Genomic DNA, 57,671 nt, shown 5'->3' with positions numbered 1-57,671 from the left:
CCAACAGCCTTAGCTTGGTCGGTCTTGTTGTCACCATTCACATCACTATCTAACGTCGAGGCACTAACAAGCGTGACACCCGCTACGTCATCAATGACTTGAGCGTAGATGTTTTTGTTAGAGCGGAAAACGTTTAAGCGTGGGCGTTCTGCAGTTCCAGAAATTTTGTTCCGGACACGCATATGACGCTTTTGACGTGTCTTGTTCTTATCTGGTTTCGTAATCAAAATAGTCACCTCTTTGTAGAATTATCAGCATTAAGCTGCATTAATGTTACTTACCAGTTTTACCTTCGCGGATACGAACATATTCGTTTTCGTAACGGATACCTTTACCCTTGTAAGGTTCTGGTGAACGAACGGCACGGATTTCAGCAGCGAAGTCACCGACTTCTTGCTTACTAATACCGGAAATGTTGATAGTGGTGTTATCCGGAACCTTAACTTCCAAGGTTTCTGGAATAGCCATTTCAACTGGGTTGGAATAACCAACGCTCAATACCAAGGTCTTACCCTTAGCTTGAACACGGTAACCAACACCGACCAGCTTCAAGGTCTTAGCAAAGCCATTGACAACACCTTCAACCATGTTGTTCAAGTTAGCCCGCTGAGTCCCATGAAGGGCCCGCGTCTTGTTGTTGTTATCTGGACGATCAAAGTCAACTGCACCGTCGCTGATCTTCATCGTAATGAAGTCAGAGAAAGTCCGAGTTAAGGAACCCTTAGGACCCTTAACCGTTACTTGATCACCATCGCGTTTAACTTCAACGCCGGCTGGGACGTTGACAGTTTTATAACCAATACGACTCACTGTAAGGCACCTCCTATCTTCTTAAAAGTTTTACCAAACGTAGGCGAGAACTTCGCCACCGATTTTCTTGGCGCGCGCTTCTTTATCAGTAATTACACCTTCAGAGGTGGAGATAATAGCGATACCCAAACCGTTTAATACCTTTGGTACAGCGTCGGCCTTAACGTATGAACGTAAGCCGGGCTTTGAAATACGCTTTAAACCACTGATGACGCGTTGGTTATCCTTACCGTACTTGAGGAATACGCGGATGATGCCTTGCTTGTCATCATCGATGTATTCAACGTTGCGGATGAAACCTTCGCGCTTCAGGATTTCAGCGATGTCGCGTTTAATTGTAGATGCAGGTACTTCGAGTGATTCGTGGCGAACCATGTTCGCGTTACGAATCCGCGTCAAGAAGTCTGCAATAGGATCAGTCATGGACATTAACGTTTACCCTCCCTTTGTTTAAAATTCCGTTTTACCAACTAGCCTTCTTCATGCCAGGAATTTGACCCTTGTGGGCTAATTCCCGCATGCAGATACGGCAAAGATGGAACTTTTGATAAACAGAGTGTGGACGTCCACAACGTTCGCAACGAGTATAATTCTGAGTAGAGAACTTCGCAGGACGCTTGTTCTTAGCAATTTGAGATTTCTTAGCCAATTTGTGTGAACCTCCTTTTATTAGTGTGCAAACGGCATACCGAATTGAGTCAGTAATTCACGTGACTCTTCATCAGTGTTAGCCGTCGTAACGATAACGATGTCCAAACCACGAACACGGTTAACGTTATCAAAGTTAATTTCTGGGAAAATCAATTGTTCCTTAACACCCAGAGTGTAGTTCCCACGACCATCAAAGGCCCGGGTACTTACACCACGGAAGTCACGAACACGTGGCAATGACACGTTGATTAACTTGTCCAGGAATTCGTACATCCGGTCACCGCGGAGGGTAACCTTAGCACCGATTGACATACCTTCACGAAGACGGAAAGTGGCGATTGACTTCTTGGCCTTAGTAACCAATGGCTTTTGACCAGAAATCAAACCCAACTCTTCAACGGCTTCGTCCAGGTTCTTAGCGTTGGAAACAGCATCACCAACACCCATGTTCAAAACGATCTTTTCGATCTTCGGCGTTTGCATAACAGAACTGTAACTGAACTTTTCCACCAATGATGGGGTAATTTCATTTACGAATTTTTCTTTTAAACGAGCTGACATGAAATTATGTTCCTCCTTTCAAAGATTATTTGTCGATGGTTTCGCCGGACTTCTTAGCGAAACGGACTTTGTGACCATCTTCTACTCGAACGCCAAGCCGGGTTGGTTCGTTGTTCGAAGGATCGATGAGCATAACGTTGGATGCGTGAATTGGCGCTTCGATATCAATGATCCCGCCTTGGGGGTTTGATTGAGTAGCTTTTTGGTGCTTCTTAATCATGTTGATACCTTTAACGATCACGCGGTTCTTAGCATTCAGGACCTTAGATACAGTTCCTTCTTTGCCTTTATCTTTGCCAGCGATCACGCGGACCTTGTCACCAGTTTTAATAAGCATTCCTGTGGGCACCTCCTTGTTAAACGTTTCTTAATTACAGTACTTCGGGTGCTAATGAGATAATCTTCATGAAATCGTTGTCACGTAATTCACGTGCAACTGGTCCGAAGATCCGAGTCCCTTGTGGGCTCTTATCGTCTTTGATCAGCACTGCAGCATTTTCATCAAAGCTGATGTATGAACCGTCGTTACGACGTACACGAGACTTCGTACGTACGACAACGGCCTTCACAACGTCACCTTTTTTGACAACGCCACCTGGTGTTGCTTGTTTGATAGTAGCGACAATGACATCACCAATTCCGGCGTAGCGACGCTTGGAGCCACCCAGAACCTTAATGGTCAAAATTTCGCGGGCGCCAGAGTTATCAGCTACCTTTAAGCGACTTTCTTGTTGGATCACTGTAAGTGTCCTCCCTTCAGTTCTAATTCAGAATACGATAAAACGACACCTAAATGATTACTGCTTTTTCAACAATGTCGACTAAGCGGAACCGCTTGGTAGCAGACAGAGGACGAGTTTCCATGATTTCAACAATGTCGCCTGTGTGGGCTTCGTTGTTTTCGTCATGTGCCTTGTACTTCTTGGAGTACTTGACACGCTTGCCATATCGTGCATCAGTCTTCGTCGTTTCTACAACGACAGTGATCGTCTTTTCCATTTTGTCGGAAACGACACGACCACGGTAAACCTTGCGGTTATTACGTGCATCACTCATGTATTAGTGACCTCCTTCTTATCGTATTCTACTTGTTCAGTTCTTGTTGGCGAAGAGCGGTCTTAATCCGCGCAATGTTCTTGCGAACTTGCTTCAACCGTGCAGTGTTTTCCAATTGACCAGTAGCTAATTGGAAACGCAGGTTAAATAATTCGTCCTTGTAGCTCTTTTCTTTATCGAGCATTTCAGCAGTGGTTAATTCGTTGATTTCTTTAATTTTCATTTGATTCGCCACCTACTTCCTCTCGTGCTAAAACTTTCGTACGAACGGGAAGTTTCATGGCAGCCAGGCGTAATGCTTCGCGGGCAGTTTCTTCAGAAACGCCACCCACTTCAAACATAATCTTACCGCGCTTAACTGGGGCTACCCAGCCATCAGGCGTACCTTTACCATTACCCATCCGAACCCCAACACCTTTAGCAGTGTAGGATTTGTGAGGGAAAATTTTAATCCAAACTTTCCCACCACGCTTCATGTAACGTGTAATTGCCACACGGGCAGCTTCGATTTGACGGTTGGTGATCCACTTGGAATCCAACGCTTGCAAACCGTAATCGCCGAAGGCAACGCTCTTACCACCCTTGGCTTCGCCGCGAAGCTTACCACGGTGGACACGACGGAACTTTACTCGCTTAGGTACCAGCATGTTTATTTCCCTCCTTGTCCGTTAGATTGTTTCTTTTCGGGAAGAATTTCACCACGGTAGATCCAGGTTTTAACACCTAAAGAACCATAAGTAGTGTGCGCTTCAACCCAAGCGTAATCAATGTCAGCACGCAACGTGTGCAGAGGAACCGTACCTTCAGCATAGCTTTCGACACGGGACATGTCAGCACCGTTTAAACGACCAGCAACTTGCGTCTTAACACCCTTGGCGCCAGAACGCATAGTCCGTTGCATCGTTCCACGCATAGCACGACGGAATGCAACACGGCCTTCCAATTGACGAGCAATGTTTTCGCCGACCAACTTGGCATCCAAGTCTGGCTTTTTGATTTCCACGATGTTGATGTGGACACGCTTGCCAGTCAAGTCGTTCAATTCCTTACGGAGATTTTCGACTTCGGAACCACCCTTACCAATAACCATCCCTGGCTTGGCAGTGTGGATTGAGATGTTGACGCGGTTTGCAGCCCGTTCAATCTCAACAGTTGATACAGATGCGTCAACGAGACGCTTTTCGATAAATTTACGGATTTGAAGGTCTTCCTTCAGGTAAGCAGCGAAATCCTTTTCAGCATACCACTTTGCTTCCCAGTCGCGAATGATACCGACCCGTAATCCAGTTGGATTTACTTTTTGACCCACGCGTTATCCCTCCTCTTTTTCAGATACAACAACCGTAATGTGACTCGTACGTTTGTTGATTGGTGAAGCAGAGCCTTTGGCACGAGGACGGAACCGCTTGAGGGTTGGTCCTTCGTTCACATAGGCTTCGCTAACGATTAGATCTTGACGTTCTAAATCAAAATTGTTTTCTGCGTTAGCAATAGCAGAGTTTAAAACTTTTTCCACAACCGGTGAAGCTCCACGGGGTGTGAACTTTAAAATTGCAATTGCTTCAGCGACGCTCTTGCCGCGGATAAGATCGATGACAAGGCGAATTTTGCGAGCAGCAATACGAACTGTTTTAGCAGTTGCTTGCGCTGATGTAACTTGTTCAGCCATTTGTTAAATCCTCCTTATCAACGAGTTTTCTTGTCGTCGCCACCATGACCACGGAATGTCCGGGTTGGTACGAATTCGCCAAGCTTGTGGCCTACCATATCTTCTTGAACGAAAACTGGTACGTGCTTCCGTCCATCATATACAGCAATAGTTAAACCAACAAAGCTAGGGAAAATAGTAGACCGACGGGACCAGGTCTTGATGACAGCCTTTTTGTCTTGATCCTTTTGCGCATCAACCTTTTTCAGTAAGTGCGCATCGGCGAAAGGTCCTTTTTTCAAACTACGACCCATTATGAAACCTCCTCTACTTGTGGCGCATCGGTAATGCCGATGACAACCAGGTCTCTGTACATCCGAAGTATCGGATGTTGATTACATCTTAGAACCTTTACGGTGACGAACAATGAACTTCTCAGTCTTGTTCTTCTTAGAACGTGTCTTCTTACCAACAGTCTTCTTACCCCATGGAGAAAGAGGAGATGGTAAACCAACAGGTGCTTTACCTTCACCACCACCATGTGGGTGATCGTTAGGGTTCATAACAGAACCACGAACGTGAGGACGTTGACCAGCCCAACGGTTACGGCCGGCTTTACCAACGTTAACCAATTCGTGTTCTTCGTTACCTACGGCACCGATAGTTGCACGGTTAACGTTTAAGATCATCCGAACTTCACCGGAAGATAAACGAACTAACACGTACTTTTCGTCGTTAGCTTTACCTAACAATTGAGCTGAAGTGCCAGCAGAACGGACCAATTGGCCACCCTTACCAGGCTTCAATTCGATGTTGTGAATGACAGTCCCAAAAGGAATGTTCTTCAATGGTAAAGTATTACCGATCTTGATATCAGCATCTGGACCAGATTGAACTTGTGCGCCAACCTTTAAGCCCTTAGGTGCAATGATGTATGACTTAACACCATCAGCGTAAACTAATAATGCAATGTTAGCAGTCCGGTTAGGATCGTATTCGATAGCCTTAACCGTTGCTGGAACATCATCCTTAATCCGCTTGAAATCGATGATCCGGTATTGACGCTTGTTACCACCGCCACGATGACGGACAGTCATCTTACCAGCGTTGTTACGGCCAGCAGAGTGACTTTGTGAATCAAGCAATGACTTTTCAGGAGTCGTCTTAGTGATGACGTCTTTGTAAACCAAGCTCGTCATATTACGACGACCATTGCTTGTTGGTTTGTATTTCTTAATCGCCACGTTATTTCCCTCCTATATCTGAGATTTTATTCTTCGTTGAATAACTTGATTTCTTTTGAATCGGCAGATAAGCTGACAATGGCCTTACGACGCTTCTTAGTGTAGCCTTCGTAACGTCCTTGACGCTTCTTCTTACCTTTCAAATTCATGATGTTAACTTTAACAACCTTGACGTCAAAGATGTCTTCTACGGCATGCTTGACTTGAGTCTTGGTTGCTCGTACGTCAACGTCAAAGGTGTAACGCTTGTCGTCCATAGTTGCCATCGTAGCTTCGGTAACAACTGGGCGTAAGATAATGTCACGTGATTCCATTATGCGAGCACCTCCTCTACTTGAGAAAGAGCTGGTTGGGTAATCACTAACTTGTCCGCATCAGCGATATCAAGGACATTCAAGCTCTTGGCTGGAATAACCTTAACGTTTGCTAAGTTACGGGCTGCTAAAGCAGCAGTTACGTTGTCGTCTTCAAGGACAACCAACGTCTTAGTAGTGACATTCAAACCAGCCAACACTGCAGCGAATTCTTTCGTCTTAGGTGCGTCGAATGCTAAGCCATCAAGAACGACTAAGCTCTCGTCAAGAACCTTTTGTGAAAGAACTGACTTCAATGCTAAACGGCCAACCTTCTTAGGAAGGCGGTAACTGTATGAACGAGGGGTTGGTCCAAAGACCACACCACCACCGACCCATTGTGGGGAACGGATGGAACCTTGACGGGCACGACCAGTACCCTTTTGACGCCATGGCTTCTTACCACCACCACGAACGGCACTCCGGTTTTTAACGGCGTGGGTTCCTTGGCGCATGGAAGCTCGTTGCATCAAAATCGTGTCGAATACGACGTTTTCGTTAGGTTCGATGCCGAAGATATCAGCGTTCAAATCAACGTTGCCGTTTTGGCTACCATCTTGTTTGTATAATGCTACGCTTGTCATTTAATTATCCTCCCTTCCTATTTATTTTTCAGATTGCTTAGGGCGTGGTGGGCGAACAGCACTCTTAACAGTAACGAGTGACTTGTTAGCACCAGGCACATTACCCTTGATCAACAGAACGTTGTTATCAACGTCAGCTTTAACAATCACAAGGTTTTGGATAGTAACTTGTTTGTTACCCATCCGACCTGGAAGCTTCATACCAGGGAATACCCGGTTAATGATGGCACCCAGAGAACCTGGACGACGGTGGTAACGAGAACCATGGGCCATAGGGCCACGGCTTTGACCGTCTTTGTGAATGTTACCTTGGTATCCATGACCTTTAGTGATACCAGTGACATCAACGATGTCTCCTGCTTGGAAGGTATCAACTTTAACTTCGTCTGCTACCTTGTAATCTCCCAGCTCAACATCTCTGAATTCACGAATGAAGCGCTTAGGAGTCGTGTTTGCTTTTGCTACATGACCTTGTTCGGGCTTGTTGCTGAGTACTTCACGCTTGTCTTGGTAACCAAGTTGAATGGCTTCGTAACCGTCGTTTTCCATCGTCTTAACTTGTAACACAACGTTTGGCGTTGCTTCGACAACAGTAACGGGGATTAATTCGCCAGCATCAGTGAAGACTTGCGTCATCCCGACCTTTTTCCCTAAGATTCCTTTAGTGGTCATGAGTACACCTCCGATTATATTGTATTAATTTACTTGCTTTGGAAATTATAACTTGATTTCGATATCAACACCGCTAGGCAGGTCAAGCTTCATTAATGAGTCGACCGTCTTTGGCGTTGGGTTAACGATATCAATCAGACGCTTGTGCGTCCGCATTTCGAATTGTTCACGTGAGTCCTTAAACTTATGTGGTGAACGTAATACGGTGTAGATCGTCCGTTCAGTTGGTAAAGGAATTGGACCTGAGATGCCGGCACCAGTTCTCTTTGCTGTTTCAACAATCTTGTCCGCTGATTGGTCAAGGATGCGATGTTCGTATGCCTTCAACCGAATCCGAATTTTTTGTTTTGCCATTGTGTTCCCTCCTTCGTCTATTTTAAAAATAAGACTAACTCCGTGGAAATTCCCGCTACGCCCTCATGGCAAAGCGGCCGGGCGTGTCGCAATCTCCCACATCATCGCTTAAGCTTTTGAACCGAACCCCCGGGGCATAAAATGCTCGGGGAAATACAGCACTTGACTATCATACTAAATAAAACGCCGACTGACAAGGGTTTTAACAGAATTTCTCAAATCTTTTTGTAAAAAACATTGACAGCTTGATCCAAATCAATTTCAAAGCTAGGGGTCAGTTCAGTTAATTTGGAGTCAATCCCGGTTTCTTCTATTAAATAGGTATCTTGCTAACCCCCACCCAATGACACAGGTTAGGACATCAGCAATCGGTTGCGCCCAGATGACGCCATGATAGCCAGCGACGTGCGCTCCAATGACAATGGCCAGGTAGAACACGGCCCCCTGCCGCGCAATCGACATGATGAAGGCACCACTCGCCTTCCCCGTGCTCTGGAACACCGTTGTATACACTAGGATTGCCCCAACAAACGGCGTCGTTAGCAAGAATGCCCGTAGCATATACGTTCCTGCCGTAACCACCGCAGTATTATGAAGGAACAGACCAATGATTTGCGGTGCAAAGACCATTAGGATGATTGCCAGCACTAGCGCATAGACGACTTCCACCATGAGATCAAAGTGTAAGATTTTTTTGAACCGCGCCATGTTTTTGGCACCGAACGTATAACCAATCAATGGCTGAGCCCCAAAAGCAAAGCCGACCATCACCAACATCACAATCATATACACCTTAAGGACAATCCCCATCGCGGCCACCCGTGTTGGCCCGTAGTCCACCAGGTACCGATTTAGAATCGTGGTCCCAAATGCCTGCATGAGATTCGTGATTGATCCTGGGATGCCGATAAACAGGACCTGACGGATCAGTCCCCCGTTAATCCGACTCTGCTTCACATCAATTGAGATGACCTGACAATAACGTTTGGTTAGCCCAACCAGAATCATGGCGGATATCGTGTAGCCAATGACCGTTGCTAACGCTGCCCCAGCTGCCCCCATTCCCAGCGGAAAGATCAGAAGTGGATCCAATATAATCGTAATAACGGTTCCGACCATCGTCCCAATCATGGACTGAGTGGCGAACCCTTCCGTGCGAATCAGATTGCCCGGAACGATGGAGACAATGATGGGCATCGCACCAATCGCCATGATGCTGTAAAACTGTTTGGCATACGCGTACGTTGCCGTGGTCGCCCCTAACAACTGTAAAATGGGTCGCCTAAAGACTAACAGCACCACCGTTGTCGCTAGACCGATAACCACCGCACCATACAGACAGAAACTGCTAACGCGACTGCTGGTTGCATAGGCCTTCTCACCCAGCAACCGTGAAATTAATGAACTCCCGCCTAAGCCGAAGATGTCGCCTAAGGCAATTAATAAGGAAAATAATGGCGTACACAGCGCGACACCTGCCACTAAATTGGTGTTCTGGGTTTGCGAAACGAAGAACGTGTCGGCCAAATTGTAAATCATGCTGGCGACCATCGCAAGAACGACCGGTAAAGCCAGCTTAAAATACGCCCGTGGAATCGGAGCGCGTTCGAATAACTCTTCCATAACTCACTCTCCAATACTCTAGGTCCGCGTAGCCCTCAAGGCACGCACAGATTATTATAACGCAAGACACCACGTTCTGTGACGATGAGTTGTCGGATGTGGGTCGGATTTTTCCATAAAAAAAAACGCCCAACCCGGAGGTCAGACGTTTCTTATTAAAGAGTGAGGACAGACTAGTCTTCGACTGGAGTGCCGCCATTCTTCTTGATAATGTCAGCTTGAACACTCTTAGGCGTTGGTTCGTAGTGATCAAACGTCATGGTAAAGGTCCCACGACCTTGAGATGCAGAACGTAACGTCGTAGCGTAACCAAACATTTCAGCTAACGGAACGAATGAATGAATCATTTGTGCGTTACCACGTGCTTCCATACCATCAACCTTACCACGACGAGCGGTAACTTGGCCCATGATATCACCCATGTATTCTTCAGGAACCAAGATATCAACCTTCATGATTGGTTCAAGAATAACAGGGCCAGCAGTTTGGACAGCCTTCCGTAAAGCCAATGATGCGGCAACCTTGAAGGCTGCTTCACTAGAATCGACTTCATGGTAACTACCATCGTATAACTTGGCCTTAACGTCAACCAATGGGTAACCGGCTAAGACACCGTTTGCCATGGCTTCTTTCAGACCTTGGTCAACTGAAGGGATAAATTCACGAGGAACAACCCCACCAACGATAGCGTCTTCGAATTCGTAACCCTTACCACGTTCGTTAGGACTGAATTCGATCCAAACGTCACCATATTGACCTTTACCACCAGATTGGCGAACAAACTTACCTTGGACCTTAGTTGACTTCGTGAAGGCTTCACGGTAGGCAACTTGTGGGGCACCAATGTTAGCTTCAACCTTGAATTCACGCTTCATCCGATCGATGATGATATCCAAAGCAAGTTCACCCATCCCGGCAAGTAAAGTTTCACCAGTTTCAGGGTTCGTTTCAGCCTTTAAAGTTGGGTCTTCTTCAGAAAGCTTTTGAAGAGCAACGTTCATTTTGGCTTGGTCAGCCTTCGTCTTAGGTTCAATGGCAACCTGAATAACTGGTTCAGGGAAGTCCATTGATTCCAAGTGAAGTGGGTGATCTGGGTCAGTCAAAGAATCACCAGTAGTGGTGTTCTTCAAACCGATGGCCCCAGCGATATCACCGGAGAAGACTTCTGGAATTTCTTGACGGTGATTTGAATGCATTTGCAGCAAACGACCAACACGTTCACGCTTGTCCTTCGTCGCGTTTAAGACGTAAGAACCAGCTTCCAGAGTACCGGAGTAAACCCGGATGTAAGTCAAACGACCAACGAATGGGTCAGTAGCAACCTTAAATGCTAAGGCAGCGAATGGCGCATCATCATCGGCACGTAATTCAACGGCTTCTTCAGTATCAGGAACAGTCGCGTTGTAAGGCTTAACATCCAATGGGGACGGTAAGTAGTCCACAACGGCATCCATCAACATCTGAACACCTTTATCCTTGAAGGCAGAACCGGCGAAGACTGGGAATAATTCCAGCTTCAACGTTGCCCGACGGATAGCGGCCTTCAGTTCGGCCTTGGTGATTTCTTCACCTTCAAGGTACTTTTCCATGATTTCATCGTCAACATCAGCGACGCTTTCGATCATAGCCTCATGACGCTTTTGGGCTTCTTCCTTCATGTCGTCTGGAATATCAACAGTATCCCAGTCGGCACCTAAAGCATCCTTGTCGTAAACGTAGGCTTTCATTTCAATCAAGTCTACGACACCGGCAAAGTCATCTTCAGCACCAATAGCCATTTGTAAGGCTAAGGCGTTCGCTTGTAAGCGTTCGTGGATAGAGTTAACTGAGAAGTCGAAGTCGGCACCCAGCTTATCCATCTTGTTAACGAACACGATACGAGGAACATCGAAGTCTGAGGCTTGACGCCAAACAGTTTCGGTTTGAGGTTCAACACCGGCTTGACCGTCTAAGACGGCTACGGCACCATCAAGCACACGCAGGGAACGTTCAACTTCAACAGTGAAGTCCACGTGTCCTGGGGTGTCAATGATGTTAATCCGGTGACCCTTCCATTCCGCAGTAGTAGCGGCAGAAGTGATCGTAATACCCCGTTCTTGTTCTTGTTCCATCCAGTCCATTTGTGAAGCCCCATCATGGGTTTCACCAATCTTGTGGATTTTACCAGTATAATACAGGATACGCTCAGTAGTCGTCGTCTTCCCGGCATCAATATGAGCCATGATACCGATGTTACGAGTCTTCTCAAGCGGAAATTCACGAGTATTAGCCATGATTAATGTGTAACTCCTCTCAAAATTGATCGTAGATTGTGCCAAAAAGTGACTACTAACATCGCAATTGATTTTAGTAGCCACCTCTGGATTAAAGGATTACTCCCTTAAGTTAGCAGCAAGTAGTCCTCAGGACACATTGCTTTTAACATTTTATCACACTACAAGTAAAGCAGTGCGATAGCTGCTCTTACCAGCGGTAGTGAGCGAAGGCACGGTTGGCATCTGCCATCCGGTGGGTGTCTTCACGCTTCTTAACGGCAGCACCGGTGTTGTTAGCAGCGTCCATGATTTCACGAGCAAGTCGTTCAACCATCGTGTGTTCGCCACGTAAACGAGAGTACTGAACCATCCAACGAAGACCTAACGTCGTCCGACGGTCTGGCCGAACTTCGATAGGAACTTGGTAGTTTGACCCACCAACACGCCGAGCCTTAACTTCCAAGACTGGCATAACGTTCTTCATTGCTTCTTCGAAGACTTCCACTGGATCGTTACCAGTTTCGTTCTTAATGATGTCGAAGGCACCATAAATGATTTTAGTTGAAGTTCCACGTTTCCCATCCATCATCGTATGGTTGATCAGACGAGTGACCAACTTTGAATTGTAAATTGGATCAGGAAGGACTTCACGCTTTTGTACGTTTCCTTTTCTAGGCATTGATAATATCCTCCTTGAAATGCTGTTACAGGTTAGTCGACGGCAACCGTGCGCCTAACCCTTATTATATCTAGTAGTCTCGGTCTAGTCCTTAGGCTTCTTGGTACCGTACTTAGAACGACCTTGACGACGGTCAGTAACACCGGCAGTATCGAGGGCACCACGGATAATGTGGTAACGAACCCCAGGTAAATCCTTAACCCGGCCGCCCCGGATAAGCACAACACTATGTTCTTGAAGGTTGTGACCAATACCAGGAATGTAAGCAGTCACTTCAATTAAGTTTGACAACCGCACACGTGCATATTTACGTAAAGCAGAGTTAGGCTTCTTTGGTGTCATGGTACCGACACGAGTAGCAACCCCACGCTTTTGTGGAGCTGGATTCTTAACTTGAGCTTTTTTGAAACTGTTATACCCGTAGTTTAAAGCTGGGGCATCTGATTTAGAACTTTTAGATTTACGACCTTTACGCACCAATTGGTTGATAGTAGGCATCTAAATAGTCCTCCTTTCCGTATTCTTTCTAGAGTTTTAAGTCCACACATCCAGGTGGTTCATTTTCCTGTAAAGAAAAAAGACGACCCATGTGGAGATTTAATTGAAGTGTCCTCCCCGCCGTCAGTCAGCATGTCCGGTAATGAATACCCGAGACCTGTCTGCGAAAAGCACCTTGAATAGAATACCATGCCAGAAAACCCCTGTCAACCAGCCACGGCCGAATTTTGCAGAAACATTTCGACATTTTTTACGGAGTTAACCTATAGAGGTGAAACTTTCATGACAATTATTCTATTCATTTACGGCACTTGTATCGGCTCCTGGTTAACGGCCATGGCGGACCGATACGCCATCGACGCGTCTCCCTACTACCCCGCTTCTCACTGTGATACCTGTCAAACACCCTTGGCGCACTGGCAACTGGTGCCCGTGTTCAGTTACCTACTACTTCGCGGACGCTGTCATTACTGTCACACAGCAATTCCCGCGACGACGTTCATCATGGAAGTCACCGTCGGCCTTCTGCTAACGATGCTGCACCCAACTACGGGCACGCACTTAATTTGGTTAGGACTCTGGGCCTTCGCCGCGCTCTGCGACGCACGCACTCAAACTTTTCCCGGCTGGATCAGTTACGCGACCCTGCCCTTCGTTCTTTGGGGACACACGCCACTCACCATACTACTGACCTTAATCGCCGCACTAAGCATCCGACTGCTGTGGCCGCGTTGGCGACAACCCTTGCTTGGCGACGGCGATTGCGAAATGATGCTCAGCTACCTCCTGCTCTGGGGAATGACTGCGACTGCCCGCTGGATCTTATTGGCTAGCACGCTGGCCCTTTTACAACGAAGTGCGTCTCGTCGCATCGCCTTTCTCCCCTACCTAGTCATCAGTGCGACTTGCTGGTGGCTGTGGTCAGAAACCCGCTAGCTCGAACGCAATACAAACGGCATTTCAACACAAAAAGGGCCCGCCATCACTGACGAGCCCCCGACCACGTTGCCTAGTTGTCACTAAGCCTGTGAGTCTTCTTGCATTTGTTTTTCTAAGTCGCTGATAGAGTAAACGCCTTCGGTTGACGTACCGCCAACTTCTTTGGGCTTGATCTGACGGTAATCTGGCATCCCAGTCCCGGCAGGAATAATCTTCCCAATAATAACGTTTTCCTTCAAACCAACCAGTGGATCGTTCTTGCCCCGAATAGCTGCATCGGTCAAGACACGCGTCGTTTCCTGGAAGGATGCGGCTGACAAGAAACTGTTCGTTTCCAAGGCAGCCTTGGTAATCCCCAAGATAACTGGACGTGCGGTAGCAGCAATGCCACCATCGATCAACGTCTGGTAGTTAGCGCGACGGAAGTCTTGAATATCCATCAAAGTACCAGGTAAGACATCAGTGTCACCTGGGTCCATGATGCGGACCTTCCGTAACATCTGACGAACCATGATTTCCACATGCTTATCACTGATAGCAACACCTTGCATCCGGTAAACACGTTGAACTTCACCTAAGATGTAAGTTTCAGTTGATAAGACATCGCGAACCCGCAGCATTTCCTTAGGATCAACAGACCCATAGTTCAATGCAGAACCACGGTGGATAAAGTCGCCTTCAGTAACCCGCATGCGGGCAGTGATCGGTAACGTGTAACTCCGCGTATCGGCTTCACCCTTAATGGTGATTTCCTTGGTCCGTTCAGCTGGGTTTTCTTCGATTGATTCAACCGTCCCAGTAACTTCGGTAATCTCAGCTTTACCTTTAGGGTTCCGAGATTCAAATAATTCTTGAACACGAGGAAGCCCTTGGGTAATATCTTCGTTCCCGGCAACACCACCGGTATGGAAGTTACGCATGGTCAGCTGGGTACCAGGTTCACCGATAGATTGCGCGGCAACAGTCCCAACAGCTTCACCAACTTCAACTTCGTCACCAGTAGCCATGTTCCGGCCGTAACAATGTTCGCAAACACCATGTTCAGTGTTGCAAGTAAAGGCGGAACGAATGGTAACTTCTTCAACACCAGCATCAACGATCTTTTGTGCTGTGTCTTCAACGATCATTTGGTTCTTAGGAACGATAACGTCCCCAGTCTTTGGATCGTAGACGGTCTTTTGGGTGTAACGCCCTAAGATCCGGTCGTACAATGGTTCGATCATTTCGTTTCCATCAGTGATGGCACGAATCTTCAAACCACGGTCAGTCCCACAATCCTTTTCCCGAATGATAACGTCTTGGGCAACATCGACCAACCGCCGAGTCAGGTAACCTGAGTTGGCAGTCTTGAGGGCCGTATCGGTCATCCCTTTACGAGCCCCATGGGTCGAGATAAACATTTCCATCACAGACAGGCCTTCACGGAAGTTAGACGTGATAGGCAGCTCCATGATGTCACCACTAGGTGCGGCCATCAGACCACGCATACCGGCAAGCTGCGTAAAGTTAGAAATGTTCCCCCGGGCACCAGAATCACTCATCATAAAGATAGGGTTCTGTTGGTCAAAACTGTGAATCAAGGCGTTTTGAATGTCATCCTTGGCATCGTTCCAGATACCAATAACCCGTTCGTAACGTTCGTGATCCGTAATCAACCCACGACGGAATTGCTTCGTGACCGTGGCAACCTGCTTGTGGGCAGCATCGATGATTTCTGGCTTTTCTTTCAAGTCGGTAACATCGACCATCCCAACCGTCAGGCCAGACTTAGTTGATTCGTTGTAACCCAAGTCCTTGATCCGGTCAAGCAGTTCTGAAGTAGCCGTAACCTTGTATTGTTGGTAAACGGCAGCAATGATGTCGGACAAGAAGCCCTTCTTGAATGGTCCAATGATTTCTGCATTTTGCAGGTAATCATGAATGTCTTCACCAGGTTCCAAGAAGTACTTATCTGGAACGGCACCATTCAAGTTCGTGCTAGTTGGTTCGTTCAAGTATGGGAATGACTTAGGCAGGATGTTGTTGAAGATCAACTTCCCAACGGTCGTCACCATAATCTTGCTACGTTGTTCGTCAGTAAATGGCTTGTCTGGCATGGAAGAAACCTGAACACCCACACGACTGTGCCAGTGAACCAAACCGTTCCGGTAAGCCAGAACAGCTTCGTTGAGGTCGGTAAAGATCATACCTTCCCCTTCACGGTTATCTTCTTCCATGGTCAGGTAGTAGTTCCCGATAACCATATCTTGAGAAGGCGCAACAACTGGCTTACCACTGGCAGGAGCCAGGATATGGTGAGCAGCTAACATCAGCAAACGTGCTTCAGCTTGTGCTTCGTCAGATAAAGGCACGTGAATGGCCATTTGGTCCCCATCGAAATCGGCGTTGTAAGCTTCACAAGCCAATGGGTGAAGACGCATAGCTTTACCACTAACCAAGACTGGTTCGAACGCTTGAATCCCCAAACGGTGAAGCGTAGGGGCCCGGTTCAACAGAACGGGGTGTTCCTTGATGACGTCTTCCAAAACGTTAAAGACATCGTCATCTTCACGGTCGATTTGGCGCTTAGCGTTCTTAATGTTTGAAGCCAACCCACGGGCAACCAATTCCTTCATGATGAATGGCCGGAATAATTCCAAAGCCATTGGCACTGGCAGACCCATTTGGTTGAACTTGAGGGAAGGACCTACGTCAATAACGGAACGACCAGAGTAGTCAACCCGCTTCCCTAACAAGTTTTGACGGAAACGTCCTTGCTTCCCTTTCAACATGTGTGAAAGAGACTTCAATGGACGGTTACCAGGACCAGCCACTGGACGGCCACGACGACCGTTATCGATCAAGGCGTCAACGGCTTCTTGGAGCATCCGCTTTTCGTTTTGAACGATGATTCCAGGTGCATTTAAGTCCAGCAAACGCTTCAACCGGCTGTTCCGGTTGATAACCCGCCGGTACAAGTCGTTCAGGTCAGACGTCGCGAAACGGCCACCTTCGAGTTGTACCATTGGACGAAGATCAGGTGGGATTACCGGAATAGCATCCATTACCATCCACTCCGGACGGTTACCTGAAGTAACGAAGGCTTCCAGAATGTCCAGACGACGAACGGCACGCGTCCGTTTCTGACCAGTAGCTTCCTTCAATTCTTCTTTTAATTCAGTGACTTCTTTATCAAGATCTACGGCCATCAATAACTTCTTGATAGCTTCGGCACCCATTTCGGCCTTGAAAGCGTCACGCCCGTATTCAACGAGCTTGTCGCGGTAATCACGTTCGGAAAGCAATTGCTTCTTTTCGAGTGGCGTGTTACCTGGATCCAGGACAACGTATGAGGCAAAGTAGATGATTTCTTCAAGTGCACGAGGACTCATGTCCAGGACCAAGCCCATCCGACTTGGAATACCCTTGAAGTACCAGATGTGGGTTACAGGAGCAGCCAATTCGATATGGCCCATCCGTTCACGACGAACCTTAGAACGGGTAACTTCAACCCCACAACGGTCACAAACGACACCCTTGTAACGGATCCGCTTGTATTTCCCACAGGCACATTCCCAGTCCTTGGTAGGACCGAAAATCCGCTCGTCGAACAGCCCATCTTTTTCAGGCTTTAATGTCCGGTAGTTGATGGTTTCAGGCTTCTTGACTTCCCCGTAAGACCAGCTACGGATCTTATCAGGTGAAGCCAGCCCGATCTGCATGCTTTCGAACTTATTGACATCGACCAAAGAAGCGACCTCCCTTATTAATTAGTCTTGCGTGTTCGGTTGACTTTCATTTTTTGTTGATGTTGATGCAGCCTTGCTATCACCGGTCTGCGCAGCGGCTTTCCGCTGTTCTTCTTGCTGTTGGGCATACTTGCTCAAAGCATCAACGTTCACAACATCATCGTCATCGTCATCCATATCACGGAGTTCAATTTCTTCGTTGTTCCCGTTTAAGACCTTCATATCCAGACCCAAGGATTGTAATTCCTTGACCAGAACACGGAATGATTCAGGGACACCAGGCTTAGGAATTGGATCGCCCTTAACAATGGCTTCGTAGGTCTTAACCCGTCCAACCACGTCATCAGACTTGTACGTTAAGATTTCTTGTAACGTATAAGCGGCACCATAAGCTTCCAAAGCCCAAACTTCCATTTCACCAAACCGTTGGCCACCAAATTGCGCTTTACCACCAAGTGGTTGTTGCGTAACCAGTGAGTAAGGTCCAATGGAACGGGCGTGCATCTTGTCGTCGACCATGTGGGCCAACTTCAGGTAGTTCATGACACCAACGGCAACCCGCTTATCAAATGGTTCACCAGTCCGGCCATCATATAAGACGGTCTTGGCGTCAGAAGCCATCCCAGCTTCCTTGATAGCGTCAGCGATATCAGTATCACGCGCACCATCAAAGACAGGCGTTGCGACGTGAATCCCTAACTTACGAGCGGCCATCCCCAAATGCAATTCGAGCACTTGCCCGATGTTCATCCGGGAAGGCACACCCATGGGACTCAGCATGATGTCGATTGGCGTACCATCTGGCATGTATGGCATATCTTCTTCAGGGATAACGACTGAAACAGTCCCCTTGTTACCATGACGACCAGACATCTTGTCACCAACTTGGATCTTCCGCTTTTGCGCGATGTAGACCCGAACCATCATGTTAACACCAGGAGAAAGTTCATCACCGTTTTCACGCGTGAAGATCTTAACATCCTGGATGATCCCGCCACCACCATGTGGCACCTTAAGAGAAGTATCCCGTACTTCACGGGCCTTTTCACCAAAGATGGCATGGAGTAAACGTTCTTCAGCAGATAATTCAGTGACACCCTTAGGCGTTACCTTACCCACTAAGATGTCGCCGTCTTGAACTTCAGCACCAATCCGGATAATGCCGTCTTCGTCCAAGTTCTTCAAGGCGTCTTCACCAACGTTAGGGATTTCGCGAGTCATTTCTTCAGGTCCAAGCTTCGTGTCACGTGCTTCTGATTCGTATTCTTCAATATGAATCGACGTGTAAACATCATCGCGAACCAACCGTTCGTTGATCCCGATGGCATCTTCGAAGTTGTACCCTTGCCAAGTCATGAAGGCAACTAATGGGTTTTGGCCTAAGGCTAATTCCCCATTTTCCATTGAAGGACCATCAGCCAAGATTTCGTCGTTGTCGACGTGATCGCCAACCTTAACGATTGGACGTTGGTTGTAGTTCTTCCCACCGTTTGACCGGCGGAACTTCATCAGCTTGTAGGTGTCCAAAGCACCGTCTTCACGCCGAACTCGGATTTCACGAGCATCAACGTATTCAACAGTTCCTTCGTGTTGACTAATTAAAGCAACACCGGAGTCATGGGCAGCCTTGTATTCGATACCAGTCCCAACTAATGGCGCATGTGGGTCCAGCAATGGCACAGCTTGCCGTTGCATGTTGGCACCCATCAAGGCACGGTTGGAGTCATCGTTTTCCAAGAAAGGAATACATGCAGTGGCCACGGCAACAACTTGCTTAGGCGAAACATCCATGTAGTCAATCCGGTCAGCAGAAGTTTCGATGTTATTATCTTCGTCACGGGCCATAATCGTTTCCGTGTCGAATGAACCATCATCTTTTAACGGCGTGTTGGCTTGGGCCACAACGTAGTTATCTTCTTCATCAGCAGTCAGGTAATCGATCTTGTCGGTAACCTTGTGCGTATCCCATGAAACACGACGGTATGGCGTTTCGATGAACCCATACTTGTTAACCCGAGCGTAACTGGAAAGACTGTTGATCAAACCAATGTTAGGACCTTCAGGGGTTTCAATTGGGCACATCCGACCGTAGTGGGTGTAGTGCACGTCCCGAACTTCATAACCGGCACGGTCACGGGTCAAACCACCAGGCCCAAGGGCGGACAGACGCCGCTTATGGGTTAATTCACCCAGTGGGTTGGTCTGATCCATGAATTGAGACAGTTGTGAGGAACCAAAGAATTCCTTGATAGAAGCCACAACTGGGCGAATGTTGATCAATTGTTGTGGCGTTACCGTCGCAGCATCTTGAATAGACATCCGTTCACGCACAACCCGTTCCATCCGGGATAAACCGATCCGGAATTGGTTTTGCAGAAGTTCACCCACGGAACGAATCCGCCGGTTACCCAAGTGGTCAATATCATCGGTGTTCCCAATCCCAATTTGCAGGTCGAAGAAGTAGTTCATGGAAGCAATGATGTCGGCTGGGCGAATGTGCTTCAGCTTAATATCAATGTTGCCGTTCCCAATAACAGGGACTTCTTGTTCTGGGTCATCAGGTGATTGCACCTTAATGATTTGTAATTTAAGGGGTTCAGTGACAACGGCCTCGTCTGAAGGTTGGAAGGTGACCATCTTGAAATCGTCTTGATCCAAGAATGGGGCCAACGTCTTCATAACGTCCTTGTCAACGACCGTTCCCTTTTGCGCGATGATTTCACCGGTATCAGGGTCGGCCAACGTTTCGGCTAAAGTCAGGCCCAACAGACGGGTCTTTAAGCTCAGCTTCTTGTTCGTCTTGTAACGACCAACGGGAGCCATGTCGTAACGCTTAGGATCAAAGAACCGTGCGGTCAGCAAGCTCCGTGAAGAGTCAGCCGTCTTAGGTTCACCTGGGCGTAGGCGTTCGTAGATGTCCTTTAAGGACTCTTCGACACGGGAATCGTCGGTGTTCTTGTGGATATCCTTTTCCAAGGTTTGGGAAAGACTTTCGTTATCCCCTAAAATATCCAAGATTTCATCATCGGAACCGAATCCTAAGGCCCGAACTAATTCGGTCATTGGAATCTTCCGCGTCCGGTCAATCCGGACGTAAGAAACGTTCTTCGCGTCGGTTTCGAATTCTAACCAGGCACCCCGGTTAGGAATGACCGTGGCACCGAAGACGGTCCGGCCGTTCTTGTCAGTATCTTCATTGAAGTAAACCCCTGGTGAGCGGACTAATTGAGAAACAATAACCCGTTCTGCCCCGTTAATAATGAAAGTCCCTTGGGCTGTCATTAATGGGAAGTCACCAAAGAAGACGTCTTGTGATTTGATTTCGCCCGTTTCGTGGTTGGTTAAACGTAAAGTCACGTGCAGTGGTGCTGAATAGTTGGCATCGTGCTCCCGTGCTTCATCCACAGTATATTTGGGTTCAAGTAATTGATAATCAACAAACTCTAACGAAAGGTTTCCTTGAAAATCTTCGATTGGCATGATGTCGTCGAACATATCGCGCAAACCTTCGTCGAGGAACCAGTTGTAGGAATTGGTTTGAATTTCAATCAAGTTAGGTAAATCAAGGACTTCCTTGATTCGCGAATAGCTACGGCGCGTACGGTGTTTCCCGTATTTCACTAAGTGTCCTGCCAAGTTGTTCACCTCTCCTATTTATTCTGTGACCGGCCAAACCGAATGTTACATTTTGATTACAAATGCATCTACACCCGGTTTTTTGGCAAAAAAAATCCAAAAACAAACAAGTTGCTTGCTTTTGGCTTCTTATAATGGACGCTACCGGACAATATATCGGCGCGTTCAATTTCAGTTCACAGTTGCATACAAATGATATAATACTAAATCTATCGCTAAATGTCAATAAGGAACACTCATTATTTAACGGCAACGCCAAATAAAATCAAGCGAACCAGGGCCAGCGTCTGCTCATGCTGTGAGGCATCGGTTGGGCCGACGTGGTGGAACGTGTTGAACAGCGGACTCAGACTAGTCAAATAGAAAGAAGCCGCGTCTTTGGGCTCAATGTCCGGTTGTAACGTGACCACACCAAGTTCAAAGAACTGTTGTAAGGGCGTCAGGTAGTCTTGCATGAAGACCATCCCCAGTTGCCGCTTGTTCTCTGGCTTCAAGAACCGGAAGCTACTGTGGATCACCGTGAAGACGTCGCGTGGATGCACCCCCGTCAGGACCTCTGTCACCTCAGTTAAGGCTGCGACTGGATCTGGTTGGTCAACTGTCGCCAGCTCATCGTTAACGGCGAGAATGCCCTGCTGGACCTCTGCACCGACCGCCTTGATTACCTCTAAGAAGATGACCTCCTTATCACTGAAATGATGATAAAGGGCCGGCTGGGTAATGCCGACCTCCTTGGCGATATCTCTGGTCGATGTGGCTTGGTATCCTTGGGACAAGAACTGTTCCCGGGCTGCCTTCAAGATGGCCGCATGCGTGTGGCTTAACTGTTCTTCTCTCTTCATGGCTTCCGTCCTCTCATTTGATACCTGATGCCCAATTCCGGTAACCGTGTCTGCGGTTAACTATGGGGCCAGCAGAAGGCTGCGGACACTTCTACTTAACACCAGGTCTTTTCTAGTTGAGTTCAGTTTACCACATCTCACTTATCGCTTGTTAGACCAAGTTATTTTCTAGTCAAATCGTAACAAATTCCCTAACCGTTAACTGCTCCCAGGGCACAACAAAAAAGCACCCGACCGTCAGCCTCACACCCTGTGGTGGCAAGTGCCTGCTGACAATCGCGTACTTTTAGTTTTTCATTTCAACGATTCTTCTATTATTTAAGGCTTCTAGTGACTGGCAACCGTCTTCTTGGCTTCTGGTGACTTCACGTTAACCGTTACTTCACCCTTCGTTGCGCCAATCGTGACTTGATCACCGGTCTTGACCTCACCGTTCAACAGAGATTCGCTCAGCTTGTCTTCGACCTGCGTCTGCAGTGCCCGCCGAATTGGCCGTGCTCCGTACTCAGGATCGAAGCCCGCCTTAGCCACGGCATCAATCGCCGCTGGCGTAATCTTCAACTTGATGTCTTGTTCAGCCACCCGGTCCACGATGTGCTTAGCCATCAGCTTCACAATTTCGTGGAGTTCTGGCTTCCGCAGTGAGTGGAAAATGACCGTTTCATCGATTCGGTTCAAGAATTCTGGACGGAATGACTGCTTCAGGGTTGCCCGGATGGTATCGGACATTGCCTTGTAGCTGTTGGCCATGTCTTCAGCCCCGAATCCGACGGTCTTTTCATCCCGCAGCTTCGTGGCCCCCAGGTTAGACGTCATGATCAAGATCGTGTTTCGGAAATCAACCTTACGTCCCTTAGAGTCGGTCAGGTACCCATCGTCTAAGACTTGCAGCAAAATGTTAAAGACATCCGGATGGGCCTTTTCAACTTCATCAAAGAGGACGACTGAGTAAGGCTTTTGCCGAACTTTTTCAGTCAGCTGGCCACCTTCGTCGTAGCCCACGTAACCTGGCGCCGACCCAATCAAACGACTGGTTGAGTATTTTTCCATGTACTCACTCATGTCGACCCGGATCATGTTGTCTTCAGAACCGAACATGGCTTCAGCCAGCGCCTTCGCCAATTCGGTCTTCCCGACCCCGGTTGGGCCAAGGAACATGAAGGACCCAATTGGACGGTTCGGATCTTTCAATCCGGAACGTGCCCGCCGGATGGCCCGAGACACAGCAGAAACAGCTTCCTCTTGACCAATAACCCGGTTATGCAAAATCTTTTCCAGGTTGACCAGTCGATCAGCGTCCGTTTGCTTCAGCTGGGTGACCGGTACGCCGGTCCACTCAGCCACAACGTCCGCCACGTCCTCACCAGTCACGTCTAGTGCGTACTGATGGGTGTCATCGTCGGTTGCGGCAGCGGCCTTCGCCTGACGCGCCTCAACCTTTTCTCGGAGCGCCATTTCTTTCTCCCGCAGCTTAGCAGCGCGTTCGAAGTCTTGTTGTTCAATGGCCTTTTCCTTCTCGTCAGCCAAGTCCTTTAAGGCTTGTGCCTGCTTGGTTGCCGCCGTTGGCTTGTCCATTTGGTCGATACGCACCTTGGCTGCCGCTTCATCCATTAAATCAATGGCCTTATCAGGTAAGAACCGGTCACTGATGTAACGGGTTGATAGCTTAACGGCTTGGTCAATGGCTTCATCCGTGATATTCACGTGATGATGGTCTTCATAACGTGGCCGTAAGCCTTGCAGAATTTCTGTGGCTTCAGCTGGCGTTGGTTCGTTGACCTGAACCGTCGCAAACCGTCGTTCAAGGGCAGCGTCGGATTCAATGTACTTTTGGTACTCGTCCAACGTGGTGGCCCCAATGGTTTGGAGTTCGCCCCGGGCCAGCGCTGGCTTCAAGATGTTCGAGGCATCAATCGCCCCTTCAGCCCCACCGGCACCAATAAGCGTGTGTAATTCATCAATAAAGAGAATCACTTGCCCATCGTTGTAAATTTCTTCGATGACCTTCTTCAGCCGATCTTCAAATTCACCACGATACTTGGTCCCAGCGACCAACGAGCCCATGTCGAGCATCATCAGGCGCTTGTTTTGCATGTCTTCGGGAACGTTTCCGGCAACGATGCGTTGGGCTAAGCCTTCAGCAATCGCCGTCTTCCCAACCCCAGGTTCCCCAATCAGAACGGGGTTGTTCTTGGTCCGCCGACTTAGGATTTGGATAACGCGTTTAACTTCCTTGTTCCGGCCAACGGTTGGGTCCATTCGGCCTTCCTTAGCCGCATCCGTTAAGTTACGGGCTAAGGAGTCTAAAGTTGGTGTGCCACCTTGTGAAGCCGCTGCCCCGCGACGTGAACGGGCATCGCCACGACGTTTAGGCGTGTCAGAGATGCCCAGCTTACGCAAGACAACCTTGCGGGCATCGTTCAATTCGACGTTTAAATTCGTTAAGATGCGGGACGACAAAATGGTGTCGTCACTCAGTAGGGCTAACAGCAAGTGTTCCGTCCCAATCTTTGAGGCGCCCAACCGCTTCGCTTCGTCACCGGCTAAGGCTAACATGGCCTTGGCTTTGGGTGAGTATGGCAGGTAGCTGTCTTTATCCATGTCAGCCAGCGTGCCATACCCCGTAAAGCGTTCGATCTCTTCGCGGACATCATCGTCGCCGACAGAAAATTGTTGTAAGACTTTGTTGGCGATCCCGTTTTTTTCAATGGTGAGGGCTAACAGCAAGTGTTCCGTACCGACTGCCTGGTGCTTGAAATATTTTGCTTGTTCCTGTGCCAATACAAGGACGCTCTTAGCACTCGGTGTAAATAGGTTATCCATTGCAACTCCTCACTTTCTTAACTCTCGTAACGTAGGTGATTTAAAATTGAAATCAGAATCTGGGCGCGGACACGTTCATTCAGAGCCCGGTCACCCGTATTGACGGCATCCTTATCGATTGCTGCCAGGATGATATTGGCCTCTTGCCGATTAATCGACCCAGCCTCAAATAGGCTCCGGACCACCGATAGGCCATCGTGGCGGGTAATATGGTCCCCCACCGCGCTCACTAGTGAATCGATGAAATCTAGGTTGTCGAGCAACTTGACCTTTTCAATGCGAATATAACCACCGCCACCGCGTTTACTCTGAACGACGTAGCCGTCCTGAATCGTAAAGCGGGTCTTGATCACATAGTTGATCTGCGATGGCACGACATTAAACTGGTCGGCAATTTCCGCACGCCGGATTTCCACCTGCTGAGACTCAGCCAAAATCTGCTTCAGGTAAGACTCAATAATATCTGAAATATTTTGATTCTCCATTATCGTCCCCCCTTCGGTGCAGTTCTTCTGACTAATGTTGACTAATATTATACGAACTTTCCATGAAAATGCAAAGGATTAGACCGCATTTCACCGAGAAGTTCTGGAAGATAAGCATAACAAAAAAACGGCCGACTTCCAAACAATTAGTAAGGAAGTGACCGTTTCATTTTTCGTATGTAATTCGGGATAAAAAAATCGGGAAGACAAGATTTGAACTTGCGACCCCCACGTCCCGAACGTGGTGCTCTACCAAGCTGAGCTACTTCCCGAAATAGCCCGCTGACCTTGCGTCAGTTTATCGGGAAGACAGGATTCGAACCTGCGACCCCCTGGTCCCAAACCAGGTGCTCTACCAAGCTGAGCTACTTCCCGAAAAATTGCTTATGCGGTTATTCATAAGCAACAAAAATGCACCCAGTAGGAGTCGAACCTACAACCTTCTGATTCGTAGTCAGACACTCTATCCAGTTGCGCTATGGGTGCATAATGATATTAAGTTGTTGAATGCCGAGGACCGGGATCGAACCGGTACGGTCATCACTGACCGCAGGATTTTAAGTCCTGTGCGTCTGCCAATTCCGCCACCCCGGCAAAAGGGCAAAAGCGGAAGACGGGATTCGAACCCGCGACCCCCACCATGGCAAGGTGATGTTCTACCACTGAACTACTTCCGCAAATTGGCTATTTTATTTATGGTGCCATGCCGACTAGAGGATTCGAACCTCCGACCTCCTCATTACTAGTGAGATGCTCTGCCAACTGAGCTAAGTCGGCAAAATATTTTTAAAATATTTTGCAATATTTAGTTAATGCAGGTGAAGGGACTCGAACCCCCACGTCATAAGACACTAGAACCTAAATCTAGCGCGTCTGCCAGTTCCGCCACACCTGCAACGTTGGCGAACTAACCGCCAGGGACCGGGGTCCCAATGGAGGATACAGGGCTCGAACCTGTGACCCTCTGCTTGTAAGGCAGACGCTCTCCCAACTGAGCTAATCCTCCATATTTCCCGAAACAAGAACTGATGTCCTCGTTCGAAACAACTATTACAATTTACCATGTCTAGCAGATGATGTCAACAACTTTTTTAAAATATTTTGAATAAATATTCGTTGGTTGAATAACTAATCGCTTGACGACAAGTAACATTGTAGCTCATTCAGAATGAAAAAGCTAGTTTTTTTTCGAAAAACTTTGAGAAGTTTATTTCTCGCAATTCCCGGTTGGCTAGCTCATCAGCGTTCTGCGTGATGGACTAATTAACCAACAAAAACTATTTTATACGAAACCCCATAACTCGTCAACTAGAAATTACAAAAATATTCAAAAATATTCAAAAAATTGTTTTTTCACTCACTCCCCACCCCCGCATTTCGCACACAAAAAACAGGCAGACCCCCTATCCATCACGGATAAGGAACCCACCTGCTAGTGATTCAGGCTTATTTGATTTTTAAGTCCTACTTGGTGATCTTGGTGACGCCACCCATGTAAGGCACCAGGACATCCGGAATCGTCACGGAACCGTCGGCGTTTTGGTAGTTTTCCAAAATAGCGGCCACGGCCCGACCAACGGCCAAACCAGAACCGTTCAACGCGTGAACGTATTGCAACTTGCCATTGTCATCTCGATATTGGATGTGGGCCCGACGTGCTTGGAAGTCCGTCGTGTTTGAGCAGCTGGAAATTTCCCGGTACGTGTTTTGTTCTGGGAACCAGACCTCCAAATCATGCGTCATGGCGGCCGTAAAGCTCATGTCGCTGGTCGTCAACGTAATCACATGGTAAGCCAAGCCCAACTTCTGTAAGAGGCTCTCAGCGTGTTTCGTCAAAGCTTCCAGTTCATCCCATGAGTTTTCTGGCTTACAGAACTTCACCATTTCAACCTTGTTAAATTGGTGTAAGCGAATCAGTCCTCGGGTGTCACGCCCGGCACTCCCGGCTTCGGACCGGAATGCTGGCGTCAAGGCCGTGAACCAAACTGGCAGGTCCTCTTCAGGGATCACTTCGTCACGGTAATAGTTGACCAATGGCACCTCGGCGGTTGGAATCAACGTCATGTCTTCGTCGCGTAACTGGTAAACATCTTCCTTAAACTTAGGGAATTGGCCAGTCCCGTACATCGAGTCATCGTTGACGATGTAAGGTGGCAAAACTTCTTTGAACCCCGCCTTGGTATTTTCGTCCAAGAAGAAGTTGTAAACGGCCCGTTCCAGACGTGCGCCCAAGCCCAAGTAGTAGAGGTAACGGCTACCGGAAACCTTGGCACCGGCCTCAAAGTCCAGGATGCCTAAGTCTTCGCCCAATTCGTAGTGAGCCTTAGGCGTAAAGTCCAAGTTAGGCTTCTCGCCCCATTGACGGATCTCAACGCTACCGTCTTCCGTTAAGCCAACTGGCACGTTGTCGTTGGGAATGTTTGGTAAATGGGCAGCGGCATCGTGCACCTGGGCCTTTAAGTCATCGAGGTCGGCATCGATCTTCTTGATGTCGGCGCTGACCTGACGCATCTCGGTAATCTTATCGTTGGCGTCTTCCTTGTTGCGCTTCAATTGCGAAATTTCATCGGAGACCGTGTTCCGTTGGGCCTTCATGGTTTCACTCTTAACGATCAGTTCCCGGCGTTGGGCATCCAAAGCCAGTAAGCTATCGATATCAGCGGGATCAACACCCCGCGTGGCTAATTTTTCTTTAATAAAATCTGGTTCTTGGCGAATCAATTTCAAATCTAACATACAGTTGTGCTCCTCTCTTTTTCACGGATGATACAAAAAAGGCCTCCGTCACATGGGACGAAGACCTTCGCGGTACCACCCAAGTTCGCAGCTGGTTCACCCAGTTACACCCTTGAACATGATAACGGTCTGCACCGTGCGGCATTACCCGCCCACTTTAGTTAGTGCTGGAATGTTCGACGTTGCGGTTTGCAGCTTGCCCCGCTTCTCTGGCCGTCTACTGGATAGGCACTTCGTGTTTTTGAATACACTCATCATACCGCATTTCTTTTCCAATGACAATTGCCAATTGAAAATGGGGCTTGGCTAGTTGTTCGTTCCCGGCGGCGGGCTCAAGGTTCCCTGCTGTGGGGCCGGTTCCAGCCTGAGGGACGGGCTTCCACCTCAACTTTGAGCCTGGGGAGCGGTCTCAAAGGTTGTCCCGTGTTCTAAACTGAGAAGCCCCCTCAGTTAAGAACACCGACACAGCTGCTCGCCTTGGCCCGCCTCTGGTCACTTAGACTGGCCATACCATTTTCAATTGGCGTGGTCCTAGCCGCCCTGTCTCACTCTGGCTGACAGTGGTAGTGGTCAACGTCCCCTCATGTGCGTGTTATTTGACGTATATCCTGCTTTACCCCTCCAACAACACTAGCAGGTCATTAAAGTAACTGACGCAGCCTCAGATTCGCTCAGGGACCTACCGCAATGTTGTAGCCATTTAGCGAACGGCAAAGTCATCCCCCACTATACAATCAAAGAGCCGGCCACTTTTGCTTAGTGCTACTGGAACCGGAAGTCACCAAATGGACTGCCCTGTGTCGGTGTTCTTAGACCGAGCGGACTTCTCGGCCTTAGAACACCGGACGACCTTTAAGACGCGATTTTTGCGGCTTAAAGGCGAGCTTGAAGACCGCTTCTCAGGCTTCAAGCGTTCCCCATAGGGCAGCCCATTTGAGTGACTGGAGGTGGAAGTAGCGCTAAGCAAAAGTGGCTCCGTGCCCGGGGGCGCGGAACCACTTTATTTTTGTAGCAATGTTTTACAGTGAAGCAATTTTTTCGTCAATCAAGTGTAAGACTTGGTCACGCGCAGCTGGGTCTTCCACGAAGTCCAGCTTGTCGCCGTCAATTTGCATCTTAGGTGACTTGTCGTAGGCGTTGTACCAGTCAACGTAACGTTGATCGAGTTCTTGGTAGTATTTGTAGAGGCTGGGGTCATGGTCGATTTGTTCGTATGACCGGCCGCGCTTCTTGATCCGTTCCAGCATCGTTTCAAAGGAGATGTTGATGTGAATCAGTAAGTCTGGGTTCTTCTTGTGTGTCGCGTCAGGTAATTCTTGCATCATGTTGGCCAACAGGGAATCGTAGATGTCGACTTCCGTGCTGGTGGCCCGGCCTAAGTCGGCGTTCAAATGGAAGAGTAAGGAATCCTCAAAGATTGAGCGGTCCAAAACACTTTCATCATCGGCGTTGGCAGCCTTGATGTTGTCCAAACGCTTGTTTAAGAAGTAAATTTGAAGCAAGAAAGCATACTTCTGGGGGTTCTGGTAGAACAGTGGCAAGATTTTGTTGTCATCCACTGATTCATAAAATGCTGGTTTGTTTAAGTGTTCGGCTAACAAAGTGGTTAAACTCGTTTTGCCGGCTCCGATAGTTCCCGATAATACAAGCATGCAATCTCTCCTTTAAATAACGACGCGCCGGCTTTTTTCGTCCGGCCAAAATTTCAACACCACATATTGTACCAACCTCATGGGTAAAAGACAATATGTCGTGGCCATTTTCTCTCTAGCCAATCCGTTAAAAACGGCGCCTAGACCGACTATTCGCCGACTAGACGCCGTTCAGATTTATTTAAAAATTTCGTGTGCCCACACTAATTTCTAGTTTAATCGTTTGAAGTAGCATCCGCCTTAACTTCTTTTAACGTGCCTTCCTTATGAACAGGGGCAACGTCAACTTCGCTCAGCGGAATCAACTTGGTGTGCTTCTTGATCTTGTAGCCGATGTAAAGGACTAAGACCAATGGCACACTGATGTAGGTGACCAAGACTTGTTCCCAGTTACCTGAGAAGAAGGATTGTGGGTCTTGCCCAACAATCACAGCCACACAGAGAATCAACGCCAGGATTGGTCCGATTGGGAACCACTTTGCGTGATAGCTCAGTTCGGACAGCTTGTGTCCTTGCTTGATGAATGCCCGACGGAACCGGTAATGTGACAGCGCAATCCCGAACCAAGCGATGAACCCGGTCAGCCCACTAGCAGCAACCAGCCACATGTAGATTTGTGGACCCGCAATACTACTGATAAAGGTCAACGCAGCGACAATGGTCGTGGCAAACAAGGCAGGATAAGGAATCCCGTTCTTCCCAGTCTTTTCGAACAATTGTGGTGCGTAACCTTCCTTAGACAGGGAGTACAACATCCGTGTGGAAGCGTACATCCCAGAGTTTGCAGCGGAAATCACGGACGTTAAGATAACGGCGTTCATCACACTAGCGGCAGCGGCCAAGCCGGCACGCTGGAAGACCAACGTGAAAGGACTGATGGCGATGTCGGTTGCGGAAGAACCTAACAGATCCTTACTGGTGTAAGGTAAAACGGCGGCAATCACAAAAATAGCTAAAATGTAGAATAAGATAATCCGCCAGAATACGGAATTGATGGCCTTGGGAACACTGTGTGCTGGATCTTCAGATTCACCAGCGGTAATCCCAACCAATTCAGTTCCTTGGAACGAGAACCCAGCAACCACGAAGACACTCAGAATTGCGGGGAAGCCCCCAACGAATGGGGCCTTCTTGTACGTGAAGTTTTCCAAGCCAGTGGCGTGACCACCCATGATTCCCACGATGGTCATTAACCCAACGGCTAAGAAGACGAAGATGGTGACAACCTTGATCAAGGACATCCAGAATTCCGTTTCCCCAAAGGCTTGAACGGCCAAGGCGTTGATCAGGAAGACGATGCCTAATGCAATGGCACTCCAGATCCAACTTGGGACCCCGGGTAACCAAAACTTCATGACCAGTGCGGCGGTTGAAATATCAACGGCAACCGTAATGGCCCAGTTGAACCAGTAGTTCCAGCCCATGGCAAACCCTAAGGCTGGATCAACGTACTTGGCTGAGTAAGCAGCGAACGAGCCAGAGATTGGCATGTTCGTGGCCATTTCACCCAAGCTGGTCATCAGGAAGTACACCATCAGACCCATGGCAACGTAAGCAACCAGCGCACCACCAGGCCCGGCCGTTGAAATAGCCGACCCACTGGCGACGAATAACCCGGTCCCAATACAGCCACCTAACGCGATCATTGAGACGTGACGTGTCTTGAGGCCCCGCTTGACCTGATCAGAGGCCCCGCTGGTTGTTGCGTTTGTCATACTTTGTTCCATAAATGTTTCCTCCTTCTTATTTTAGAAGGACTTCCTCGAAACGACCCAGTGAACTAAAAAATCTCCTTCGCAATAAAAGCCCGCGAAAGAGATTGGAAAATTCATTATTCCAAGTCAATATCGTTGAAAGCGCCCCGCAACCCCTATTCGGCTGCGACAGTCCCTGATTTATTCAACCAGGACCCAACCTACACGCTATGTCCTCACGCGCAGGTTTCGGCGACCGCCCCTTTTGCTTTCCATCTGCGATGTTGACCCATCTCAGGAAAGCGACTCTTGTTGGTCGCACCTCTTCTATTCGATACTCTGTAGTATACGCATCCCTACCAAATATTGCAAGATGAAATTTCGATTAGAATGCATTATTTTTCTACTGGTTGCAGCGTCAACCGATACAAAGCCTGTGGGGCCACGGGTTCACCCGTGATGCTGGGCCCGACAAAATGGTCCAAGACCAGCTGAAAGCCTAACTTTTCTAAGACCCGGGCCGACCGATGGTTGCTGAGATAGCAGGTTGCCCAGACGGTCTGTGGCTGCTGACTCGCCTGCCGGACCAGTTGCAGACTGCCGTCCAAGGCCTCGGGCATGATGCCCTGTCCCCAGTCGATGGGGTCCAGAAAATACCCCAGGTCATACTCGCCTGTGCTTGGCTCACCCGCATCCCCGGTGTGCTGATAAAATAAAATCGTCCCCATGAAGCGACGTGTCGCCTTGTCTTCTATGGTAAACGCAAAGGGACTTTGGCGGTCAGCCGCCAGCCACCGTTTGACCTGTTCCGGGTCCGCATCGGCGGGTGACCCGTTCGCCGCGGCCACAGCCGGCAACGTCAACAGGCGTTGGTACCCCGGGAAGTCACTTTCGGTCAGCGGCCGTAACCGCACCCGCGCCGTCTCACTCATTTTCTCCATCACCTGACCCCCTCATTTCTCATCATCCCCGCACCACGCAACTTGTCAGGTCACTACCTAACCCGTTGGTGAATGCGGTATACTTTAAGGTGAATGCGTTCGGCCAGTCCATCGGCGACCGAACCCCGTTTCGTTGACAGGAGCCGTCCACAAATCTGTGAGCGGTCGCGTTCACGAAACAATTAATCTTATCATGACTTATTTTGGGAGGTTTCGCAATTGAAAACAATCACTTTGCCACTCGCGCCCACGTCGAAGGCTTACTTACAAGGGTATCTGCGCGAGCCAGCTGAAGACACGGGCACCTATCCCGCCATCATCATCGTTCCCGGCGGCAACTACACCCACATCCCTGAACAACAGGCCGAGGACTTGGCGTTAGCCTGGTCAGCGCGTGGCTACCAGGCCTTCTTCCTGCGCTACACGTTTGTCGGTGAAAAGACGCCGCTGTTGCCTACGCCCGTCGTGGAACTGGCTAAGGGGATGGCCCTGCTGCGGCGCAATGCCAACAACTGGCAGATTGACACGGATCATATCTTCGTGGCGGGCTTCTCCGTCGGCGGTCACATTACCGCGCTGTTCAACGACCTGTGGCACGACGAGGCCTTTAACAAATTAGCTGGCACGACGCCCTACGAAATTAAACCGCGGGCCGTCATTCTCGGCTACCCGGTCATCACGCCGGCAGCGGGCTACCCCACGGATGCAGACATGCTGGCAAAATGGACGGATGATCCGACCAGCATCGCGGCGGATAAGCTCGTCAACAGTCGTAACGTCGCCACCTTCATCTGGGTCACCGCAGAGGATCCCCTGGTGCCCGTGCAAAACGCCTTCGACTACGCCCAAGCATCAATCGCGGCCAACGTGGACACGGAGCTTCACGTCTTCCATCAAGGCCCCCACGGCTTAGCGTTAGCCAACCGCGTCACGGCTTGGAAGCCGGGGACGGCGCTGCCACACGTGGCGCACTGGGTCGACCTAGCCGAAGAATGGCTCCACGAACTGGACTAGCACTTCCGCGTTCATTCGCCTTGCCGGGCGGTGAAAATGGTCCCGCTCAGTCCGTTCCCGGCGGCGGATTCAAGACGGTCTGCTGTGGGGAACGACACCAGCCTGAAGAGCGGTCTGGGGCCTCGCCTTGAAGCCTCGCTAAAAATCGCGAGTCTCCAAGGTCGTCCCGTGCTCTAAACTGAGAAAATCACTCAGTTAAGACCACCGACACAGCTGCCCGTCTTGATCCGCCTCTGGTCACTCACGTGGTGCGAAACTTTTCACTGACCGGACGACTGACGCAGTGTTAGCCCAATTCGGTCCATTTCGTGTTTTACTGTGGGTACATTAATTTAACAAATTGACTTTTTTCAGACGCCTTCACGCATTTTTTTACGTGGAGGTGTTTTCTTTTGCCTCTTCCCTCTTCAACGACAACTATTATTCGATGATAGAGTCTTAAACGCTAAATCAATATTCACCACAACACTGGCCGGAACCAGCGTGCTGACCACTGCAATAGAAATATCAGAAAATTTATACTACTCACCACAACACCGTTTCTACGGGCTAAACAAGTGTCAGCCGCAGGGATGGTGAAAATATACTCAGCCGTGGGAGTTCCCTTAGTGGCTTTGCCGCTTAGGGAACTGCTATCTTTGAGACGCGCTTCTCAGCGGCTCAAAGTAAGTCTGGAGACCGCCCTTTGGCTCCAGACGCGCGCCCACAGCGTCACGGTATATTTTCACCATCCCGGAGGCGAATCCAACAACAAAATTTAGCCCATAGAAAAAACGTGTCAGCCACTGGAAAAAGTGGTTGGCACGTTCTCATTAAATTTCAGATTTCTTCAGCAAAGGCCAGTGTTGCATCATCGGCGCTAAGCGAATGTACAGCCCCTCTGCCACCTGTAACCACAGGTAAGCCAGCAGGACTGCCCCAATCGTATCCGTTGGGAAGTGGGCGTTTAAGTACACCCGGGAGATCATGACCAGCACCATCCACACAATGAGGACGATTCGGAGCAGCCATGCTTTCCAGGCTGCCATGATCATCGGCATCAGGATGACCCAGATCATCGCAATCAGCAGGAAGGTGCCGAACACGTGACCACTGGGGAAACTGTAGCCGTCATCGATGGCCAGGTGACCCGATGGCCGCGCACGTTTGACCAGGCTCTTAACCAGGCTGGCAATGACATCCCCCCCGGCCAGTGTCGCCAGACACCAGAGTGCAGGAATTTTGAACTTGAAGCCCCACAGCAGAAACGCCAGAATCAACACCCAAATAATGTCCAATTTCGGTTCCGCTAGACTCGTTACTCCCCGATACAGCAGCGTTTTCCACCCCGGTTGGTTCTTCTGAATCACATCGACAATCGATGAATCCAGAAAATCCACGTAGGCGTTTTGCGCCTTTATGTAAACGGCCACGACCAAGAACAGTATGGTGGCAAGCGTAAACTTCCACGGCCGATCGCGGTCCTTATTAAATAGCATCATGATTATTTATTCCTTTCGTCATACCCGATTCTGGGAAAAACCCCTAGCAATGAGTATACCACCCCACACCTAAATTTCTAGGCTTCTCCCCAGTATTAACACTTTTATAAACGCTTCCGGTGCCGCCAGAAGCGGCGTTGAATCCGGTTGACCAATTCCGAGAGGAGAAAGCCAAAGGCGATTGCCCCGGAAATCATGACCACCTGGAGCAAGAAGACCAGCGCCGTGGAGTTATTGCCCAGCGCAAAGTTTTTGATCATCTGGTACGCCTGACCCCCAGGCACCAGCGGCACAATGGCCGGGATGTTAAAGAGAATCATCGGCATCTTTTTTAATTTAGCCGCCTGCAGCGAGGCGACCCCAATCGCCACGGCGCCCAGCAGGTTGCCAATCACGTAGCCGCCGCCCCACAACACGGTGAAGCGGTACAGCACATAGCCCAGCACCCCAATCCAGCCGCCCACGTTGAGCGCGCGCCGGGGGATGTTGATGAGGATGCCAAAGGCAAGCGTGGCCACGTAGGTTCCCGCCACTTCGATGATAAATTCTAAGACCGACATGCCGTTTCCTCCTCACTCATAGAAATTGTAAGACCATGGCGATACCAAAGCCAATCGCGGCCGCACTCACCAGAGCCTCGACGCCACGGGCGGGCCCGCTGACCAGGTTGCCGGCAAGGATATCGCGCACCGAGTTGGTGATGGGCACCCCGGGAACCAGGGGCATGACGCTCCCAATGATAATGTCATCGACGCTATTGCCCAGACCCATATGCACGAACACCACGGCCATCACGCCAATGGCGGCCGCCGCAGTAAATTCGGACAAGAACCGAATCTGAATGAATTTGTTCAGCACGTAGTAGACCCACCAGCCCAGCATCCCCACCAAACAGGTGATCCAGAAGTCTGGCAGATTGTGCCGGAAAACCACTTCCAATGGCCCACTGACCATGGCCGCGGCCACCATCTGGAGCCAAAACGGAAAGTACCGGCTGACACTGTCCAGATGGTCCAACCGGTCGGCGAACTGACGCAGGTCAATCTTGTGATCGGCATACTGGCGCGACAGGTCGTTGACCACGGCAATTTTTTCCAAATCAAAGGTCCGGCGCTTGACGGGTTCAATCTGAGCCCCCACCTCGCCGTTGATGGCCATGAGAATCCCGGTGATCATCACGAATAGCTGACTGGTCTGCGCCCCGGCATTGTGGGCGATGCGGGTCATCGTATCCTCGACCCGCTCAATTTCCGAGCCATTTTCAATCATGATCCTGCCGGCGGTAAGCGCGGTGTGCAAGATTAATTGGTCCCGCTTTTTTTGACTACTCATCCCGGTCCCCTTCTCTTTTTAGACTTTTCGACTATTATACGGCATGGCGCCCGGCTGGGGAAATACACAATTTAACATTTACCCAAAATTTCTAACTCCGGCCAAATAAAAAGTCCGCAACCGAGGTCGCAGACTAACCAAAATTTCAAGCTTATTTAACAAAAATGTAGTGGGCCGCCTTGTAACTCACGATGAGTTCGGCGTTGTCCGTCAGGTTTTGCACCGTCACGGGACCCTCGAACGGATCGTGCTTCAAGACCTTTAGTTGATCCCCGATATCCAATTTCAAATCGCCCAGATAGGTTAACAGATCATGGTTATCAATGAATCGGTCGACCGACACAATTTCTCCGTCGGCGGCATCGTTCAACACGGTATGACTATCTTCGTGATAGTGGCCGTAACGGTCGGGAATCACGCCACCATGGGGACAGTGCGTGGGGTTCCCCAACATGTCATCCAGAGCGTTGACCATTTTAGCACTCGTTACGTGTTCCAAAACCTCAGCCTCATCATGCACGTCAGGCAAATCATAGTTCAGCTTCTCGACTAAGAAAACTTCCCAGATTCGGTGCTTACGGACCAAATCTTCCGCCAGCCGAATCCCTTTGTTGGTCAACGAAATCCCGGCATAGGGCGTATGCTCAGCCAGGCCTTCCGCGGCCATCTTGTTGACCATTTCCGTTACGGAACCGGCCGCAATATTCAAGCTAATGGCAATTTGTTTGTTGGAAACCTTTTTCTGTTTGCCACCCAGCTCGAAAATAATTTTTAAATAATCCTCCTTCATCGGAGTCATCACAGTTCACCTCATCTAGATTGTGTCTCATTTATACCGCGAATTTCCCCGAAGTGCAAGGCTAATCATGCCGCCAGTCGTTCTGATCATAGAAGAGATCTTCGTCCTGACCCCGTCGGCACTCGGCCTGAATCGTTACGTGGTTCACCCCATACTTGTGACACAGTAGTGCTTCTATCTGCCGGTAGATTGGTTCGATTTTGCTCAAAGGCAGGTCGTCCATGTTCACGTGGACTGAGAAAACAATGTTGTTCTCATCAATTAACCAGGCGTGAATATGATGGACCCCTTCGACCTCAGGCAGTTGGCAGAGGTCGTGGGCAATCGCATCGTAGTCCAGCTTCGGTGAGGCTTCCATCAGGATACCAAACGTCTGCTTGATGATGGGCCACGACTCGTACACGATGTACGCGGCCACCAAAATCGTAATCAACGGGTCGACCCAGCTGATCTGCCAAACAGTGATCAGCACGGCCCCCACGATAACCCCCACGGAAGCCAAGGCATCGCTCAACAGGTGCAGGTACGTGGCCCGAATGTTCAGGTTGTGCTTGGCGCCATGGTTGAGTAACACCGTGGAAAACAGGTTGGCCAGAAAACTAATGACGGCCACCAGCAACATGATATCACCCTTGACCGGTTCCGGATGCAGCAAACGCCGTACGGCCTCACCCGCCAAAACCAGAGAAATAATGACCAGCACGCCGGCATTTAACAGCGCCGTTAAAATCTCAGCGCGGCGGTACCCATACGTGTTGCTCCGGGTCTGACGGCGCCCCCCAATGCGGTGCGCCGCGTAACTCAGTACCACGGAGAACGCATCCCCTAAATTATGAAACGCATCGGACAGCAGTGACAGGCTCCCAGAAAACAGGCCCCCTACCAATTCAAAAATCGTAATGACCACATTTAACACGGTGACCAGTAGGAACCGACCGCCCGACAGACTCTTCTCCAATTGCTCCGCCCCCATTACCTTGCTACTCTCCATTATCGCAGAGTTTAGGGTAATTGAAAAGCCGGTTTTCGGCGAACCTCACGTTTTTGTTGGTTCTTGGGTCTTGTGTCTTGATTTCGCCTCCGGGGTCCGAAAAAATGGGCCGTGACGCTGTGGGCGGACGGTTGAAGCCTGGGAGGCGGTCTTCAGCCTTACTTTGAGCCGCCAAGGGCGCGTCTCAAAGGTACCAGTCGTCTAACCGGCCTAGCCGGTTAGACGACTCCCACGGCTTAGCCCATTTTTCCGGACCCCTGCGGCTGAGACTGGTTTAGACCCGTTCGCCAACCTGCTCTTCCGATACCCCCTACTCTTCGCATAACTATAATCCATCTCAGCAATCGGCAAGACCTACGAAAAAGGGTCGATTCCGCTGAAAGCGAAACCAACCCTTTATTATAGTAGATTTAAGTTTATTTTGGCGTCAGTAAATGGCACCCAGACCCGTCAGGTCAGTCGTTGTCCTACTTAACCGTTTCAGTCGTTGCCAGATGTGCTGGCTTAGCGTTGGCCGTTAACCGTTCGTAGGCAAAGTCGGTCGTACCGGGCATCCCCGCTGCGGCTAAATCAATCGTCCCAGTTTCACTGAAACCGCTCTTCTTGATGATGTGTTGCATCGCCATGTTTTGGGGATGCGTATCGATCCGGATACTTTCGATAGAAGCAGCGTGGTCGATTTGGTCAAATAACCGTTGGAATAATTGCCCAGCCAGTCCACGACCGTGATGGTGGCTAGATACTGCTACGCGGTGAATAGCCAAGTATGGGGCTTGCTTGGTCAGCCACTGACCATCGATCTGTTTATAGGTCGGATCCTCCCCGGGAATCAATGCAGCGGTCCCTAAAATTTCGTTGTTTTCTTCCAAAACAACGGTCCAGCCTTGGTGAATGTCATCAACTAAGATTGACGTGGTGGGGTAAGCCCCCTGCCATTGGTCAATTGCTTGGGCAGCGAGTAATTCTCGTCCGTCCCGGATAATCGATTCAATTTGTGGTAAGTCAGCCATAGTAGCTTGTCGTAACAGCATGTGTTAACACCATCCTTCTAGTTTTGTTTTAAAGCGATTTTGTAATCTTAACACGTTCGCCAAAGAATACAACAAAATAAATCCGCTTTTTCCAAACATTTTCACTAGAAAGTCATGAAAGCTGACAACCACGCGTTTTATGGCCGATTTGGTTTCTCATTTTTCGTTCATTTTCTTAAGGTTATTTCATGTTTTCATAAACGTTTCAGGCCCTTAACGCTTATACCTACCTGGTAACTTTAGCCTTTATATAATTGTTGTTGGCGCCCAGTCCATTATCCATAGAAGACATCCCCCGGCCCGGTAATCCTGATCTAGACCAACAACACACCGCAGGACCGGTGGACTTGTTTCGGTCTAAATCTATGTTAGCCGTGAGGGCGGCGTAAATGGGCTCAGCCGTGGGAGTTACCTTACCGGCTCTGCCGGTTAGATAACTGGTATCTTTGAGACGCGACCTTGGCGGCTCAAAGTAAGGCTGAAGACCGCTTCCCAGGCTTCAGTCGCCCGCCCACAGCGTTCCGGCCCATTTACGCTGCCCGGTAAGGCGGACTCCAACATCAATTTTAGGCCGAAAAAAAAAGCCCATCCGAGAACTTTCTAAACTCGGATGAACCTAGCGGGAGCAACGGCAGGCGAGTGAAAAATAAAAAATGTTATTTTTCATAAAACACGTCGTTTTAGTTTCACGATTGCTTACGCTGACATAGTGCCAACGTAGTCCATGCGCAAGATAAACGCGCTATTACTAATGGTTATTCGCCTGGTTTCACAACACGTCAACAACATGATTGACCACCAATCCAGCCAGAAGATCGATTGGTATCGAAAGTTTTTTCTGCCAACCACCAAATGCTCTCCCGTGTCTTCAGATTACCATTCTTACCGGCGATAAACAATGAAATCGCCCTATTTCGTGCTAGCAATCAGCTTAAATTGCCATTTACCGTCAATTCGTTCAGCAACTAGGTCTTTGCCAGGCTCCGGATCAAAGCTCCCCAACTTAATTTCAGTATGTTCCGCGTCGATGTCCATTGTCACGAAACGTCCCTCAAAGAAGGAACGCAGCATGTCAAAGTAAGCGCCCCGCCGTTGGGCTTGCTTAACGGCCCCCGCTAAAGTATAGCCATCGTCCAAGTACGTTTTAATCTGTTGGACCTTCAGCACCGTCTTATAGGAAAACTTACGGTTCTTCCCATCGCTGGAGCTCTCGCTGTGAATGTAGCCCTTACTCTCCCAGTAGCGCACCTGGCTCTGCGACACCCCAGTTGCTGCGGCCACATCGCCAATTCCTAAAATTAGTTTTTCAATTGGCATTTTTTTTAATAAATTTGAGACATCTTCGTTCATGTACGTAACGTCCACCCTTCGTCATGGCTTTAAGAGAAATTCAATTATAGGTTAAATGAAAACGGTTGTAAAATTTAAGAGTTCTTCTCAGATTGATGTATCCTTTTCTCCAACTAGTATAGATATTTTAAAAAGGATGTCAAGCTAGTTGACAAAGATAGCAAATCTGCGTATAGTTATTGCAGAATTAATTTTAAGAAAAAGAGGGAATTATAATTGGGAAATGCAATTGATACCAACGGAAAGTCCTACAACCGGACGCTATTAGTCGTCCTACTGTTGATTGGAACTTTCTGTACGGTACTGAATCAAACTATCTTAAGTACCGCCTACCCAACTCTGATGAAGGCCTTTGATGTTTCGACCTCCACCGTACAATGGTTAACGACCGGTTTCTTACTGGTTAACGGGATCATGATCCCAATTAGTGCGTGGTTACTCACGACGATCAGTTCAAAATGGCTGTACATTGGGGCCATATCGACCTTCTTAGTCGGTACCATTCTCTGCTGGTCCGCCGTCAGCTTCCCAATGTTGCTGATTGGCCGGCTCATCCAAGCCGTTGGGGTCGGGGTTTCCATGCCATTACTGCAAACCTTGATGCTGACCATCTTCCCCGCTAACAAACGTGGGACTGCCATGGGGCTTGCCGGAATCGTTATTGGCCTGGCACCCGCCATTGGGCCAACCTTATCCGGGTGGGTCATTGACAACTGGACTTGGCGTGACCTCTTCGGGATGATCATTCCAATCGTTGCCGTGGTTGTTATCGCTAGTTTCTGGATTATGCACAGCGTTCTGGAAACCCACAAGGAACCATTAGATATCTTATCTGTTATCTTATCCACGATTGGTTTCGGGAGCATGCTATACGGGTTCTCCTCCGTTGGTGACGACGGTTGGGGCAGTGCCATTGTCCTCTCCACGTTAGCCATCGGGTTCATCTTCGTAGGCCTCTTCATCTGGCGTCAATTGACCATGAAGGATCCGTTCTTGAACTTCCGGGTTTACAAATCAAAAGAATTCACCATCTCTGCAATTCTGAGTTCCGTGGTCAACATGGCCATGGTCGGAGTCGAAATGGTCATTCCCCTTTATCTGCAAATGGTTAAAGGGATGTCGGCCTTCCATTCTGGGTTGACCCTGTTAGCTGGGGCCCTCATGATGGGGATTATGAGTCCCATTACTGGGCGTGCATTTGACCGTTTCGGGGCTAAACGCTTGGCCACGATGGGGATGTTCCTCTTGACGATTGGGACCTTACCATTCGTCTGGATCACCAAGGATACGTCAACGCTGTACATCGTCTTGCTGTACGCCCTGCGGATGTTTGGGATTGCCATGGTCATGATGCCAACGACCACTGCTGGGATGAACGCCTTACCACTGAACATGATTTCTCATGGGACCGCCGTCAACAACACACAACGGCAAGTCGCTAGTTCTGTTGGGACCGCCATTCTGATCAGTGTCTTGACCAACGTGACTAAGGGGCAAATGCCCGCCAAGCACGTCTTGACGACCAACCCGTTGAGCTACGCTAATGGTGCTATCAACGCGACCTTGTCCGGTTACCACGCCGCCTTCTGGATTGCCGTTGGCTTCTGTGTGGTCGCCTTAGTCGTTGCCTTCTTCATGAAGGGCAGCAACCGCTCCGTCCATTTAGCCGATAAGAATGCGCAACAAGAAAATGCGGAAGCTACCGAAGGAGGTGCCGCCTAATGATTATCTTTTCAATGATTATTTGCGCCGTCCTGTCCTTTGTCTTCTACGTTTACGTGCAGAACCGGCCACTCAGCAATATCCTGACCGCCGTTGCCGTCATCGGCCTGCTGACTAGCATCTTCTTCATGGTGAAAAATGACCATGACCACTACGGGATGCACCAGGTCACCAAGACCTCAACGCAACAGATCTACACCGCTTCCCCCTCGAAGCAACTGCCAATGATGCTGTACCAACCCATTGGCACGGCCAACAAGCACCAGGTCTACGTTTACAAGACCAGTGCCAACGCCAAGAAGACCAGTCACACGGCTGCTAAGGTCACGACTAAAAACGTGGTCAAGCGCACGACCGGCACCAACCGAATCGTCACGAAAAAGACGTACTGGGAATTCAAGAGTGGCGCTGCCAGCTTCTGGTTTGGCCTGTCCGGTAACGGGCACACCTACGTGAAGGAAGCCAACACGATCTACATCAACAAGAACTGGACCGTGTTGAGTGCCACCCAGGCTAAGCAATTGCAAAAGATGGCGAAGTCCAAGAGCTTCCAAGCTAAGCAAAAGGCCGCTGCCACGGTTTACGTCAAGAAGGCTGTGATGGCCGCCATGACCAAGAACCCAACCATGTCCGCTGCGCAACAAAAGAAGGTCACGCAACAGGCTGCCGCTGCTTTCCAAGCACAAGCGATGAAGCAGTTGATTGCTCAGATCAAGAAATAAGCATGATTAAAAGCACGTTCAGTCCAATCCCGTGAGGTTGGTCCGAACGTGCTTTTTGCATCCGGTAATTGATGATAGTTGGCAACATGGTCTCTCGCCAGCGCCTTACCGGGCGGGCAAAATAAACCGTGACGCTGTGGGCGGACGCCTGAAGCCAAAGTGCGGTCTTCAGACTTGCTTTGAACCTCTGAGAACCGAGTTTCAAAGACACCAATTATCTAAGTGGCAAAGCCCACCACTAAGATAATTCCCACGGCTGAGTTTATTTTGCCCGCCCTCACGGCTCCTGTGGTGTGGATTGGCAACTTTTGCGGTGGATTGGCTGCAGAACGCCGTCATCCCCATGAAGGTTGTCATATGTTGAGGTAATCATCCTTAACTAGAAACACCTAAGCTGCTTAATTTAGCTTAGGTGAGCGGTCAGAGACAGCTCAAGGTGTCCTCCGTAGCCCATAAGACAACCTTGAAAACTCGCGGAATACAGAGAGGCTTCAAGAAAATCGTCCCTCACAGTCTGAGTCCAAATACACTAGTTAAAGATGAAAAGAACGAGCTGTTTTCCTTTGCCTGTGTGAGCGACCAGAGGTGGTTTTGCGGACTTCGCTGTGTCGATGGCCTTAGCCGGGGTTTCTCACCCGGGTTAGGCCATGGGGCGACCTGGGAAACTCGGGTCTTTCGAGGTTTCCAGGCGAGACGGAGGACCGCTTCTCAGGCCGCAGTCGTCCCCCACAGCGTGGGGAGCAAAGGACCACCGCCGGGAGTGCAGTTCAAACACCAAGGCAAAAAGAAAAGCAGCTCACGGGCTGGACCCGCGGAGCTGCTTAGTGGTACATTTTACCGATTCATTACCTTAATGACTTGCTAATTCACCTGAGTTAACTGCGTTTGGCCCTTACGGCAACGTGGTAATAACCCGGATAAGTCGTCTAAAGACGTCCCGTTATCCTGAAAACATTGAATCATGTCGATCCAGTACAAATCTGAATCATCGAATTCCGTGACGGAATGTTCCTTCCCTAAAAGTCCATTCTTCACGTAATCCTCAATGCGGCTTGCGTCAACGTGTGCTGATGCTGCCAATTCAGTTAAGTTCATCTTCATCGCCCATACCCTCACTTTCATTCAACATCAATGAGAGTATCATACAACCACCTTTACCGAAATGCAACCTTTTCAGTTCAAAAAATTTACATGACAATCTTACGAATAAATTACGGGTTTACGCAGCCATAAGTTAGCGCTAAACTTGAAATTAAAAACTAATTAGAGAACAGAAAGGAAGTCTCTTATGAGTCCTTCACTCACCTTTCGGACCGGGGTTCGTGACGTCCTCCCCACCGTCTTTGGCTATATCGGGGTAGGCCTAGCTTTTGGCATCGTCGCCCACACCAGTCACCTGAGTTTGTTAGTGGTCGCCGGGCTATCGTTTGTCGTCTACGCCGGTTCCGCGCAATTCATTATCACCAGCATGCTCCTGCTGCATGATCCGCTATCTGCTATTTTTATTTCGACCTTCCTGGTAAACTCGCGGATGATTCTGATGAGTACCAGTTTGGCGCAGTATTTCAAACACGAGTCCCTCACGCGTAACCTCTTGATTGGGACGCTGGTGACCGACGAAACCTTTGCCCTGGCCATGAACAAGCAAAATAAGACCAACGGCAAACTCAGCTTTGCTTGGCAGTCCGCGGCCAACGTGATCGCCTACTTAGTCTGGGGCCTATCGACCGTCGTCGGCGCCATCCTCGGCGGCCTGATTGCGGACCCCACCCGTTTTGGCTTTGATTTCGCCCTGACGGCGATGTTCATCGGCCTGGTCTACTTACAACTGATTAGTGACAAACATCTGGGAATGACCCTGCAATTGAGCGTCATGGCCTTCGTCGCGCTGGCCTATTACTTCCTGATTGGCGTGATGAGTCAAAACTTTGCCCTGCTAGTGGCGACCGTCGCCGGCTGTCTATTTGGAATGGAGTTGAAAAAATGTCGATAAGTCTAACTGAGCTCTGGGTCATCCTGGGTTGCGGGGCCATCACCGTCCTGTCACGGGTGCTCCCGTTTGCCTTTGTCAAATCACTGAACATGCCAGCGTGGCTGATCAGCTTTCTCTCCTTCGTGCCCATCACCATCATGACGGCGCTGTGCTGTGAGAGTCTATTCGTCGCCCACGCGGGACATTTAGCCACGCTCAACATCGCTAACTGCCTGGCAGCCATCCCCGCCACGCTAGCCGGCGTGCTGACCAAGAGTCTCCTGATGGTGGTCGTCGTGGGCATCATGGCCATGGCCGTCCTCCGCTACTTCTCTATTGGGTGAAATGGCTGTAATAGATTGTTGTAGACCGTTCCCGACGGTGGGTTCAAGGTTGCCTGCTGTGGGGAACGGCTCCAGCCTGAGGGGCGGTCTTCCGCCTCGCCTTGAAGCCTGAAAACCACAGTCTTCAAGGGCGTCCCATGCTCTAACCTGAGAGAACCACTCAGGTAAGACCATCGACACAGCTGTCAACCTTGACCCACCTCTGGTCACTGACAATCTGCTACACCATTTCAACTGAGCGCAGTACATGCTTAATCTAACAACCAAACAAAGCGACCACAGCCCTCCGTACATGGAGAATTGTGGTCGCTCTTTGTTTACACTTTATCATCATTGGCAGAATTTCTGAAGCACAAGCGCAACTGTACCCACACTATTTGGAACGAAGACCAGACAACTATAGCTAAATTCCACAACGATTAGTAACTCAAGCATGATGTCTGAGCGACCAGAGGCGGGTCAAGGTGCCCAGCTGTGTCGATGGCATTGGCTAGGGTCCTTTCCTAGCCTAGGGCATGGGCCGTCCTTGGAAACTCGTGATTCTCAACGAGGTTTCAAGACGAACCGGAAGACCGCCTGCTTTGGCTGGAGGTGGGCCCCACAGCAGGGCACCTTGAACCCGCCGTCGGGAGCGGAAATGTCATGACTGTATGGTTACTAATCGTTGTCTGGGAGGACCAGGTTTAAGACGATACCCAGCACCGCCGCCACTGCCAGCCCCGAAAACTCATACTGCCCAATCTTCAGGTAGGCGTTGCCGATTCCAATGACCAGAATGGCCGAGGCAATCATCAGGTTGCGTTTGCGATTGAAATCGACGTGCTTCTCAATCAGAATCCGCATCCCGCTGGAGGCAATCACCCCGAATAGTAGGAAGCTAATCCCACCAATCACGGGGTTCGGGATACTTTCAATCAGCGCGCTCAGCTTGCCGACAAAGCTAAAGATGACGGCGAAGACCGCGGCCCCAATCAGGACGTAGACACTGTGAACCCGCGTGATGGCCAGGACACCCACGTTTTCCCCGTAAGAGGTCACGGGTGGGCCCCCAACAAAGCTGGCAATAATCGAGGCGAGGCCATCCCCCGCTAACGTGTGCTGCAGGCCGGGGTCTTCGAAGAAGTTGCGGTGCGTCAGTTCATTTAGCACGGTAATGTGCCCGATGTGCTCGGTCATGGTCACGAACGCAATCGGTGCCAAACTGATCACGGCTCCCCAGTAGAAGTGCAGTGGATAGCTCAGTAGCGGGACCTCAAAGCTGGGCAGCTGGAACCAGGCCGCCTGCATGACCGGTTTGAAATTGACCAGGCCGACCGCCGTGGCAATCAGATAGCCCGCGATGATGCCCAGCAGGATTGGCACCAGCGACAGGAAGCCGCGTAAGTAGAGATTAAAACCAATCGTCAGCAGTAGCGTGGCCATCGCCACCGCAAAATACTGCCAGTGATACACACCGGCGCTGTCGACTGTGGCCTTCTGGGCGGCGCTACTTGCTAGTGACAGCCCAATCACCATGACCATCGGCCCGACCACGATTGGCGGCAGGGCCTTGTTGATCCAGTCCGACCCAATCATCGCGACCACCAGGGCCACAATCAGGTAAACGGCCCCGACCGCCAGCGTCCCCTGGGCAATCCCAGGATACCCGGTCGTCTTCATCAGCGCCACCATGGGCACGATGAAGGAAAAACTGGACCCCATGTACGCAGGAATTTTCCCCCGCGTGATCAAGATGTACATCAGGGTGCCGACACCGGAACTAAACAGCGCAATGCCGGGATTTAACCCGACGAGAATCGGGACCAGCACCGTGGACCCAAACATGGAAAATAAATGCTGAAGCGAGAGACCAAACCACTGACCCCAACTGGGCCGCTCCCAAATATCAATCAAGGCATCCGGATTGCGGTAACGCGTTGGTTCTTTCATGCACAAAGACCTCCAAGTTATGAGATAGAAAAAAAGGCACATCGCCTCCGTAAGGAAACGATGTGCCCACCCTTTTAGCCTAGACTTAGCCCGGCAACTGCCAGAACGTGCACCCTTCACTGCCTCACGGGACAACGTTAAAGGAATAGATTAGTACCTAGTATAGAGAGTCCGTCAAGCCAGGTCAACGCATTGTCTTAACTATCGTTTTTAGCCAATTAAGCGTTGATACCACCGATTGATAAGCCCCAAACCCATTAAGAGCAGCAGGCCAATGACAATTAGCGTGCCATTTGCCAGCCAGTCCGTGACGAAACCGAAGACAAAGCTCCCCACGGGCTGAAAGGCATCGATGGCCAGGAAAAGAATGCCAAACATCCGGCCCAAGAACTCCGGTGCCGTTAAATCTTGGGTGATGGTGATTGCCCGAATTTCAAAGCATGAATAGCAAAAACCGAAGACGCCGCTGACCGCCAGCAGGACCCAGTAATTGGCCCACACCCCAGCAACCAACAGGGCCACGGCGGCCAATATCAGGTCGGCATAGTTTTGCTGCCGCTTGGGTGGCCGGTGGTCCAGGGTCAACCGCAGTCCACCCAGGATGCCGCCGACCGCCAAAATCATTAGTAGGTAACTGTACCGTGCCGAATCGCCTCCGTACAGGTGATTGACGTTGTACGGCAAGACTAACCGTACCGCCGCATAGAGCACGTTGATCAGTCCGCCTAACACGATGGTTTCCACCAAGCCGGGCCGCTGCCACACGTAGCGCCAGCCCGTCAGCAGGCTTTCTTTCACGCCCAACCGGGAATCATCCTTGACCGGCTGGTGGTAGTGAATGCTGAGGTAAAAGAGAAACGACAGGAGAAAGGACGAGCCGTTGAGCACCAAGAATCCCCGCAGGTCGAGCCAGTGCATGGCCAGCAGCGCCCCACCAATCAGTGGCGCACAGATGTCGGCCAGATCAATCAGGGTGTTGCTGACGGCGTTGAACCGTTGCCGCCCCGCCAAGGTAATCAGTTCCGGAATCATGGCCTTGGCCGCTGGCAAACTAAACGCCAGCCCCACGTCCAAAATCACGGTCAAGGTAATCAACGGTCCCGCCGTGATGTGCTGGGGATCCAGCCACCAGGCACAGGCCAAACAACCAATCACGCTGAGCAACTCCGCGCTGACCACGATGCGTTTACGATTAAAGTTATCCACGACCACCCCACAGAGTAAATCGCCGAAAAATAAAACGACCCCACCGATGGCCTGAATAATCCCCAGTAGAGCCGCGTTGCCCGTGGCCTGCACCACGAACCAATTTAAACCGAATAAGTACAGCGTGCTACCTAGTCGCGAGACAAAGGGTGCGAGGAGGAGGGGCAGGTTAAATGCCTTGGTCGTCTGTTCCATGCGACCACCTCCAACTTGTCACGCCAAGACTAATCGACCATCCGCCAGTTACCCTCATCCGCTTTAGAAATATCATTTAAAAATTTTAAGACACGTTTGGCCCGGTTGGGTTGCTGTTCGTTCAAGACGTTCAGCCCGGCACCCGTCACCAGGGGTTGGCTCAATCGGAAATCGCCGTCAGCCGTTTCACCGGTCGCAAAGGCCATGACGGTCTCGCCCGATTCAATCTGCGTCGTCAGGAAGAACATCGTAAAGTCATCATCTTCCTGCATGTAGGCAGGCATCGCCCAGATACCGGGGGCAATCTCTTGCATCTCACCGGTCTCGGTACCATCGAGGAACTTGAATTCCTTGTGGTTGGCTTGCGTCACGGGCTCCTTCAGAACCAGCATCATCTTGGCGAAATCAGCGTCGCCCATTTGAATATTATCTTTCATGTCAGTCTCCTCAATGCGTCATTTTTTATTTACGTAAGCCTCATTATACCAGCGTCTTTTGTAAAATTAAATCACGTTGTTTTGAGGTTCCTAGCTGGAAGACGTGGTCGCCAATTTCCTTGAAGCCCATCGCCTCGTAAAACTTTTGGGCCGACGTATTATTTTCCCAAACGCCCAACCAAATGGCAGCTAACTGCAACGCCTGCGCTTTTTCCACGGCGTACTGGTACAGCTGCTTCCCCAGTCCCTGACGTTTGAATTCAGGCAGGATGTAGATCCGTTCAATTTCCAGGTTGCCATCGCCCTGCTCTTCGGACTGCGTAGGACCCCAGTTTAATTTCACGTACCCCGCCACCTGATCATCAACTAGGATGAAGGAAAATTGACTCGTCGGTTGTTGCATTTCCTGTAGGAGTTGGGCTTCGTTGTAACTGTCGTCCAAATACTTGGCCAAATCTGCCGGTGTGTTCACCGCGCCAAACGTGTCGGCAAATGTTGCCCGACTAACCGCCTGTAAAGCCTTTACGTCATCTGGGGTGCATAATTTAATTTTTCCTGTCATTGTTTTTGCTCCTTTTAATAAGTTCTGGTTTGTCCTTGTTTAACGGCGACCCAATCCTGCACGACGTTCGCGTCCACGCGTTCCAAGTAGCTCGCTAACTGTGCCGCCTCGGCCGGGGTGAATCCCTGGAGGGCGCGGTTGTTCGAGTAGTCATTTTCGCGTTTGACTAGCGGGTACACCTGCTCACCCTGCGCCGTGACGAACAGTCGCTTGATCTTGCGGTTCGTATCGTCCGGTCGCTTTTCCAAGACACCCGCAGTCGTCAGCTTCTGCACGGCCCTGGCCGCCGTTGTGCGGTCGACCCGCAACAGCTCGGCCAGTCGCTCTAAAATAATGCCGGGATGCTCGGCCACCCGGGCCAGGTAGAGATACTGGCCTTTAGTGAGCTGCACCCGTTGAAATTCATGATTCGCAATGGAATCCAAGGCCCGCGAAATGTTGCCCAGCGGTCGTAAAATTTCAGTCAATTCTTCCCCTCCTCGCCAAATCAATTGCCGTTCCCGGCGGTGGGCTCAAACCGCCCTGCTGTGGGGAACGCTGCCAGCCTGAGAAGCGGTCTGCCAGCTCGGCTTGAAACCTCGCAAGACCCGCGAGTTTCCAAGCACGTCCCGTGCTCTAAGCTGAGTAACCCCCTCAGCTAAGACCACCGACACAGCTGGTCAGTTTGGCCCACCTCTGGTCACTGACATTGATTACCTAGTCCCAATCTCACTCATGGCAACCTGCCTAAGTGAACTAATAACTATCGAATCGATGAAATTAGTGTAAATCAATTATGCTGTATTTGCAACAAAAAGTTTTGAATAATCTTTTGACAGCCTAAGAACACTAGTCAACCATTTATTCAGGAATACCTGTGACCGTCTTCTGTCAGCTACCAGTCTGAGAAAATGCGGACGTTGCCGGAGTGACCAGAGGTGAGCCAAGGCGCCCAGCTGTGTCGGCGGCCTTGGCCGGGGTTCTTGCCCGACCTAGCCCGCGGGACAACCTTTGAGACCGCTCTTGGGCTCAAAGTTGAGGTGGAAGCCCGCCTCTCAGGCTGGAACCGACCCCATAGCAGGGCGCCTTGAGCTCACCGTCGGGAACGAAATGCGCCACACATTGCCATTTTTCACGACTAAAAAGGCCACCCAACTAGTGCCGGGTGGCCTTACTAAAAATCACTTAGTTTGCGAGACGGACGCGTTCGCCAATCTCTAGTTGCATGTGGTAATACTCATGGTCCCCAATCATCTGTGTCCCGGTCACCTCGTAGCCCATGCGTTCATACAACCGCATCGCGCCAGGGTTTTCGAAATCGACGTTTAAGCCGATCACCGATTGCCGGTCTCGTTGGGCGTAAACGGGTAAGGCCCGCAACAACTGGCGGCCGATTCCCTTGCCCTGATGGTCCGGTGAGACAGCGAGTGAATCCAAGTACCATTCACCCGCTTCGGTCTCTGAGTCTAAATCAAATGGTTCGTCGAAAGCGGCACTATTAGCTGCCAGGCGAGTCATCACGTCATCTACAACGTCTTCTTTTTCGCCCGGATAGCCAAATGCTACCCCAACTACTTGGCCATTGGCCTCGGCCACCACCGTGGTTGCCGCACCGGACAAGTAAGTCCGCGTACGGTACGCCGCCGTGATGACCTTCAGTAAATCGGGGCCTGGAACGTCTTCCAGGTCGGTCAAAGCCATTTCGTCGTAGATCAAGTTCATCAGCGGTGCTATTTGAGGCGCATCCACTGGTCGAGCTTCACGAATTATCACAAAAAATCCTCCATTTCTAGTTCTCTCACTAGCCTACCGGAGCCCCGCGCCTTTGTCAACGAATTTGCTATGGGGCTGAACTGCTGACTGGGTTTGCTGTAAATTGCCGCCTGCGGCTTCCAGGAGGACACCTGCTGTGTTGAGGTGATTCGAAATAGCATAATTTCATCCCATGCTGGTCACGATTGAATGAACATAATCCCAGCTCTAATAATACTCAGTAAAACAGCTCTTACTCATGTAATTTGTGAGTGAGAGCTGTTCTCAAAGCCATGAATAAAAACATTGTGATGCCTCTTTCAGAGAAAGCTCTTCGCAAGTCGGACTGAATCCCTGTGAGTGTCTCTCTGGCTTCAAGCACGTAGTTTATCTCGTTCAAATACTTTAGAAAGCTCCATATACGAAAAGCCACAAATCATCGCCATTACTCCATACAATATAAGCAAAATTCGTCCACTTACAAACTGGAAAAGAAATGTCCCTACTGGCGCACCGATTGCATCCCCAATCAAAAATCCTGATTGTGCTAATCCTAAATAAACGACGGTTTCTTCCTTGGGAAACATATCATATTCCACTAGTTCTTTCAGTATAAAAAATCCTGTACCTTCGACAGACATTACGATAAAAGCAATCATAATCCAAATGTATTGATTTCGGGTCATTAACCCACAGAAGATAATGATACTCCCTGAAAACAGCTCAACAAGCCAAAAATAACGTGCTGGCTGCTTGTTAAAAATCGGTAGCTGAAACAGGAACGCGGACAGCATGGTCACCACCCCCAAGGAGGTAATGATGACACTTACCGCACCAACGTTATACCCAGTGGCTCGCAGTAGTGCAGGAGCAATCGGATCAACGATAGAAGTTGTTATTCCCATAAAGATGACAGCAACCAAATACGACAGACCCCGAACACGATTTACTGGCAATGCAAAGACCTTTGATTTCTTTTCAATTTTGATTTCACCATCTGCAGGAACGGAATTAGCCGGCAACAAAATTATTGCCATAGCTGTTGCCGCTAAGATTACAATGTACACGACGTTACTTGATGAAAAAATGAATAGGATCAGCCCCGTGACTAGCGTTGCTAGTAATGACGTAATCTGCATTATTGTGTATCGAGAAGAAATTAGGATCTGCTTGTCCTCCGGATTTTTATCCGACTCCGCATAAATCCACTTTCTCACTACTAAGATTAGAATAGCCGCTCCAAAACCTGAGATGCTGCCCGAGATAATAGCTATCCAGCTACTTTGAAAGAAGACTCTCAGAATCATACCTGTTGCGTAAATTAATCCAAGAATTTTCGCAACCTTTCTCAAACTCATTCCTTCTAATCTATTGGTTATCAAGAAAGAAAATGAGCCAGCAATGGCCATCGCCGAATATGCCAGCGAAAAGTTTATTAACTTGCCGTTTTGTTGAAAGTATAGAATTTGCGTATACTTTGAAATTCCCATAGAGAGATAAAACATTGTTATATAGATAAACAAGCTCTTATACTTTCTCAGTACGCCTACATAAAGTCTTACATTTTTCATCTCTTCACTTTCTTCTCAATTATTGACACAGCGCTCGGACCTGATCCGCGTAAATTTCATCCTGTTCAGTGAATCTATTTACAAAATCCTTATCAACCGGCATATTCAAATTAATCACACAGACGAGATAGTTATAAGGATGCGCATATATTATTAGCGTATTTACCATAACCTCTCACCTCACTCTTCAATAATTTCCGGCGATAACTGTAGCACCTTACCCGATTAAAAACTATTTTTCTGAATGGCTTAGGGATGGTAATGAACAAATAATTGCTAATCATTTACCATGATTTATCTTCAATCATAGACGGTCAGTTATTTGGTGCTTACAGCACAAAACCAGCGTTCAACCCCACAGAAATAGGCCCGGCGGTTAGCGCGAACGCTGACCGTCAGGCCTATCAAAAAAGATTTTACTTAATGGGCAACGTGCCCGGCGACTCGTTGGCCGAAGATTAAGCCAACAATAAATAAGAGACTAGCGGTGATCCACTTGCTCATGGTGAGACTCCCTTCGTTCTGCCGCATCAGGGGTGGCCTTGGCCTCCCGCAATTCGGCTAGTTCTTGACGAATTTCACCTAAAATTTCTAACTGAAACCGTTCGATCTCCATGGTGTGTGGGACCTGGTTCTGCGCCAAGTGATCGACCTTAGCGTGAAGTAACCGCAGTTCGTGCTCGGACTTGAGGTTCACGTGATAGTCGTTTTCGGCCATCATCCGGTCCCGGTCTGCGGAGCGGTTCTGGCTCATCATGATGATGGGTGCCTGAATCGCTGCGACACAGCTCAAGACTAAATTTAACAGAATGAAGGGGTAGTTGTCAAAGTTCGCCCCAAAGACGTGCAGGCCATTAACGATCATCCAGCCAATTAGGACGAACATGAAAACGAGGATAAAGCCCCATGAGCCCCCGAACCGGGCAACGTCATCGGACACCTTCTGGCCAAATGTGAGACTTTCCTTCAGGCTGTCGTTCACGTCGATGATGTCGTAGTCGTCGCTCTGCAGGGCCTTGGTCAATTTGTGATTAATCTTTTTTGTCTGCTTTAAATCGGCGTTGATCATCGCATCCACGTGGTCTAACCGGTATTTTAATAAATGATGCCCGCAAATGTAATCGGTCGGCTTGCTTTGGGGATAGTCGCGCTTGATGCGGTTCCGCAGCCCCACGTCCAGCTCCGCCAGCTGTAGGCTCGTCTCCAGCGAAATGGGGGCCCCATCGACTAAGCAGGTTAATTCGTCCGCCTCTGTCATTGTTTCGTCACTCCTCAGATAATTGTTGAATCAGGGCTTGCCAGTCAGCGGGTGGCGCACTGGTAAAGGCCCGATCTTCCCCGGTAAAGGGGTCCGTAAATGCCAACGTGTGGGCGTGCAGCGCCTGGCGCGTCATCCCCGCTAATTGCGGACCGCCATACAGCTCATCCCCGACTAAGGGATGGTCTAACGAGGCAAAATGGGCGCGAATCTGGTGCGTCCGCCCCGTATGTAATTTCACACGAACCAACGTGGCGTTTGGAAACCGCTTCTCGACCCAGTACTCCGTCTTCGCGGGCTTGCCGTCCGGGGAGACCATCTGGTTGTAGCCGGCCGGGTCGCTGGCTAACGGCGCATCAATGATGCCGTGGTCGTCAGGCAATTGACCACTGACCACCGCCAGATAGCGTTTATCCACCTGATGGGCCGCCTGTAGCTGACTCGCGAGGCTATTGGCCAAGCGGTGCCGGGCAACCCAGACCACCCCACTCGTAAAACGGTCCAGCCGCGTCAAAATGTGAGGTACCTGGTTCTCCGCGTCCTCGGCCAGCCAGTAACCCTTGATGCGGTTGACCAGCGTATCCGTGCGGTTAGCGGGTCCCGGCACCACGTTGAGGCCAGCGGGCTTGTCCACCACCAACCAGTCACGGTTTTCAAATAGCACCGTGATGGGCGTCTCACTCGTCGCCACGGCATCGTCCGCAACTTCGGCGGGTAAGCCGACCGTGACGGTGTCCCCCACATTTAAATCAACAGCTGGTGTGACCACCTGGCCGTTGACGCGGATGGTTCCCGCCTGCTTCAGGTCGCTGAAGACCCGGTGGCTGACCCCCTGATTATTTAAAAAACGTTTCAAACTGGTGACGGGCGTCGTCACCTGCCAGCTCAACTCCATGTTGGCCCTCCCTTTCTACTCATCGACTAGCTCAATCATCCAGTCGAGGGCATCGTTGTGTTCATTTAAGCGTTCCGGATGTTCTTCAAGCGCCTGGTTAATGGCCTGAATTCGACCAGCAAAGGGCGACCGCAACGTCAGGTCTTCCCGCTCACCGTGAACCACCATAAATGGCGTGCCCAACTTGATGCGCCCAGCCGTCACCAGCCAGGAAATCCGTGTGACGTCGCCGACCATCTCGCGACCATCGTCGGCAAACCCCAAGCGCAGGCGCCCCTCTTCATCGGGCGTTAACCACAGCGCATCCGCACTTGCTTCAATTCGATCAATCATTGTTGTCACCCCTTGCGCTTATTTTTTGTCCTATTCATCGTTTCCAGTACCTCCAACGACACCCGCCACCGTAGTAAAAACTTAACTAACCAGTTTCAGCTAACCAGCGGTGGCCGTCGTTAGGGGGCGAAACCTTTCAGGTTGGGCTAGTCACCGAATAATTAGCGACTAACGGCCACCTGTAATTACGTCCCATTTTACCATAGCCCCGGAAATCCCGGGAACCATTTCCCCCTTTCTCCGGAAAACTCTGTATAATGGGGGCATAAAGGGGGAGATATTATGATGACTGCCAATTTACTAACCGGTGGCTTAATTCTCATTACCGGGATTGCACTCATTATTTTTCTAGTGGCAAAATTAATTCCGCGCACGAACCACGACCACGACACCGCTGTTTTATTGGGGATATTCTTGGTGATTGGAATCGCACTGGTCGGCATGGGGGGATTCATCGGTATGGGCGGCTGGAGTAGCGCCATGATGGGCCACTGGAGCAGCGTAATGGGCTGCTGGCGTTAAGTTAGTCAATTTACAATTTAAATCGCACACTTTAACCGGTGACACTGAACTTAAAAGGATTTGATGGCAATGACCATCAAATCCTTTTTGTCGTTTCGATTAAATTTTTTCCTGGCACCAAGTCTGATAAACATCTGGCTGTAAAACAGCCCCCATAATCATGGCCGTTAAATCTGTCAATGCTTCCGGAGTATCCGGATAAAGGCCTGCACGAATTCCTTCTACATAGTGAAAGACGGGACGCGCAAGAAAATAGCGAATAAAGTTCTGATTAGTCTCCCGCAAGACATGCTGGTCGACGCCCGTTTGGATCAGTTGCTGAATCCGTTGATTTGCCAAGTCATCTCGTTTCAGGCCCCATTTGTGCTTCAATTCAATATCATCCAGCAACACTTGAAGAGCTGTCACCGTCTCCGGCTGGGCTAGGGCAAATTGATATAGTGCCTGTACACTGCTCATTAGCTGCGTGGTTAACGAATCTCGGTCCTGTAGGACGGCCACAACAGCCACACTCTGCTGATGGACGGTCATCCGATAAGTGGCCTCCAGCAACGCCTCTTTATTCTGAAAGTAAATATAGAGGTTCGATTGGGGAATCCCCGCTAACTTGGCCACCTTCGTCGTGGAGAAGTTGGCCACTCCCCCCTTTGCCAGAACTGATACAGCGGCATTTAACAAGCGATCATGTTTTTCTTCGTCTTTTAATTTCACGACTTATCATTTCCCTTTTCAGTTTTCTTTAGTTTACCAGTTGACAAAAGATAAGTCTATCTCTTATAATGATGGCACGTTAAAAGATAGACCTATACTTTATGAAAGAAGATCCTCATTTATGAAAATCACTTTAACTGGTTCCCTCGGTCATATCAGTAAACCCTTAGCGCAAACCTTAATCGCTGCTGGACATGACGTTACGATTATCAGTCACAGCGACAAACGGGCGGCCGACATTCGTGCATTAGGCGCCACGCCTGCCATTGGTAGCATCGCCGACCAGTCTTTCTTATGCCAAGCTTTCGCCGGAGCTGATGCCGTTTACCTCATGATCACCGCCGCTAATAATGACGCGGACATTTTTGCAGCCGGCCGCCAACAAGCTGAGGTCTACGCCCATGCCGTGAAGACTGCTGGTGTCAAACGAGTCGTTAACCTCAGTAGTGTCGGCGCCAATATGGGGCCGGAGGTTGGCGCACTCCATATTTACAATATCATCGAGGATGTCCTCACTCATGAACTACCCGACGTAAACCTGACCTTCTTGCGGCCAACTGCCATGTTCTACAACCTCTTCAGCAACTTGACCACCATTAAACAAAATCACACCATTTATACCAATAACAGTCTCACCAAGCCCACTTCATGGGTCGCGCCAGTCGACATCGTCCCCGTTGCCGCCGCAGCGTTAACGTCTGCAGCAACCGGGGTCACCTCTCAATACGTGGCTAGTGATGAAAAAAATTATACCGAAGTTACCGCCCTGCTAAGCCATGCTCTGGGTTTCGAGATTAAGCTGGTACAGATCAGCGACGACGCTATGGAACAAGCCTTACTTGCTAGCGGCATGTCTGCTAGCTTCGCCCACCAGTACGTCAAGATGACCGCCTATGAACGTGACAGCGACTTCTATGCTGATTATCGTGCCCACCACCCCGTACTGGGACTCACGAAACTAGCTGAATTTGTTAAAGACTTCGCCCACGTTTACCAAAAACAAGTCAATTAAGCCAGAAAAAGGGGCTGTGACATAAGTCTCCAAAATGAAAGCTGGTTGAGGAAAATCTTCGGATTTTCCTCAACCAGCTTTTTGGTA

58 protein-coding genes, 8 tRNA genes and 1 riboswitch (1 of these 67 running past the window's edge) are annotated in these 57,671 nt (G+C 49.6%); of the genes, 8 read left to right on the top strand and 58 right to left on the bottom strand.

What is annotated here, in order from left to right; translation table 11 throughout:
• The 22 genes from rplR to rpsL all read right to left on the bottom strand — a co-directional run.
• Nucleotides 1–236: the 5' portion of a 50S ribosomal protein L18 gene (gene rplR, locus JUF22_RS11085; RefSeq protein ID WP_275404329.1), read on the bottom strand. 130 nt of this gene lie to the left of the window's left edge; 236 of the gene's 366 nt are visible here — the first part of the coding sequence; the start codon lies at nt 234–236; its stop codon lies beyond the left edge, outside the window.
• A gap of 37 nt (nt 237–273) precedes the next feature.
• The gene (gene rplF, locus JUF22_RS11080) at nt 274–810 is read right to left on the bottom strand and encodes a 50S ribosomal protein L6 (RefSeq protein WP_203637443.1); all 537 of its coding nucleotides are present in this window, start codon (nt 808–810) and stop codon (nt 274–276) included.
• A 30-nt stretch (nt 811–840) separates the two neighbouring features.
• Entirely contained in the window at nt 841–1,239 is a 399-nt protein-coding gene (gene rpsH / locus JUF22_RS11075) for a 30S ribosomal protein S8 (protein WP_048735521.1), read from the bottom strand.
• 34 nt (nt 1,240–1,273) lie between these two features.
• Nucleotides 1,274–1,459: a type Z 30S ribosomal protein S14 gene (locus JUF22_RS11070; RefSeq protein WP_082153261.1), complete on the bottom strand. Its 186-nt coding sequence runs from the start codon at nt 1,457–1,459 to the stop codon at nt 1,274–1,276.
• Nucleotides 1,460–1,479: 20 nt separating this feature from the next.
• Nucleotides 1,480–2,022 (bottom strand): 50S ribosomal protein L5, encoded by a 543-nt coding sequence (gene rplE, locus JUF22_RS11065; RefSeq protein ID WP_125765152.1) that lies wholly within the window; start codon nt 2,020–2,022, stop codon nt 1,480–1,482.
• Nucleotides 2,023–2,047: 25 nt separating this feature from the next.
• Nucleotides 2,048–2,359, bottom strand: coding sequence for a 50S ribosomal protein L24 (gene rplX / locus JUF22_RS11060; protein ID WP_125582384.1), 312 nt, complete (start codon nt 2,357–2,359; stop codon nt 2,048–2,050).
• 34 nt (nt 2,360–2,393) lie between these two features.
• Nucleotides 2,394–2,762 (bottom strand): 50S ribosomal protein L14, encoded by a 369-nt coding sequence (gene rplN / locus JUF22_RS11055; RefSeq protein WP_048735513.1) that lies wholly within the window; start codon nt 2,760–2,762, stop codon nt 2,394–2,396.
• Between the two features lie 49 nt (nt 2,763–2,811).
• Nucleotides 2,812–3,078 carry a 30S ribosomal protein S17 gene (gene rpsQ / locus JUF22_RS11050; protein WP_048735510.1) on the bottom strand — a complete coding sequence of 89 codons (267 nt, stop codon included), beginning with the start codon at nt 3,076–3,078 and terminating at the stop codon, nt 2,812–2,814.
• Nucleotides 3,079–3,106: 28 nt separating this feature from the next.
• Nucleotides 3,107–3,301, bottom strand: a complete 195-nt coding sequence (gene rpmC / locus JUF22_RS11045; protein ID WP_125582382.1) for a 50S ribosomal protein L29 — start codon at nt 3,299–3,301, stop codon at nt 3,107–3,109.
• Nucleotides 3,291–3,725, bottom strand: a complete 435-nt coding sequence (rplP, locus tag JUF22_RS11040) for a 50S ribosomal protein L16 (protein WP_125765153.1) — start codon at nt 3,723–3,725, stop codon at nt 3,291–3,293. The genes rpmC and rplP overlap by 11 nt, the downstream gene beginning before the upstream one ends.
• 2 nt (nt 3,726–3,727) lie before the next feature.
• Nucleotides 3,728–4,387, bottom strand: a complete 660-nt coding sequence (gene rpsC / locus JUF22_RS11035) for a 30S ribosomal protein S3 (protein ID WP_125582378.1) — start codon at nt 4,385–4,387, stop codon at nt 3,728–3,730.
• 3 nt (nt 4,388–4,390) lie between these two features.
• Entirely contained in the window at nt 4,391–4,747 is a 357-nt protein-coding gene (rplV, locus tag JUF22_RS11030; RefSeq protein ID WP_203646254.1) for a 50S ribosomal protein L22, read from the bottom strand.
• A 17-nt stretch (nt 4,748–4,764) separates the two neighbouring features.
• Nucleotides 4,765–5,040, bottom strand: a complete 276-nt coding sequence (gene rpsS, locus JUF22_RS11025; protein ID WP_203646247.1) for a 30S ribosomal protein S19 — start codon at nt 5,038–5,040, stop codon at nt 4,765–4,767.
• 81 nt (nt 5,041–5,121) lie between these two features.
• Complete coding sequence (rplB, locus tag JUF22_RS11020; RefSeq protein WP_203646245.1) at nt 5,122–5,970, bottom strand: 50S ribosomal protein L2; 849 nt, start codon at nt 5,968–5,970, stop codon at nt 5,122–5,124.
• A 26-nt stretch (nt 5,971–5,996) separates the two neighbouring features.
• On the bottom strand, nt 5,997–6,284 hold the full coding sequence (gene rplW, locus JUF22_RS11015; protein ID WP_125574885.1) for a 50S ribosomal protein L23: 288 nt from the start codon (nt 6,282–6,284) through the stop codon (nt 5,997–5,999).
• Nucleotides 6,284–6,907, bottom strand: a complete 624-nt coding sequence (gene rplD, locus JUF22_RS11010) for a 50S ribosomal protein L4 (protein WP_203646238.1) — start codon at nt 6,905–6,907, stop codon at nt 6,284–6,286. The genes rplW and rplD overlap by 1 nt, the downstream gene beginning before the upstream one ends.
• Before the next feature lie 21 nt (nt 6,908–6,928).
• The gene (rplC, locus tag JUF22_RS11005) at nt 6,929–7,579 is read right to left on the bottom strand and encodes a 50S ribosomal protein L3 (protein WP_203646236.1); all 651 of its coding nucleotides are present in this window, start codon (nt 7,577–7,579) and stop codon (nt 6,929–6,931) included.
• Between the two features lie 45 nt (nt 7,580–7,624).
• On the bottom strand, nt 7,625–7,933 hold the full coding sequence (gene rpsJ / locus JUF22_RS11000) for a 30S ribosomal protein S10 (protein ID WP_011668500.1): 309 nt from the start codon (nt 7,931–7,933) through the stop codon (nt 7,625–7,627).
• Nucleotides 7,934–8,227: 294 nt separating this feature from the next.
• Complete coding sequence (locus tag JUF22_RS10995) at nt 8,228–9,556, bottom strand: MATE family efflux transporter (RefSeq protein ID WP_203646234.1); 1,329 nt, start codon at nt 9,554–9,556, stop codon at nt 8,228–8,230.
• Nucleotides 9,557–9,729: 173 nt separating this feature from the next.
• Nucleotides 9,730–11,829: an elongation factor G gene (gene fusA / locus JUF22_RS10990; RefSeq protein ID WP_203646232.1), complete on the bottom strand. Its 2,100-nt coding sequence runs from the start codon at nt 11,827–11,829 to the stop codon at nt 9,730–9,732.
• Between the two features lie 190 nt (nt 11,830–12,019).
• Nucleotides 12,020–12,490 carry a 30S ribosomal protein S7 gene (rpsG, locus tag JUF22_RS10985; RefSeq protein WP_020090150.1) on the bottom strand — a complete coding sequence of 157 codons (471 nt, stop codon included), beginning with the start codon at nt 12,488–12,490 and terminating at the stop codon, nt 12,020–12,022.
• An 84-nt stretch (nt 12,491–12,574) separates the two neighbouring features.
• Entirely contained in the window at nt 12,575–12,988 is a 414-nt protein-coding gene (gene rpsL / locus JUF22_RS10980; RefSeq protein WP_125765160.1) for a 30S ribosomal protein S12, read from the bottom strand.
• A gap of 282 nt (nt 12,989–13,270) precedes the next feature.
• On the opposite strand from rpsL, the gene JUF22_RS10975 reads away from it, so the two are divergent.
• A complete protein-coding gene (locus JUF22_RS10975; RefSeq protein ID WP_203646230.1) occupies nt 13,271–13,924 on the top strand; it encodes a prepilin peptidase in 654 nt (217 codons plus the stop codon).
• An 83-nt stretch (nt 13,925–14,007) separates the two neighbouring features.
• Here JUF22_RS10975 and rpoC read toward each other — a convergent pair whose 3' ends face one another.
• The 17 genes from rpoC to JUF22_RS10890 form a co-directional block, all read right to left on the bottom strand.
• Nucleotides 14,008–17,655, bottom strand: a complete 3,648-nt coding sequence (gene rpoC / locus JUF22_RS10970; protein ID WP_203646228.1) for a DNA-directed RNA polymerase subunit beta' — start codon at nt 17,653–17,655, stop codon at nt 14,008–14,010.
• Nucleotides 17,656–17,676: 21 nt separating this feature from the next.
• Nucleotides 17,677–21,291: a DNA-directed RNA polymerase subunit beta gene (gene rpoB / locus JUF22_RS10965; protein ID WP_203646226.1), complete on the bottom strand. Its 3,615-nt coding sequence runs from the start codon at nt 21,289–21,291 to the stop codon at nt 17,677–17,679.
• Nucleotides 21,292–21,530: 239 nt separating this feature from the next.
• Complete coding sequence (locus JUF22_RS10960; protein WP_203646220.1) at nt 21,531–22,133, bottom strand: TetR/AcrR family transcriptional regulator; 603 nt, start codon at nt 22,131–22,133, stop codon at nt 21,531–21,533.
• 327 nt (nt 22,134–22,460) lie between these two features.
• Nucleotides 22,461–24,956 (bottom strand): ATP-dependent Clp protease ATP-binding subunit, encoded by a 2,496-nt coding sequence (locus JUF22_RS10955; RefSeq protein WP_203646219.1) that lies wholly within the window; start codon nt 24,954–24,956, stop codon nt 22,461–22,463.
• A 17-nt stretch (nt 24,957–24,973) separates the two neighbouring features.
• Nucleotides 24,974–25,441 (bottom strand): CtsR family transcriptional regulator, encoded by a 468-nt coding sequence (locus tag JUF22_RS10950; protein ID WP_125765166.1) that lies wholly within the window; start codon nt 25,439–25,441, stop codon nt 24,974–24,976.
• 198 nt (nt 25,442–25,639) lie between these two features.
• Nucleotides 25,640–25,713: transfer RNA gene (locus JUF22_RS10945), tRNA-Pro, on the bottom strand.
• A gap of 29 nt (nt 25,714–25,742) precedes the next feature.
• A tRNA-Pro gene (locus JUF22_RS10940) sits at nt 25,743–25,816 on the bottom strand.
• Between the two features lie 37 nt (nt 25,817–25,853).
• A tRNA-Arg gene (locus tag JUF22_RS10935) sits at nt 25,854–25,927 on the bottom strand.
• Between the two features lie 22 nt (nt 25,928–25,949).
• A tRNA-Leu gene (locus JUF22_RS10930) sits at nt 25,950–26,035 on the bottom strand.
• Between the two features lie 11 nt (nt 26,036–26,046).
• Nucleotides 26,047–26,118: transfer RNA gene (locus tag JUF22_RS10925), tRNA-Gly, on the bottom strand.
• Nucleotides 26,119–26,145: 27 nt separating this feature from the next.
• Nucleotides 26,146–26,218 (bottom strand) — tRNA-Thr (locus JUF22_RS10920).
• 36 nt (nt 26,219–26,254) lie between these two features.
• Nucleotides 26,255–26,336: transfer RNA gene (locus JUF22_RS10915), tRNA-Leu, on the bottom strand.
• A gap of 38 nt (nt 26,337–26,374) precedes the next feature.
• A tRNA-Val gene (locus JUF22_RS10910) sits at nt 26,375–26,447 on the bottom strand.
• Between the two features lie 458 nt (nt 26,448–26,905).
• Nucleotides 26,906–28,177, bottom strand: a complete 1,272-nt coding sequence (serS, locus tag JUF22_RS10905) for a serine--tRNA ligase (RefSeq protein ID WP_203646218.1) — start codon at nt 28,175–28,177, stop codon at nt 26,906–26,908.
• 1,019 nt (nt 28,178–29,196) lie between these two features.
• The gene (locus JUF22_RS10900; RefSeq protein WP_203637454.1) at nt 29,197–29,829 is read right to left on the bottom strand and encodes a deoxynucleoside kinase; all 633 of its coding nucleotides are present in this window, start codon (nt 29,827–29,829) and stop codon (nt 29,197–29,199) included.
• A gap of 215 nt (nt 29,830–30,044) precedes the next feature.
• On the bottom strand, nt 30,045–31,556 hold the full coding sequence (locus JUF22_RS10895; protein ID WP_203646217.1) for an amino acid permease: 1,512 nt from the start codon (nt 31,554–31,556) through the stop codon (nt 30,045–30,047).
• 119 nt (nt 31,557–31,675) lie between these two features.
• A riboswitch (Lysine riboswitch) is annotated at nt 31,676–31,858 on the bottom strand.
• A 60-nt stretch (nt 31,859–31,918) separates the two neighbouring features.
• A complete protein-coding gene (locus JUF22_RS10890; RefSeq protein ID WP_203646216.1) occupies nt 31,919–32,464 on the bottom strand; it encodes a GNAT family N-acetyltransferase in 546 nt (181 codons plus the stop codon).
• 219 nt (nt 32,465–32,683) lie between these two features.
• Here JUF22_RS10890 and JUF22_RS10885 point away from each other — a divergent pair, with 219 nt between their 5' ends.
• Complete coding sequence (locus JUF22_RS10885) at nt 32,684–33,478, top strand: lp_1002 family arylesterase (RefSeq protein ID WP_203646215.1); 795 nt, start codon at nt 32,684–32,686, stop codon at nt 33,476–33,478.
• Nucleotides 33,479–34,290: 812 nt separating this feature from the next.
• On the opposite strand, the gene JUF22_RS10880 is transcribed toward JUF22_RS10885, so the two are convergent.
• The 7 genes from JUF22_RS10880 to JUF22_RS10850 all read right to left on the bottom strand — a co-directional run bounded on the left by JUF22_RS10880 (nt 34,291) and on the right by JUF22_RS10850 (nt 40,429).
• A complete protein-coding gene (locus tag JUF22_RS10880; protein WP_203646214.1) occupies nt 34,291–34,959 on the bottom strand; it encodes a phosphatase PAP2 family protein in 669 nt (222 codons plus the stop codon).
• A 104-nt stretch (nt 34,960–35,063) separates the two neighbouring features.
• Nucleotides 35,064–35,519 (bottom strand): threonine/serine exporter family protein, encoded by a 456-nt coding sequence (locus JUF22_RS10875; RefSeq protein ID WP_203646213.1) that lies wholly within the window; start codon nt 35,517–35,519, stop codon nt 35,064–35,066.
• Nucleotides 35,520–35,535: 16 nt separating this feature from the next.
• Nucleotides 35,536–36,291 carry a threonine/serine exporter family protein gene (locus JUF22_RS10870; protein WP_203646212.1) on the bottom strand — a complete coding sequence of 252 codons (756 nt, stop codon included), beginning with the start codon at nt 36,289–36,291 and terminating at the stop codon, nt 35,536–35,538.
• A gap of 151 nt (nt 36,292–36,442) precedes the next feature.
• Nucleotides 36,443–37,090 carry a metal-dependent transcriptional regulator gene (locus JUF22_RS10865; RefSeq protein ID WP_203646211.1) on the bottom strand — a complete coding sequence of 216 codons (648 nt, stop codon included), beginning with the start codon at nt 37,088–37,090 and terminating at the stop codon, nt 36,443–36,445.
• Between the two features lie 61 nt (nt 37,091–37,151).
• Nucleotides 37,152–38,048 (bottom strand): cation diffusion facilitator family transporter, encoded by an 897-nt coding sequence (locus JUF22_RS10860; protein WP_203646210.1) that lies wholly within the window; start codon nt 38,046–38,048, stop codon nt 37,152–37,154.
• A gap of 500 nt (nt 38,049–38,548) precedes the next feature.
• The gene (locus JUF22_RS10855) at nt 38,549–39,112 is read right to left on the bottom strand and encodes a GNAT family N-acetyltransferase (RefSeq protein WP_203646209.1); all 564 of its coding nucleotides are present in this window, start codon (nt 39,110–39,112) and stop codon (nt 38,549–38,551) included.
• Nucleotides 39,113–40,021: 909 nt separating this feature from the next.
• Entirely contained in the window at nt 40,022–40,429 is a 408-nt protein-coding gene (locus JUF22_RS10850) for a MerR family transcriptional regulator (protein WP_236000772.1), read from the bottom strand.
• Nucleotides 40,430–40,678: 249 nt separating this feature from the next.
• On the opposite strand from JUF22_RS10850, the gene JUF22_RS10845 reads away from it, so the two are divergent.
• Together JUF22_RS10845 and JUF22_RS10840 are read left to right on the top strand one after the other, a co-directional pair.
• Entirely contained in the window at nt 40,679–42,184 is a 1,506-nt protein-coding gene (locus JUF22_RS10845) for an MDR family MFS transporter (RefSeq protein ID WP_203646207.1), read from the top strand.
• The gene (locus tag JUF22_RS10840; protein WP_203646206.1) at nt 42,184–42,906 is read left to right on the top strand and encodes a DUF4811 domain-containing protein; all 723 of its coding nucleotides are present in this window, start codon (nt 42,184–42,186) and stop codon (nt 42,904–42,906) included. Before JUF22_RS10845 ends, JUF22_RS10840 begins: the two co-directional genes overlap by 1 nt.
• 861 nt (nt 42,907–43,767) lie before the next feature.
• Here JUF22_RS10840 and JUF22_RS10835 read toward each other — a convergent pair.
• A complete protein-coding gene (locus tag JUF22_RS10835) occupies nt 43,768–44,028 on the bottom strand; it encodes a MerR family transcriptional regulator (protein ID WP_236000771.1) in 261 nt (86 codons plus the stop codon).
• Between the two features lie 166 nt (nt 44,029–44,194).
• Between JUF22_RS10835 and JUF22_RS10830 the strand changes: the two genes are divergently transcribed.
• Entirely contained in the window at nt 44,195–44,899 is a 705-nt protein-coding gene (locus JUF22_RS10830) for an AzlC family ABC transporter permease (protein ID WP_203646205.1), read from the top strand.
• Nucleotides 44,890–45,222, top strand: a complete 333-nt coding sequence (locus tag JUF22_RS10825) for an AzlD domain-containing protein (protein WP_203646204.1) — start codon at nt 44,890–44,892, stop codon at nt 45,220–45,222. The genes JUF22_RS10830 and JUF22_RS10825 overlap by 10 nt, the downstream gene beginning before the upstream one ends.
• A 657-nt stretch (nt 45,223–45,879) precedes the next feature.
• Here JUF22_RS10825 and JUF22_RS10820 read toward each other — a convergent pair.
• The 10 genes from JUF22_RS10820 to JUF22_RS10775 form a co-directional block, all read right to left on the bottom strand.
• Complete coding sequence (locus JUF22_RS10820; protein ID WP_203646203.1) at nt 45,880–47,151, bottom strand: uracil-xanthine permease family protein; 1,272 nt, start codon at nt 47,149–47,151, stop codon at nt 45,880–45,882.
• 210 nt (nt 47,152–47,361) lie between these two features.
• The gene (locus JUF22_RS10815) at nt 47,362–48,552 is read right to left on the bottom strand and encodes an MFS transporter (RefSeq protein ID WP_203646202.1); all 1,191 of its coding nucleotides are present in this window, start codon (nt 48,550–48,552) and stop codon (nt 47,362–47,364) included.
• 29 nt (nt 48,553–48,581) lie between these two features.
• Entirely contained in the window at nt 48,582–48,989 is a 408-nt protein-coding gene (locus tag JUF22_RS10810; protein ID WP_125765184.1) for a hypothetical protein, read from the bottom strand.
• Between the two features lie 43 nt (nt 48,990–49,032).
• Entirely contained in the window at nt 49,033–49,551 is a 519-nt protein-coding gene (locus JUF22_RS10805; RefSeq protein ID WP_203646201.1) for a GNAT family N-acetyltransferase, read from the bottom strand.
• 14 nt (nt 49,552–49,565) lie between these two features.
• Nucleotides 49,566–50,018, bottom strand: a complete 453-nt coding sequence (locus JUF22_RS10800; protein WP_203646200.1) for a MarR family winged helix-turn-helix transcriptional regulator — start codon at nt 50,016–50,018, stop codon at nt 49,566–49,568.
• A gap of 697 nt (nt 50,019–50,715) precedes the next feature.
• Nucleotides 50,716–51,303 carry a GNAT family N-acetyltransferase gene (locus JUF22_RS10795; protein WP_125765187.1) on the bottom strand — a complete coding sequence of 196 codons (588 nt, stop codon included), beginning with the start codon at nt 51,301–51,303 and terminating at the stop codon, nt 50,716–50,718.
• A gap of 353 nt (nt 51,304–51,656) precedes the next feature.
• Nucleotides 51,657–52,853, bottom strand: a complete 1,197-nt coding sequence (locus JUF22_RS10790) for an MFS transporter (RefSeq protein WP_203646199.1) — start codon at nt 52,851–52,853, stop codon at nt 51,657–51,659.
• 481 nt (nt 52,854–53,334) lie between these two features.
• Entirely contained in the window at nt 53,335–54,111 is a 777-nt protein-coding gene (locus JUF22_RS10785; protein WP_203646198.1) for a DUF1003 domain-containing protein, read from the bottom strand.
• Between the two features lie 7 nt (nt 54,112–54,118).
• A complete protein-coding gene (locus tag JUF22_RS10780) occupies nt 54,119–55,006 on the bottom strand; it encodes an RluA family pseudouridine synthase (protein ID WP_203646197.1) in 888 nt (295 codons plus the stop codon).
• Between the two features lie 15 nt (nt 55,007–55,021).
• The gene (locus tag JUF22_RS10775; RefSeq protein WP_203646196.1) at nt 55,022–55,339 is read right to left on the bottom strand and encodes a biotin/lipoyl attachment domain-containing protein; all 318 of its coding nucleotides are present in this window, start codon (nt 55,337–55,339) and stop codon (nt 55,022–55,024) included.
• 282 nt (nt 55,340–55,621) lie between these two features.
• Here JUF22_RS10775 and JUF22_RS10770 point away from each other — a divergent pair, with 282 nt between their 5' ends.
• Entirely contained in the window at nt 55,622–55,861 is a 240-nt protein-coding gene (locus tag JUF22_RS10770; RefSeq protein WP_203646195.1) for a Sec-independent protein translocase family protein, read from the top strand.
• A gap of 99 nt (nt 55,862–55,960) precedes the next feature.
• Here the strand turns inward: JUF22_RS10770 and JUF22_RS10765 are convergent, their stop codons facing one another.
• Nucleotides 55,961–56,572 (bottom strand): TetR/AcrR family transcriptional regulator, encoded by a 612-nt coding sequence (locus tag JUF22_RS10765; protein WP_203646194.1) that lies wholly within the window; start codon nt 56,570–56,572, stop codon nt 55,961–55,963.
• A 121-nt stretch (nt 56,573–56,693) separates the two neighbouring features.
• Here JUF22_RS10765 and JUF22_RS10760 point away from each other — a divergent pair, with 121 nt between their 5' ends.
• On the top strand, nt 56,694–57,584 hold the full coding sequence (locus tag JUF22_RS10760; protein ID WP_203646193.1) for an NAD(P)H-binding protein: 891 nt from the start codon (nt 56,694–56,696) through the stop codon (nt 57,582–57,584).
• Nucleotides 57,585–57,671: the final 87 nt, after the last annotated feature.

It is taken from the genome of Levilactobacillus lanxiensis, from assembly GCF_016861655.1.
GTDB lineage: Bacteria > Bacillota > Bacilli > Lactobacillales > Lactobacillaceae > Levilactobacillus > Levilactobacillus lanxiensis.
Note: the sequence above shows the minus strand (reverse complement) of the source record. Positions and strands in the feature narration are given on the sequence as shown.

What these genes read in the sequence shown, in the direction of transcription:
- JUF22_RS10870 (WP_203646212.1), bottom strand. Translation starts at nt 36,291, where the DNA reads ATGAGTAGTCAAAAAAAGCGGGACCAATTAATCTTGCACACCGCGCTT.
- rplE (WP_125765152.1), bottom strand. Translation starts at nt 2,022, where the DNA reads ATGTCAGCTCGTTTAAAAGAAAAATTCGTAAATGAAATTACCCCATCA.
- JUF22_RS10805 (WP_203646201.1), bottom strand. Translation starts at nt 49,551, where the DNA reads ATGACAGGAAAAATTAAATTATGCACCCCAGATGACGTAAAGGCTTTA.
- JUF22_RS10835 (WP_236000771.1), bottom strand. Translation starts at nt 44,028, where the DNA reads ATGAAAGTGAGGGTATGGGCGATGAAGATGAACTTAACTGAATTGGCA.
- JUF22_RS10840 (WP_203646206.1), top strand. Translation starts at nt 42,184, where the DNA reads ATGATTATCTTTTCAATGATTATTTGCGCCGTCCTGTCCTTTGTCTTC.
- rplD (WP_203646238.1), bottom strand. Translation starts at nt 6,907, where the DNA reads ATGACAAGCGTAGCATTATACAAACAAGATGGTAGCCAAAACGGCAAC.
- JUF22_RS10865 (WP_203646211.1), bottom strand. Translation starts at nt 37,090, where the DNA reads ATGACTCCGATGAAGGAGGATTATTTAAAAATTATTTTCGAGCTGGGT.
- rpsQ (WP_048735510.1), bottom strand. Translation starts at nt 3,078, where the DNA reads ATGAGTGATGCACGTAATAACCGCAAGGTTTACCGTGGTCGTGTCGTT.
- rpsJ (WP_011668500.1), bottom strand. Translation starts at nt 7,933, where the DNA reads ATGGCAAAACAAAAAATTCGGATTCGGTTGAAGGCATACGAACATCGC.
- JUF22_RS10900 (WP_203637454.1), bottom strand. Translation starts at nt 29,829, where the DNA reads ATGCTTGTATTATCGGGAACTATCGGAGCCGGCAAAACGAGTTTAACC.
- JUF22_RS10955 (WP_203646219.1), bottom strand. Translation starts at nt 24,956, where the DNA reads ATGGATAACCTATTTACACCGAGTGCTAAGAGCGTCCTTGTATTGGCA.
- JUF22_RS10890 (WP_203646216.1), bottom strand. Translation starts at nt 32,464, where the DNA reads ATGGAGAAAATGAGTGAGACGGCGCGGGTGCGGTTACGGCCGCTGACC.
- rplW (WP_125574885.1), bottom strand. Translation starts at nt 6,284, where the DNA reads ATGGAATCACGTGACATTATCTTACGCCCAGTTGTTACCGAAGCTACG.
- JUF22_RS10995 (WP_203646234.1), bottom strand. Translation starts at nt 9,556, where the DNA reads ATGGAAGAGTTATTCGAACGCGCTCCGATTCCACGGGCGTATTTTAAG.
- rpsH (WP_048735521.1), bottom strand. Translation starts at nt 1,239, where the DNA reads ATGTCCATGACTGATCCTATTGCAGACTTCTTGACGCGGATTCGTAAC.
- JUF22_RS10825 (WP_203646204.1), top strand. Translation starts at nt 44,890, where the DNA reads ATGTCGATAAGTCTAACTGAGCTCTGGGTCATCCTGGGTTGCGGGGCC.
- JUF22_RS10855 (WP_203646209.1), bottom strand. Translation starts at nt 39,112, where the DNA reads ATGCTGTTACGACAAGCTACTATGGCTGACTTACCACAAATTGAATCG.
- JUF22_RS10785 (WP_203646198.1), bottom strand. Translation starts at nt 54,111, where the DNA reads ATGACAGAGGCGGACGAATTAACCTGCTTAGTCGATGGGGCCCCCATT.
- JUF22_RS10875 (WP_203646213.1), bottom strand. Translation starts at nt 35,519, where the DNA reads ATGTCGGTCTTAGAATTTATCATCGAAGTGGCGGGAACCTACGTGGCC.
- JUF22_RS10950 (WP_125765166.1), bottom strand. Translation starts at nt 25,441, where the DNA reads ATGGAGAATCAAAATATTTCAGATATTATTGAGTCTTACCTGAAGCAG.
- rpsL (WP_125765160.1), bottom strand. Translation starts at nt 12,988, where the DNA reads ATGCCTACTATCAACCAATTGGTGCGTAAAGGTCGTAAATCTAAAAGT.
- JUF22_RS10775 (WP_203646196.1), bottom strand. Translation starts at nt 55,339, where the DNA reads ATGATTGATCGAATTGAAGCAAGTGCGGATGCGCTGTGGTTAACGCCC.
- JUF22_RS10960 (WP_203646220.1), bottom strand. Translation starts at nt 22,133, where the DNA reads ATGAAGAGAGAAGAACAGTTAAGCCACACGCATGCGGCCATCTTGAAG.
- rpsG (WP_020090150.1), bottom strand. Translation starts at nt 12,490, where the DNA reads ATGCCTAGAAAAGGAAACGTACAAAAGCGTGAAGTCCTTCCTGATCCA.
- JUF22_RS10780 (WP_203646197.1), bottom strand. Translation starts at nt 55,006, where the DNA reads ATGGAGTTGAGCTGGCAGGTGACGACGCCCGTCACCAGTTTGAAACGT.
- rplP (WP_125765153.1), bottom strand. Translation starts at nt 3,725, where the DNA reads ATGCTGGTACCTAAGCGAGTAAAGTTCCGTCGTGTCCACCGTGGTAAG.
- JUF22_RS10810 (WP_125765184.1), bottom strand. Translation starts at nt 48,989, where the DNA reads ATGAAAGATAATATTCAAATGGGCGACGCTGATTTCGCCAAGATGATG.
- JUF22_RS10790 (WP_203646199.1), bottom strand. Translation starts at nt 52,853, where the DNA reads ATGAAAAATGTAAGACTTTATGTAGGCGTACTGAGAAAGTATAAGAGC.
- rpmC (WP_125582382.1), bottom strand. Translation starts at nt 3,301, where the DNA reads ATGAAAATTAAAGAAATCAACGAATTAACCACTGCTGAAATGCTCGAT.
- JUF22_RS10770 (WP_203646195.1), top strand. Translation starts at nt 55,622, where the DNA reads ATGATGACTGCCAATTTACTAACCGGTGGCTTAATTCTCATTACCGGG.
- JUF22_RS10850 (WP_236000772.1), bottom strand. Translation starts at nt 40,429, where the DNA reads ATGCCAATTGAAAAACTAATTTTAGGAATTGGCGATGTGGCCGCAGCA.
- JUF22_RS10820 (WP_203646203.1), bottom strand. Translation starts at nt 47,151, where the DNA reads ATGAAAGAACCAACGCGTTACCGCAATCCGGATGCCTTGATTGATATT.
- JUF22_RS10895 (WP_203646217.1), bottom strand. Translation starts at nt 31,556, where the DNA reads ATGGAACAAAGTATGACAAACGCAACAACCAGCGGGGCCTCTGATCAG.
- rpsS (WP_203646247.1), bottom strand. Translation starts at nt 5,040, where the DNA reads ATGGGTCGTAGTTTGAAAAAAGGACCTTTCGCCGATGCGCACTTACTG.
- rplV (WP_203646254.1), bottom strand. Translation starts at nt 4,747, where the DNA reads ATGGCTGAACAAGTTACATCAGCGCAAGCAACTGCTAAAACAGTTCGT.
- JUF22_RS10830 (WP_203646205.1), top strand. Translation starts at nt 44,195, where the DNA reads ATGAGTCCTTCACTCACCTTTCGGACCGGGGTTCGTGACGTCCTCCCC.
- JUF22_RS10880 (WP_203646214.1), bottom strand. Translation starts at nt 34,959, where the DNA reads ATGATGCTATTTAATAAGGACCGCGATCGGCCGTGGAAGTTTACGCTT.
- rplC (WP_203646236.1), bottom strand. Translation starts at nt 7,579, where the DNA reads ATGACCACTAAAGGAATCTTAGGGAAAAAGGTCGGGATGACGCAAGTC.
- rplX (WP_125582384.1), bottom strand. Translation starts at nt 2,359, where the DNA reads ATGCTTATTAAAACTGGTGACAAGGTCCGCGTGATCGCTGGCAAAGAT.
- fusA (WP_203646232.1), bottom strand. Translation starts at nt 11,829, where the DNA reads ATGGCTAATACTCGTGAATTTCCGCTTGAGAAGACTCGTAACATCGGT.
- serS (WP_203646218.1), bottom strand. Translation starts at nt 28,177, where the DNA reads ATGTTAGATTTGAAATTGATTCGCCAAGAACCAGATTTTATTAAAGAA.
- JUF22_RS10760 (WP_203646193.1), top strand. Translation starts at nt 56,694, where the DNA reads ATGAAAATCACTTTAACTGGTTCCCTCGGTCATATCAGTAAACCCTTA.
- JUF22_RS10975 (WP_203646230.1), top strand. Translation starts at nt 13,271, where the DNA reads ATGACAATTATTCTATTCATTTACGGCACTTGTATCGGCTCCTGGTTA.
- JUF22_RS10815 (WP_203646202.1), bottom strand. Translation starts at nt 48,552, where the DNA reads ATGGAACAGACGACCAAGGCATTTAACCTGCCCCTCCTCCTCGCACCC.